This window comes from Halarchaeum salinum, assembly GCF_039520965.1.
GTDB lineage: Archaea > Halobacteriota > Halobacteria > Halobacteriales > Halobacteriaceae > Halarchaeum > Halarchaeum salinum.
The window spans coordinates 1-43,637 of sequence record NZ_BAAABL010000045.1; the positions used below are offsets into that span (position 1 = coordinate 1).

Annotated in this window: 36 protein-coding genes and 7 pseudogenes; 16 read left to right on the forward strand and 27 right to left on the reverse strand. The window is 63.0% G+C overall.

What is annotated here, in order from left to right; translation table 11 throughout:
• A partial coding sequence (locus ABDZ36_RS08415; protein ID WP_343749274.1) for a hypothetical protein occupies nucleotides 1-232 on the forward strand: 232 nt, incomplete at its 5' end.
• Between the two features lie 197 nt (nucleotides 233-429).
• Here the strand turns inward: ABDZ36_RS08415 and ABDZ36_RS08420 are convergent.
• From ABDZ36_RS08420 to ABDZ36_RS08430, 3 genes are read right to left on the reverse strand one after another with little or no spacing between them, the layout of a single operon-like run.
• The gene (locus tag ABDZ36_RS08420; RefSeq protein WP_211312497.1) at nucleotides 430-723 is read right to left on the reverse strand and encodes a hypothetical protein; all 294 of its coding nucleotides are present in this window, start codon (nucleotides 721-723) and stop codon (nucleotides 430-432) included.
• Nucleotides 720-2,441 carry a DUF8186 domain-containing protein gene (locus ABDZ36_RS08425; RefSeq protein WP_211312496.1) on the reverse strand — a complete coding sequence of 574 codons (1,722 nt, stop codon included), beginning with the start codon at nucleotides 2,439-2,441 and terminating at the stop codon, nucleotides 720-722. The genes ABDZ36_RS08420 and ABDZ36_RS08425 overlap by 4 nt, the downstream gene beginning before the upstream one ends.
• A gap of 15 nt (nucleotides 2,442-2,456) precedes the next feature.
• A complete protein-coding gene (locus tag ABDZ36_RS08430) occupies nucleotides 2,457-2,819 on the reverse strand; it encodes a DUF7985 family protein (protein ID WP_211312503.1) in 363 nt (120 codons plus the stop codon).
• 413 nt (nucleotides 2,820-3,232) lie between these two features.
• Here ABDZ36_RS08430 and ABDZ36_RS08435 point away from each other — a divergent pair, with 413 nt between their 5' ends.
• From ABDZ36_RS08435 to nadC, 4 genes are all read left to right on the forward strand, one after another.
• Nucleotides 3,233-3,358: a hypothetical protein gene (locus ABDZ36_RS08435; protein ID WP_343749276.1), complete on the forward strand. Its 126-nt coding sequence runs from the start codon at nucleotides 3,233-3,235 to the stop codon at nucleotides 3,356-3,358.
• A 173-nt stretch (nucleotides 3,359-3,531) separates the two neighbouring features.
• On the forward strand, nucleotides 3,532-4,647 hold the full coding sequence (gene nadA, locus ABDZ36_RS08440) for a quinolinate synthase NadA (protein WP_211312502.1): 1,116 nt from the start codon (nucleotides 3,532-3,534) through the stop codon (nucleotides 4,645-4,647).
• Nucleotides 4,644-6,101, forward strand: a complete 1,458-nt coding sequence (locus ABDZ36_RS08445; protein WP_211312495.1) for an L-aspartate oxidase — start codon at nucleotides 4,644-4,646, stop codon at nucleotides 6,099-6,101. The genes nadA and ABDZ36_RS08445 overlap by 4 nt, the downstream gene beginning before the upstream one ends.
• A complete protein-coding gene (gene nadC, locus ABDZ36_RS08450) occupies nucleotides 6,092-6,901 on the forward strand; it encodes a carboxylating nicotinate-nucleotide diphosphorylase (RefSeq protein WP_211312494.1) in 810 nt (269 codons plus the stop codon). Before ABDZ36_RS08445 ends, nadC begins: the two co-directional genes overlap by 10 nt.
• A 285-nt stretch (nucleotides 6,902-7,186) precedes the next feature.
• Here the strand turns inward: nadC and lrp are convergent, their stop codons facing one another.
• The 3 genes and pseudogenes from lrp to ABDZ36_RS08465 all read right to left on the reverse strand — a co-directional run.
• The gene (lrp, locus tag ABDZ36_RS08455; RefSeq protein WP_211312493.1) at nucleotides 7,187-7,654 is read right to left on the reverse strand and encodes an HTH-type transcriptional regulator Lrp; all 468 of its coding nucleotides are present in this window, start codon (nucleotides 7,652-7,654) and stop codon (nucleotides 7,187-7,189) included.
• A gap of 355 nt (nucleotides 7,655-8,009) precedes the next feature.
• Nucleotides 8,010-9,007 (reverse strand): IS630 family transposase gene (locus ABDZ36_RS08460; RefSeq protein ID WP_211312492.1). Its coding sequence is split into 2 segments (ribosomal slippage): nucleotides 8,010-8,515 and nucleotides 8,515-9,007, totalling 999 coding nucleotides; the frame shifts between segments, so codons are not numbered across the junction.
• A 45-nt stretch (nucleotides 9,008-9,052) separates the two neighbouring features.
• A pseudogene (locus ABDZ36_RS08465) lies at nucleotides 9,053-9,268 on the reverse strand (ATP-binding cassette domain-containing protein); the annotation flags it as partial.
• Nucleotides 9,269-9,495: 227 nt separating this feature from the next.
• Between ABDZ36_RS08465 and ABDZ36_RS08470 the strand changes: the two are divergent.
• The gene (locus ABDZ36_RS08470; RefSeq protein ID WP_343749277.1) at nucleotides 9,496-10,914 is read left to right on the forward strand and encodes an amidohydrolase family protein; all 1,419 of its coding nucleotides are present in this window, start codon (nucleotides 9,496-9,498) and stop codon (nucleotides 10,912-10,914) included.
• Between the two features lie 69 nt (nucleotides 10,915-10,983).
• Entirely contained in the window at nucleotides 10,984-11,703 is a 720-nt protein-coding gene (locus tag ABDZ36_RS08475; RefSeq protein WP_211312489.1) for a fumarylacetoacetate hydrolase family protein, read from the forward strand.
• Between the two features lie 22 nt (nucleotides 11,704-11,725).
• Here the strand turns inward: ABDZ36_RS08475 and uraH are convergent, their stop codons facing one another.
• From uraH to ABDZ36_RS08550, 15 genes are all read right to left on the reverse strand, one after another.
• Nucleotides 11,726-12,076, reverse strand: coding sequence for a hydroxyisourate hydrolase (uraH, locus tag ABDZ36_RS08480; protein ID WP_211312488.1), 351 nt, complete (start codon nucleotides 12,074-12,076; stop codon nucleotides 11,726-11,728).
• Nucleotides 12,076-13,062 (reverse strand): factor-independent urate hydroxylase, encoded by a 987-nt coding sequence (gene pucL / locus ABDZ36_RS08485; protein WP_343749278.1) that lies wholly within the window; start codon nucleotides 13,060-13,062, stop codon nucleotides 12,076-12,078. Before pucL ends, uraH begins: the two co-directional genes overlap by 1 nt.
• Before the next feature lie 100 nt (nucleotides 13,063-13,162).
• Nucleotides 13,163-13,684, reverse strand: a complete 522-nt coding sequence (uraD, locus tag ABDZ36_RS08490) for a 2-oxo-4-hydroxy-4-carboxy-5-ureidoimidazoline decarboxylase (RefSeq protein ID WP_211312500.1) — start codon at nucleotides 13,682-13,684, stop codon at nucleotides 13,163-13,165.
• A gap of 68 nt (nucleotides 13,685-13,752) precedes the next feature.
• On the reverse strand, nucleotides 13,753-15,132 hold the full coding sequence (locus tag ABDZ36_RS08495) for a dihydroorotase (protein ID WP_211312487.1): 1,380 nt from the start codon (nucleotides 15,130-15,132) through the stop codon (nucleotides 13,753-13,755).
• Between the two features lie 108 nt (nucleotides 15,133-15,240).
• The gene (gene ade, locus ABDZ36_RS08500; protein ID WP_211312486.1) at nucleotides 15,241-16,956 is read right to left on the reverse strand and encodes an adenine deaminase; all 1,716 of its coding nucleotides are present in this window, start codon (nucleotides 16,954-16,956) and stop codon (nucleotides 15,241-15,243) included.
• A gap of 27 nt (nucleotides 16,957-16,983) precedes the next feature.
• Nucleotides 16,984-18,423, reverse strand: coding sequence for a uracil-xanthine permease family protein (locus ABDZ36_RS08505; protein WP_211312485.1), 1,440 nt, complete (start codon nucleotides 18,421-18,423; stop codon nucleotides 16,984-16,986).
• A gap of 203 nt (nucleotides 18,424-18,626) precedes the next feature.
• Nucleotides 18,627-19,583 (reverse strand): D-2-hydroxyacid dehydrogenase, encoded by a 957-nt coding sequence (locus ABDZ36_RS08510; RefSeq protein WP_211312484.1) that lies wholly within the window; start codon nucleotides 19,581-19,583, stop codon nucleotides 18,627-18,629.
• Nucleotides 19,543-19,959 carry a DUF3830 family protein gene (locus tag ABDZ36_RS08515; RefSeq protein ID WP_211312483.1) on the reverse strand — a complete coding sequence of 139 codons (417 nt, stop codon included), beginning with the start codon at nucleotides 19,957-19,959 and terminating at the stop codon, nucleotides 19,543-19,545. The genes ABDZ36_RS08510 and ABDZ36_RS08515 overlap by 41 nt, the downstream gene beginning before the upstream one ends.
• 13 nt (nucleotides 19,960-19,972) lie before the next feature.
• On the reverse strand, nucleotides 19,973-21,265 hold the full coding sequence (locus ABDZ36_RS08520) for a M20 family metallo-hydrolase (RefSeq protein WP_211312482.1): 1,293 nt from the start codon (nucleotides 21,263-21,265) through the stop codon (nucleotides 19,973-19,975).
• Nucleotides 21,238-22,650: a dihydroorotase gene (locus ABDZ36_RS08525; protein WP_211312481.1), complete on the reverse strand. Its 1,413-nt coding sequence runs from the start codon at nucleotides 22,648-22,650 to the stop codon at nucleotides 21,238-21,240. The genes ABDZ36_RS08520 and ABDZ36_RS08525 overlap by 28 nt, the downstream gene beginning before the upstream one ends.
• The gene (locus ABDZ36_RS08530) at nucleotides 22,647-23,675 is read right to left on the reverse strand and encodes an ABC transporter ATP-binding protein (RefSeq protein WP_211312480.1); all 1,029 of its coding nucleotides are present in this window, start codon (nucleotides 23,673-23,675) and stop codon (nucleotides 22,647-22,649) included. The genes ABDZ36_RS08525 and ABDZ36_RS08530 overlap by 4 nt, the downstream gene beginning before the upstream one ends.
• Nucleotides 23,672-24,766, reverse strand: a complete 1,095-nt coding sequence (locus ABDZ36_RS08535; protein WP_211312479.1) for an ABC transporter ATP-binding protein — start codon at nucleotides 24,764-24,766, stop codon at nucleotides 23,672-23,674. The genes ABDZ36_RS08530 and ABDZ36_RS08535 overlap by 4 nt, the downstream gene beginning before the upstream one ends.
• A complete protein-coding gene (locus ABDZ36_RS08540) occupies nucleotides 24,763-25,668 on the reverse strand; it encodes an ABC transporter permease (protein ID WP_211312478.1) in 906 nt (301 codons plus the stop codon). Before ABDZ36_RS08540 ends, ABDZ36_RS08535 begins: the two co-directional genes overlap by 4 nt.
• Nucleotides 25,665-26,693, reverse strand: coding sequence for an ABC transporter permease (locus ABDZ36_RS08545; RefSeq protein WP_211312477.1), 1,029 nt, complete (start codon nucleotides 26,691-26,693; stop codon nucleotides 25,665-25,667). The genes ABDZ36_RS08540 and ABDZ36_RS08545 overlap by 4 nt, the downstream gene beginning before the upstream one ends.
• Complete coding sequence (locus ABDZ36_RS08550; RefSeq protein WP_211312476.1) at nucleotides 26,690-28,381, reverse strand: ABC transporter substrate-binding protein; 1,692 nt, start codon at nucleotides 28,379-28,381, stop codon at nucleotides 26,690-26,692. Before ABDZ36_RS08550 ends, ABDZ36_RS08545 begins: the two co-directional genes overlap by 4 nt.
• A gap of 431 nt (nucleotides 28,382-28,812) precedes the next feature.
• Between ABDZ36_RS08550 and ABDZ36_RS08555 the strand changes: the two genes are divergently transcribed.
• From ABDZ36_RS08555 to ABDZ36_RS08580, 6 genes are all read left to right on the forward strand, one after another.
• Entirely contained in the window at nucleotides 28,813-29,607 is a 795-nt protein-coding gene (locus tag ABDZ36_RS08555; RefSeq protein ID WP_211312475.1) for an IclR family transcriptional regulator, read from the forward strand.
• A gap of 403 nt (nucleotides 29,608-30,010) precedes the next feature.
• On the forward strand, nucleotides 30,011-30,526 hold the full coding sequence (locus ABDZ36_RS08560; protein ID WP_211312474.1) for a (2Fe-2S)-binding protein: 516 nt from the start codon (nucleotides 30,011-30,013) through the stop codon (nucleotides 30,524-30,526).
• Nucleotides 30,527-30,543: 17 nt separating this feature from the next.
• A complete protein-coding gene (locus ABDZ36_RS08565; protein ID WP_211312473.1) occupies nucleotides 30,544-32,877 on the forward strand; it encodes a xanthine dehydrogenase family protein molybdopterin-binding subunit in 2,334 nt (777 codons plus the stop codon).
• On the forward strand, nucleotides 32,878-33,735 hold the full coding sequence (locus ABDZ36_RS08570) for an FAD binding domain-containing protein (RefSeq protein WP_211312472.1): 858 nt from the start codon (nucleotides 32,878-32,880) through the stop codon (nucleotides 33,733-33,735).
• 138 nt (nucleotides 33,736-33,873) lie between these two features.
• Entirely contained in the window at nucleotides 33,874-35,010 is a 1,137-nt protein-coding gene (locus ABDZ36_RS08575; protein ID WP_211312471.1) for an XdhC family protein, read from the forward strand.
• A complete protein-coding gene (locus ABDZ36_RS08580) occupies nucleotides 35,007-35,582 on the forward strand; it encodes a nucleotidyltransferase family protein (RefSeq protein WP_211312470.1) in 576 nt (191 codons plus the stop codon). Before ABDZ36_RS08575 ends, ABDZ36_RS08580 begins: the two co-directional genes overlap by 4 nt.
• Before the next feature lie 111 nt (nucleotides 35,583-35,693).
• Here the strand turns inward: ABDZ36_RS08580 and ABDZ36_RS08585 are convergent.
• A pseudogene (locus tag ABDZ36_RS08585) lies at nucleotides 35,694-35,792 on the reverse strand (IS6 family transposase); the annotation flags it as partial.
• A gap of 60 nt (nucleotides 35,793-35,852) precedes the next feature.
• Between ABDZ36_RS08585 and ABDZ36_RS08590 the strand changes: the two are divergent.
• Together ABDZ36_RS08590 and ABDZ36_RS08595 are read left to right on the forward strand one after the other, a co-directional pair.
• A pseudogene (locus ABDZ36_RS08590) lies at nucleotides 35,853-36,529 on the forward strand (IS6 family transposase).
• A 9-nt stretch (nucleotides 36,530-36,538) separates the two neighbouring features.
• Nucleotides 36,539-36,706 (forward strand): annotated as a pseudogene (locus ABDZ36_RS08595) (nickel pincer cofactor-dependent isomerase, group 22); the annotation flags it as partial.
• Here ABDZ36_RS08595 and ABDZ36_RS08600 read toward each other — a convergent pair.
• Entirely contained in the window at nucleotides 36,699-37,997 is a 1,299-nt protein-coding gene (locus tag ABDZ36_RS08600; protein WP_211312469.1) for an IS4 family transposase, read from the reverse strand. The pseudogene ABDZ36_RS08595 and the gene ABDZ36_RS08600 sit on opposite strands and share 8 nt — an antisense overlap.
• A 66-nt stretch (nucleotides 37,998-38,063) precedes the next feature.
• Here ABDZ36_RS08600 and ABDZ36_RS08605 point away from each other — a divergent pair.
• A pseudogene (locus ABDZ36_RS08605) lies at nucleotides 38,064-38,439 on the forward strand (nickel pincer cofactor-dependent isomerase, group 22); the annotation flags it as partial.
• 234 nt (nucleotides 38,440-38,673) lie between these two features.
• Here the strand turns inward: ABDZ36_RS08605 and ABDZ36_RS08610 are convergent.
• The 4 genes and pseudogenes from ABDZ36_RS08610 to ABDZ36_RS08625 all read right to left on the reverse strand — a co-directional run.
• Complete coding sequence (locus ABDZ36_RS08610) at nucleotides 38,674-39,855, reverse strand: tyrosine-type recombinase/integrase (protein ID WP_211312468.1); 1,182 nt, start codon at nucleotides 39,853-39,855, stop codon at nucleotides 38,674-38,676.
• 365 nt (nucleotides 39,856-40,220) lie between these two features.
• Nucleotides 40,221-41,807: a transposase gene (locus ABDZ36_RS08615; RefSeq protein ID WP_188870785.1), complete on the reverse strand. Its 1,587-nt coding sequence runs from the start codon at nucleotides 41,805-41,807 to the stop codon at nucleotides 40,221-40,223.
• A gap of 404 nt (nucleotides 41,808-42,211) precedes the next feature.
• A pseudogene (locus ABDZ36_RS08620) lies at nucleotides 42,212-42,970 on the reverse strand (HAD-IC family P-type ATPase); the annotation flags it as partial.
• 4 nt (nucleotides 42,971-42,974) lie between these two features.
• Nucleotides 42,975-43,568, reverse strand: a pseudogene (locus tag ABDZ36_RS08625) (transposase); the annotation flags it as partial.
• Nucleotides 43,569-43,637 lie beyond the last annotated feature (69 nt).

The following is a 43,637-nucleotide window of genomic DNA, read 5'->3' on the forward strand; positions in this document are numbered from 1 at the left end:
CAACGGTTACGCAGAGACGTTGAATCGGGTGAGTTCGCCTTTGACTGCCACTAAACTAGAACGGATGGTCGGGCTGGTTTCGCCCGATGCCCATGTCGAGAATTTGGAGGTCGGGACGGAGCTGACGGGTAGTGGTGCCGAGCGTTTGGTCGCCGTCAACGGCGACGGTCTCGTATTCACCGGGTGTGTAGGTGGTGCCGACGTCGAAGGTGACGCGACCATTCGTCTTTAGCTAAGACCAGTGGTAATATCTCGTGTAAATATTATGTATGGAAGAAATACTAGGGCGAATATAGCGACTGAACCGCTGTTACTACTGATAGTAGACGATACAGATTCTTTAGAGTCCCTATTTTCGGCCCATAGCGGTCGTGTTCTAACAAAATCTACCTCCAGATCTATGCTATTCAGTATTACTCTGAGTATTAGCTAAAGACGAATGGTGACGCGACTTGTACCCTGCGCGACGCCGCGTGTGCCGAAGAGTGAGCCGTTCGGTGTGACAAGGTTCACGTGTTCAACATCCGCGCTACTCGCGAGTTCGACGACGAGCCGCGTCCCCTGTATATGGACGTCCGCAAACGGAGACGTGCCACCCGTTGTCGACGAACTCGACGGCGTCGAACCGTCGTTACCGAGGCAGCCGGCGATGCCGGCAAGGGTGAGACTGCCGAGTGTTTGGAGGGCTGTTCGACGGTCGATGGATGGGTGTCTGTCAGTCATGGGTGCTGGAAGCGATCAACGTTGAAGAGGCGGAGAAGACGATAGCCTGCATAGAACATCACTGCGAACGGCAGTAGCCGCCATCCGGCTTCGATAAGGAGGGCGAACCACCCTTCGAGCGTGCCCAGCGGATGCCAGCGCACACTGGCTCGATCACTCACGTACGCAGGGTCGGTGTTGAGCCACGACTCGGGCTGGTAGCGTGCGGTGTAGATCCCGGGATCCTCAAGCGTGACGACTGCAACCCCGGATGCATTCGTCGTCACGTGCCGGCCGTTAATGCTGACGTATCCCTCACGGAAACTCCGGAGGATCGGATATCGGTTGCTCTGCCCGAGCGCGATTGGCTTCCCGGTCACGGCGTCGTGAAGTGTGAGCCGGACAGTCGCCTTTGACGCCGTCTGCGAGACGATGTGGGCGGTGAGCGTACTCTGGTGTAACTGGCGTCTCAAACCGGTTGGTGGCTGAGAGATGCTCGCGTTCACACCACGGACGATACCGGAGATGCGAAGCGCCTGACGGTTAACGCGATTAGCGCGAACCGCGAGGCCGTGTGTCGGCGTGTAGTTCCGGGTGACGACGTCGATGTGGACATCATCCCCGATCGTCGATGTAGGCGCTGAGCGATTCTGGCCCCACGTCTGAATGATCGACGGACCCGTCCGCACCGGCTCGGCGACCGGCCCGATCCGCGAGGGATACGCGTGAACGGACACGGGAATCGCGTCCGACGCCACCCGTGTGTCGCCGTCTGCGGTGGATCTCACGAGTGTATCCCAGGCAGTGTGGCGGGCGGTGTAGAACCGCCAGACACCGCGCACACTCGCGTTGCCGTTCTCGGTGAGGGTGTAGCCGCGCCATGGGAGGGATTGGAAGATAGCGACGCCGGCGTCCCCGTTTGGATACGTCGCGTAGTAGGGGTACGCTGAGAGATCGTAGACGGTTCCCGCCAACGAGTCTGAGACGGACACGGAATCGGTTCGCGTCGTTCGCTCGACGACCGTTCCGTTGATACGTACGGTCTTCTGGACGCGGACCTGAATCGTCGCCTCAAGCGCAATCCGTGTCTCACCGGTATCGTCGAGCTGGTAGTGGAGAACGGGCGTGTGTGAGCCGGGACTGGTCGCGAGACGACTCCCGTCCTGCAAGAGCTGGATACTCGATATCTCGTGGCTGAGCAGGGACCAGTCGACACGCCGATGCTCGGACGCCGATGAGTCTGGGTATCGGACGCGATAGTCGACGAAGCCGCGCAGCGTTCCGTTCGGGGCGAGATACCGCGTTGTCGAATCAGCTGCGCGATGTGCCCGTGTTGCTGGCTGCGCGGCGAAAATCGTCGCGTGAGCATCCGCGATAAAGACGCCATCCTTAAGGTCAGTTGTTGGCGGATGGAGCGATATCTGCGGGCCACTGGTGGGTAGATCGCGGAAATCGTGGCGAGTCCATGTCGCGGCAGTCGCTGGGGGTCGGGTGAACGTGAGGTCTGTTCCGTTCGCAACCTGCTGGAGGGCCGTCCGATGCTCGCCGTATCGCTGGTGGTAGCTCGTTTCGCTTGTGTAGTTGTCAGCATCATGCGACCAGAGGGTCGCGGATTGATTCTCCGTGAGTCCATTCCCCTCGGTTCCCGGTCGTGGGGGGCTTGCAGTGGCGAGTCCTGCAACTGTCCCAGCGACGAGCAGGGTGGCGACCGCTACTGAGAGGAACCGAGTGCCCACCATCATTACGAAGTAGTGTTACCAGGGGACGAGGTTCACGCAGCTCGCCAGTGGGAGCCCCATCATGGAGCCGGCGACGGTGTAGAGCGGGCCGAGGACGACGAGTATCGCGGTGGATTTGAGTGCTGACCGCTTGTGCCGCTTAATGTCCTTCTTCTGCTCGGGGTTCAGCGTGAACATATCGATAAGGGAGTCTGCCTGCCAGACGACGGCGAGGCCGATGATTCCGAGTGCCGTCGTGAGTTGGAAGAATCCCTCAATCATTGTCGGCAGCTTGCTCGCGCTACAAACCGTCGTCTGTTGGGCCGCGACGGGTTCGACAGCGACAAGGCTGAATAGGAGAAGCGCGCTTCCGATGCGTCGCAGTAGATGTTGGGGAATTTGCCCCTGTTGAGAGGCGTTTTGGCCAGTGTCAGTGGTGGCTGATTCTGAATTCGTCACCGCATTCCACCCCACCGTTTCCAGTTAGTGGTGGCCTCGACGGTTGTCTCTTCCCGGTCTGTGGTCTGTATAGCATCGTGGGGTCTACCGATCTCCTCTCGATGCATTCTCCTGTAAGTCGATAGAGATGAATTAAGAATCTTATGACTCCTATATCTATACAATTAATGGAGATTCGTCAGGGTATTAAATAGTGTTTGATATAATCTGCTTCCTGGGTATCCGTCCGTGTTTGATGATATGGAACTCATCGGTATCCGTTGGTTCTCCTATTGGCTCCGGCTCATCTCTCTGTATAGAAACCTTATCACTATCCAATAGCCCATATCAATTCCTGCGATATACACGGCGTAATGACCAGCAATACCGACGAAGTTGCGGCACTCTTTCCGATAATTAGATTGAAATCTGAACCCAACCTCCCGGGATTTCTCCGCGGAAACGCGAAGGAGGCTGTCAATGTATTTGTGCAGGGTTAGCAGGGGGATCACCGGGTGGCTTACTTAGCCCTATAAGGTGATAATACCTCCGTGAATGTTCTCCGATACCATCTACAGAAGCATCTTAGACTTCTCTATCCACTATTGAAGACAAATCTTTTTCATAGAGGAGTCAGTATGCCGCTAGCACGACACTACCAGCTATGGTACAGATGGAAACAACGGAGGTCGAGAGCGAACTGAGTTTGTTCAAATATGGGAATCTTGAAGCACTCCCGTCCAGATACCGTGACCTCTCCGAGAAGGAGCGTAATCAGCGGATCGCGGCGGCACGCGCCGAGCTTGGGGATGACGTACTCGTACTCGGTCACAACTACCAGCGCCGCGAGGTCGTCGAGCATGCTGACGAGATCGGTGACTCCTATCAGTTGAGCGAGTACGCGGCCGCGAGTGACGCCGAACACGTCATCTTCTGCGGCGTGACCTTTATGGCAGAAAGCGCGGATCTGCTCACTGACGACGACCAGACAGTTTACCTCCCCTCGATGGAAGCCTCGTGCCCGATGGCGGGGATGGCCGAAGCCCTTCAGGTGGACTCTGCATGGCAGCACATTACGGACGCCGTCGACGGGGACGTGATCCCGATCACGTACATGAACTCCTACGCGGACCTGAAGGCGTTTTGCGCGGAACACGGTGGTCTCGTTTGCACGTCTTCGAACGCAGATGCCGCCTTCGAGTGGGCCCTCTCCCGGGGGGATGCTGTCTGCTTCCTCCCGGATAAGCATCTCGGGTGGAACACTGCGAACGCGATGGGACTCGGCAGTCAGACTGTGGAGTTTGATCCGTGGGCAGATGAAGCCGACGGCGAGGTCGCGGACGCCGATGTCGTCCTCTGGAACGGCTACTGTCAGGTCCATGAACGCTTTACGGCCGAGCACGTTGCTGAGGCACGTGAGTCCCACCCGAACGCGACTGTCGTTGTCCACCCTGAGTGCCGTCCCGAGGTCGTTGAGGCAGCCGACGTGACGGGAAGCACGGCGACCATCCGGGAGACGGTCACAGATGCCGATCCTGGCGAGGCGATCATTGTCGGTACCGAAATTCACCTGGTAAACCACCTGGATCGTTGGCACGATGATGTGGACGTCTACCCACTCTGCGGGGACGCCTGCATGGATTGTAACGCGATGCGGCAGGTGGACCCGAATTACCTCACGTGGATCCTCGAATCACTCGTCGCGGGCGAGGAACACAACTCCGTCCGTGTGGACGACGGTGTCGCCGCGAGCGCAAAAGTCGCCCTCGACCGGATGCTCGATCTATGAAGGCGGATGTGCTCGTGCTCGGGAGCGGGATCGCCGGGTGTAGCGCTGCGCTTGCCGCAGCCCAAGAAGGTGTAGACGTGCTCGTCGCAACCAAAGCAAGCCAGCCCGAGGAGACGACAACGCATTGGGCGCAGGGCGGCGTCGCCGTCGCCCGTGACGATCCCGACTCGTTCGCCACGGATATCGTGACCGCGGGCGACGGCGTCTGTGACCCACACGCCGTTGACGTGCTCGTCTCCGAATCTGATAGCGTTGTCAAGGACGTGCTTGTGGACACGCTTGATGTACCGTTCGCCGATGACTATGGGAGAGAGGCTGCCCATTCCGAGGATCGAATTCGTCATGTCGGCGCCGAGACTGGAAAACATCTCCTTGCCCCCTTCCTCAGGTATCTCAACGACCAAGACGGTGTGCGGATCCTAGAAGATACCGCAGCACTCAGTTTACTCACTGACGAGGGGCGTGTCAGGGGGGCCTTCCTTACCCATCCCGATGGCGAGCGGGTGGCCGCAATCGCGGACGCCACCGTGTTGGCGACGGGTGGCGTCGGCGCGTGCTTCCCGCGTTCAACGAATCCCGACACTACGACGGGGGACGGCCTCGCGATGGCCGCGCGCGCCGGCGCCAACTTGGAAGACCTCGCCTACGTCCAGTTCCACCCGACTGCGACAGTGGGCGAGAATCCGCTACTTATCAGCGAAGCCGTCCGCGGCGCAGGTGCCGTACTTCGGAATGCTACCGGTAAGCGTTTCATGCCGGCCGTCCACGAAGACGCTGACCTCGCGCCGCGCGACGTCGTGGCGCGCGCCGTTGCCGAGGAGCGGGAGCGTACCGGTGAAGTATATCTTGACACAACGCCGCTTGACTTTAGGGACACGTTCCCCGCGCTCGCCGAACGCGTTCGTGACGCCGACTTCGACCGCGATTCGATTCCGGTTGCGCCTGCCGAGCATTTCCTGTGTGGTGGCATCGCGGTGGACGACCACGGTCGGAGCTCACTCGACCGACTTTATGCAGTCGGCGAGGTCGCCCGCACGGGCGTCCACGGTGCAAACCGCCTTGCATCGACGAGTCTTCTTGAAGGCCTTGTTTGGGGCCGCCGGGCCGGTGCGGACGCCGCGAACGTTGAGCGTGCAAACGGGACGCCTGAGGTTCCTGACCGACGAGATCGGGATCCTGAACTGCCCGCTAGCTTCGTAGACGGGAAGTTCGCCAGTCTGCAAGAGATTGTTGGTAAGGAGGTCGGCCTCCGGCGGAGCGACGACGGCCTTGAGAGAGCGTGCGCTGCACTCCGTCGACTAAAGGGGGAAACAGATGCCTACGCTCGCACTCGATCCGCGCGCAATGTCGCGGAGTTGCGGAACGCCGCGACAGCAGGCCTTCTACTTGCGCGTGCTGCCCACGAGACGGAGCCTGCAGGCTGTCACGCGCTGGAGGGGATCGAATGCCGATAACACCAACGGACGTTGAGCGCTGGCTCCGCGAGGATCTTGGCCATCACGACGTGACGAACGACGTGCCGGGTGAGACGGCCGGTCGTCTTATCGCAAAAGAGTGCGGTGTCCTCGCAGGCACGGAGGCGGGGACACAGGTCTTCGACTACCTCGGCTGTGATGCACACGCGTTAGTGGACGATGGGTCGTGTGTCGAGGCTGGCGAGCCAGTTCTCGACGTCGCGGGCGACGCGCAAAGCGTCTTGCGTGGCGAACGCGTCGCCGTGAATATTATCGGCCATGCCTCGGGTGTGGCAACGGCGACGCGGCGCGCTGTGGAGGCCGCTCGTGAGGAGAGCGCAGACGTCGCGATTGCGGCGACGCGAAAGACAACACCTGGCCTCCGGGGCATTGAGAAGCGTGCGGTCGTTGCAGGCGGTGGTGACACCCACCGCCTCACTCTCTCGCACATGGTGATGGTGAAAGACAATCACGTCGCCGAAATGGGGCTGGAAACTGCCGTCGAACGCTTCCGCAAAGTGGCGTCGTTCGCGACGAAAATCGAAGTAGAGGTGGAGACACCAGCAGACGCCCCGCGAGCTGCCGATGCAGGCGCGGACATCGTTCTACTTGACAACATGACGCCTAAGAAGACCGCAGACGCCGTCGAGCGTCTGCCTACAGGGGTGCTTGCAGAGGCGAGCGGTGGTATTACGATCGAGGAGGTTCCCGACTACGCGGCAACGGGAGTGGACGTGATTTCGATAGGTGCTCTCACACACTCAGCACCTAGTCTTGACTTCTCTTTCCGGACTGGATAGGAGTCCTACCGTAATCTCCGGAATTATCTACCTTCTCCTCTCACTAGATATTCGAAACCTGATAAGACACACCGGTGTTCGACGAGTGCCATTACGAAGACTTCTGGGTATTGAACGACCGCTGTGTCAACTAGAGTCATGTGCGAGCCGTTCTACGGCATCCTAATTCAGATGTCGTAGAATCTAGAAGTCTTTGCAGGGGCAGCGGCTGAAGACTGATCTATTCGCTGGTTCTCGAAGATCCAGCGAGAGCAGTGAGTAGATAATTTTGGTGACTACTATAGTTTAGTCTGGTGAATCGTCAGTGGCGAGTTCAAATTGTTCGTTCTCGGCAGCGGCATTGAGCACGACGCTGGTCGCGGATTCGGCGATTTCGGCGTCGCCGAGGAGTTCCTTGATGAGCATATTCATGTGATCCGTGTCGTGGAATTTCCCGATGGCGATGATGTCGTAGTTCCCCGTCACTTCGTAGACGGAGATCATCTGGTCATGTGCGCCGAGTCGCGCGGCAAGGTCGGGAAGTGAACCTCCCTCGGCTTTGAGTTGGAGGACAGCGGTGATGTCGTAGCCAAGTTTATCGTAGTCGACGGTTGGTGTGTAGCCCGTGATGACGTTCTCTTCTTCAAGCTCTTGGAGGTGGTTCGAGATCGTTGTCACGGAGACGTCGATTTCCTCGGCGAGACTGCGGAGGCTTGCGCGGCCATCTCCGAGAAGCTCATTTATCAGCTCAGCATCAATATTCTCATAGGCCATATCATGAGCCACGTTTGCGGCCCTGTTAACATATGGTATTCAAACCCGTTTGGACTGGGTTACTCACAACGCTTAGGCGTAGAAACACGGAGTGATGTATTTCTCAGTGGGGTTCTCTCGCCAAGACGAGGTGCAACCCCATCGCAGTGGTGTCCAGCCAGTTGAGGTTGCACCCTTGATGGCGGCTATCGGTAACGAAGTACGCAGCCATGAACGGACTGCTGGAGTAGCCCTAGCTACACCGAGGCCCTAACCAGGCCTGATACCGACAGCGCCAGCACTGTCAACAGCCAAAGTGAAAAATATATCGACGGTAATACTGGGAAATCCAAGCGAGGATGAGATATAGTATCGATTAGAAGTAGTTATTCACTTTTGGGATGGAAATTTGGTCAAGAGCGGTATCGATTGCGGTTGTCAGCTCGTCGAGTGAGTCAAAGAAGCGGTTGCTGAGAGCTGCTTGGAGCTGTCTCCAGCATTCCTCGACAGGGTTCAGCTCTGGTGAGTACGATGGTAGCGTCACGAAATCAAGGCCGTCACGGTCCGCGAGGTCCGTGACGGCCGCCTGGAAATACGGTGCTCCATCGAGGACAACGAGTAGCTCTTCCTCAAACTCTTCGCATAATGCTAAAATGAAATGTTTCGCGTGCTCGCCCGTAACGTATTCAGTAAATCGGGAGAAGAAGCGATCACCGTCTTCGGTGATCGCGCCCAGTAAACACGTCCACTCGCGTTGTCCAGAGAGTTCAACCGAAGGCCGCGTGCCGCGCGGAAACCACGCGGCACGCGGCTCAACTTGGACGGATTTCTTTGTTTGATCGATACAGACTACGGTGGCGTCCATCTCTGCTCGCTTTTTTTGAGTTCGTCGTGGAAATCTTCTCGTTCGTCTTCATCCGATTCAGCGGCTGTACGGCGTGGTTTTTGATAGCTCAATCCCGCTTCTTTCAACAGCCGCCGACAGCTCGGGATTGAGTAGTCCACGTCGAAGGCGTCAGCGAGAAATTCTTGGGCGAGCTCCGGCGTCCACGCCGGCGCGTCGATCCCAACCTCGTTGGGTGGATCGTGGACAGCATCTTCGAATTTTTGTTGCTGTAGTTCTGAGAGTTTACGTTTTCTCCCAGTTCGCTTAGCATCAGTAACGGCCTGCTCAAGCGACTCGTCGGTGTCGAGTCGCTTGAGCCAGTTGTAGATCGTTCGCCGGCCGGTACCGTGCCACTCAGCAAGCTCGGTTTGCGTGACCCCGTTTTTGTACGCGATAGCCGCTAACAGTCGTTCTGTCGGCTTCTTTCCGTCCACGTTGTCGAGAGCCTCTTGGAGGTCTTCGCGAGAGATCTCGTCGAGGTGGTCCATTACATCCTCCAACAATCTCTGGGTAAATAGTTCTAACTCCTACTATAGGTCGAGACGTTCGTCGTTGAGCGTAATGTAGCCGGCGTCGGGAGAGTAGAGCCCATAGAGCGTCTTCATCAGCGTGCTCTTTCCCGCGCCGTTCTCGCCGAGTAGTCCGTGTATCTCGCCGCGCTTGACGTCGAGATCGACGTCGTCGTTGGCGACAACGCCTGGGAACTCCTTGTGAATCCCGTTCATCCACATGAATACACCATCACTCATTGATGATCCTATTATCTCTTCTACACCTGAGTGTATAAATTTTCCCTACTAGGTCGATATAGTAGACGAATAGCTATCTTTTACCGGAATTAGAATCCGATTGAGCGATCAATTAGGCGAATGGCGGTGGGGGCGGACATGCACACGAACGTTTACGTGGAGGTGTTTCGACTGACCGAACGTGATGCGCAAGAAGGATCACGGACAGCGAACAGGCGGTGAGACGCGTGGCTGACGTCCTCGTCACGAACGGTCGCGTCATCACACAGAACGGCGACCGAGACGTCATCGAGGACGGCGCGCTCGCGATCACTGGCGAGCGCATCGAGGCGGTCGGCCACACCGCAGAAATCGTGGCCGACTACGATGCCGCGCGCGTCGTCGACGCCGACGGCGGCGCGGTGATTCCCGGTCTCATCAACGCCCACACACACGTCTCCGACATCGTTCTCCGCGGCGGCGCGTTCGCCGCCGATCGCGGGCTCTACGACTGGCTCTACAACGTCAAGCGGCCCGGATCCGTCGCGATGATGCCCGACGAACACGCCGTCGCCGCCTCGCTCTACTGTCTGGAGGCGATACAGTCCGGCGTCACGACGTTCGTCGAGAACGATACCGAGGTCGTCTGGGACACTCCGGAGACCATCGAGGCGAAACTCGATATCTACGAGACATCGGGCATCCGGAACGTCTACGGTGCGGGCTTCGCCGATAGCCCGCCGGACGAGGCCTTCGAGGCGCTTCTCGCGGACTATCAGATTCGGAACGCGGACACCGAGCACCCGCCCGCCGACCACTTCTCGATCGACACCGACCGGGCGATCCGCGAGACCGAGCGCCTCATCGAACGCTACCACGGAAGCGCCGAGGGCCGCCAGTCGATCTGGCCGACGCCGATCGTCCTCGCGTCCTCCTCCGCGCGCGGCCTCCGGGAAGCCTATCAGCTCGCCGAAGAGCACGACGTTCAGACGACTATGCATATCGCCGAGGCCGAAGTCGAGGAGGCCGACGCCGGCCTCTCGAGCATCGAGTACCTCCGGAACGTCGGCTACCTCGGCGAGCGCACCCTCCTTGGGCACTGCGTCCAGATCGATGCGAGCGACGTCCGCCTGCTCGCAGAGAGCGGGACGAGCGTTGCGCACAACTTCATGGCGAATATGCGCCTCGCCACCGGGTTCGCACCCGTCGTCGAGATGCTCGACGCGGGCGTCACCGTCGGTCTCGGCACCGATAACGCGAACCTGAACGACACCGTCAATCCCCTCTCAGACGTTCGTGCCGTCGCAAGCGCGCACAAGGGCTACCATCGTGATCCGGGTGTCGTCCCCGCGCAGACCGCCCTCGACATGGTGACGATCGACGGCGCGCGCGCCATCGGCCGTGCGGACGACCTCGGGTCGCTCGAAGCCGGCAAGCTCGCGGACGTCGCGATCGTCGACCTCGACCACCCCCACCTCACGCCGTGTCCCGATCCCGTTCACGCGCTCGTCTACGCCGCTCAGGGCTTCGAGGTCGAGACTGTTCTCTGCGCGGGCGAACTCGTCATGGACGGCCGTGACGTCCGCTCCTTCGGGGACCCGGCCGCGATCATGCGCGACGCTGCCGCCGTCGGCGCGGACGTTGTCGAGCGCGTCGGCATCGAGTAGGGCCACGACGCCCTCGAAAGGCTCACCGCTGTGCGAGTCTTCTTGTGCCCGCTCGCGATACGCATACATATGCGACTCGCACGCGTGCAGACCACGGACGGCATCGTGACCGGAACTTACGTCGACGGCGTCGTCGAGACGGAGAACGAGACGTACGAAGTCGGCGTCGACGCCGAACTGCTCGCGCCGACGCGGCCATCCGCGCTCTACTGCGTCGGCCGGAACTACGCGGCGACGCTCGACCAGATGGACTACGAACGCCCCGACGAACCCGACTTCTTCATCAAGCCGCCCGTCTCGGTGCTCGACCCCGGGACACCAATTCCCTACCCGTCGTTCTCCGAGGAGGTCACGTACGCCGGCGAACTCGCCGCCGTCGTCGACAGAGAATGCTCGAACGTCGCCGAGTCCGAGGTCGACGATGTCGTCCGGGGATACACGATCATGAACGACGTGGACGCCCTCGACCAGCCGGGACGCACCGCGCGCAAGGCCTTCGATGGCTCTGGCCCCCTCGGACCGTGGATCGAGACCGACCTCGATCCCGCGGGCATCGACATGCGCACGGAGATCGACGGCGAGGAACGCCAGAACACGAACACCGACTACATGCTCTTCTCGCCGCGCGAAATCGTTTCCTTCCTCTCCGAGCGCGTCACCCTCCAGCCGGGCGATGTTGTCGCGTTCGGCAGTCCCGCGAACCCTGGCGTGATCGAACCCGGAAACGAGATCGAGATCACGTACGAGGGCGTCGGCACACTCCGGAATACCGTCGTCGCCGGAGAATAGCGTCGGGAACGAGCGCGGGGGATCAGCTCCCGCGGTACGTCGTGTAGCCGCCGGGAGAGAGAAGGAGAGGGACGTGGTAATGTTCCTCGACGTCGTCGATGACGAAGCGCACCGGCACCGTCTCGAGGAACGACGATTCGGCGTCGATCGCGCGGTAGTACGCGCCAACCTCGAAGCGGAGCCGGTAGGTACCAGTCACCATCTCGTCGGCGGAGAGCAGCGGGTCGTCGACGCGACCGTCCGCGTTCGTCGTTGCACGCACGAGCATCTCGTCGTCGCCTGACTCGTCGACGCGCTCCAAGATCACGTCGACGCCTTCGGCGGGGCCTTCGCGGCTCGTGTCGAGGACGTGCGTGGTTAGTCCGGCGCTCATTATTCTTCCTCCAGGTCGTCGCGATCCATCGAGAACTGCTGGAAGCCCGTCGGTCGCGCCGGCTCGCGCAGCACCGTCGCGTCGCCTTCGAGGTCGTCGCGCACCTCGATCCACGTGCGGTTGTTTGCCTGGAAGCTCACCGACTCGAGCTGCGGGTAGCGCTCGAGGACGCGTAGGCCGATCTGATAGATGAGGTCCTGGATCGAGTTCGAGTCGTGTTCGTCGAAGACGACTCCCGCGATGTCGCGCACCTGCTCTGCCGGCACGTAGCGTTCGGGGTCGTCGCCGAGCGCGTCCGTCGCGTCGTCATATGACCAGAAGATGTCGAGAGAGATGTAGAGCGTCCGGTCATCGCGCTCTGGGAGCGTCGTGTACTCGTCCTGCACGTAGCCGGTGAACGAGTTCCCAGACACTTTCACGAGTTCGAGGTCAGTGACGCCGCTCGTCTGACCCGTGATGACGGTGCCGTCCTCGTCGCGTTCGAGCGCGATCTCACCGTAGCCGGACTCGTCGTCGGAAACGCCGAAGACGAGGTCGCTCGCCTCGAAGCCCGCCCCGTCGTCGGCGGGGACGGGCCGCTCGTCGAACGCGATCTCGTCCGCGGACACCTCGATCGCCTCCATCTGGTCGTAGGTGTCGAGGAAGCGCGCGCCGACGAACTCGAGGAAACCCTCGAGCGTCGCGCCGTCGTACTCGCCGGCGTGGTGGAGGATGAAGTTCTTCATCGAGTCCGTCGCGACGACCATGCTGTTGTCGCCCTCGCTGAACGACGGGAAGAACTCCTCGCCTTCGACCTGCACGCGGACGTCCAACCCGAAGAGCGTGTTCTCGCGGCCGTCGAAGTCGGATTCAGGAATCGTCCGGACATCCTCGAGCGGCGTCGCGTACGTCCGGTAGACGGCGACCTGCTCTTTCCCGTAGTTCATCGTGCGTTCGCCCGAGTCACCGATGTCGTCACTGTCCGCGAGAGTTTCACGAGTCGTCATCGTTCATCCGATACCTTCTCACCTATGTACAAAAAACTTCGCGTTAGAATCGCACAGCAAGAACTAAACCGAGAATTACGTGGACGAACGCAATCTCCGACTACGCGAGCTCGCCTGTAGTCACGTGTTCCTCGAGGCGGAGGCGTGCGATCTCGTGGACCTCGTCGAGTGCAGTCCGGAACTCCTCGGACTCGTCGTGCTCGACGCGCTCTTCCATCGCGGCCTGAATCTCGTCCGGCGACGCGCCCTTCACCGCCATGATGAACGGGAAGCCGAAGGCGTCGCGATAGCGCTCGTTCAGTTCCTCGAACGCCTCGTACTGCTCGCGACTCAACTCATCGAGGCCGGCTGACGCCTGCTCGCGCTCGGAGGCATCCGTCATCTCCGTTTGCTCGCCGAGGTCGGGGTGCGCGCGGAGTAACTCGAGTTTCCGCTCGTGCGAGGCGTCCGCGACCGTCTCGGCCATCGCGGCCGCCAGTTCGTCGACCGAGTCGAACGGCCGCTTCGCGTGCGTCCGCGCGGCCACCCACGGCGACTCCTCGTAGACATCGCCGAGCAACTCGACGAAGGTCTCCTCGTCCGCGTCGTTCAACGCCGCCAGCGTCGTCGTGTGTTCGCTCATCGTGTGCTGAATCCGTCGGTAGTCGTCGATTCGGCGCTCGCACTCGCTCGCATCGCTCGCACCGTCATCTACGTCTCCCACGCCGGGATCGAGCGTTCGAGGAACTCGCCATGCCCCGGGTCTGCGACGATCGCGCCGTCGTCCGCGACGAGCTCGCCGCGCACGAACGTCTTTCGCACGCGGCCCGTGACCCCGCGGCCCTCGTAGATCGAGTAGTCGGCGCGCGAGGCGTTCTCGTCGGCAGTGATGGTGTGGGTCGCGTCCGGGTCGAAGACGACGATGTCGGCGTCCGTCCCGGGATCGAGCGTCCCCTTTCGCGGCATCCCGAACGTCTCCGCGGGATTCGCACTCATGACGCGCACGAGGAAGGGGTAGGAGAGCCCGCGCTCGCTGACGGCTTCGTCGTGGAAGACGGGGAGACTGCGCTGGATGCCGTTCGCCCCGAACGGCCCCTCCCACCACGGTCGATCCGTCTTGTCGGCGCGCTTCGAGGCGACGTGATCCGTCGAGACGACGCTCAGCACGCCCCGACGGAGGTACTCGAACATCGCCTCGACGTCGTCCGGCGCGCGGATCGGCGGTGCGATCTTCGGGAGGTTCCCCTGCTCGGCGTAGACGGCGTCGTCGAGCGTCGTGTAGTGGACGCACGTCTCCGCGCGGACTCGTGAGCCGTCCTCGCGGAACCGATCCATCACTTCCGCGGATGCCCGCGCGGTCGTGTGGATTCCGTAGTACTTCGCACCCGCCTCGCTTGCGAGGCGTACCGCGTCCTCGGCGGCCATCGCCTCCGCGTAATCGGGGCGCGACTCGGGGTACGCCTCGGGCTCGTCCCGGCCGGCTGCGCGCAGGTCCTCGACACGGGCCTCACAGACAGAGTCGTCCTCGCTGTGGACGAGGCCGACCGCCCCGTGGTCAGCGAGATGCTCGAACACTCGTCCCATAAAGCCGTTCGAGAGCCCGTAATCGTACGCCGTGTACATCTTGAACGACGTTATGCCCGCCTCGACGACGTCGCCCATCTCTTCGAAGAGGTCGTCGTCCTCGCGGAGGATCCCCCCGTGTAGACCGAAGTCGATGAGCGCCTCCGCCTCGTTCGCGCGCTTCTCCTCGACGCCGTCAAGCAGCGGTGCTGGCTCGTCCCACGGGCTTTCGTCACCCGCGTACGCCTGCCACGCGAAGTCGATGACCGTCGTAACGCCGCCGAGTGCGGCCGCGCGCGTCGCCGTCTCGTAGCTATCGATGGAGACGTGGTCACCGATATGGACGTGCGGGTCGACGATACCTGGCATGACGAGGTCGCCGGTCGCGTCGATGTGCTCGTCGCCCTCGGGGAGCGCGGCCTCGTCGCCGACGCCGACGATCTCGCCGTCGTCGATGGCGAGCGCGCCCTCGCGCGTTCCGGAGGCGGTGACGAGTGTCCCGCCCGCGATCACTGTGTCAACACTCATTCGCGTGCACCTGTCGCTTCGATCGGGTTAGAACTTCCGGTCCCAGCAACGCACTCGTGAAAACGCGGACGTGCGTCCGCGATATCGGGTGCCGACCGCGCGAGTGCGTCAGTCGACGACGACGTCGACGTAGTCGAACGCCTCGACGTCAACGAGGCCGTTGTTCGTCAGGCGGTACTCGGGGATGACTTCGAGCGCGAGGAAGGAGAGCTCCATCAGTCCGGCCTCGCCCTGCAGTCCGAGGTCGCGTGCCGTCGCCTCGACGCCCTCGAAGCGCGCTCGGACGTCGGCGAGCGGCGCGTCCGACATCAGCCCCGCGACCGGAAGCGCGAGCGACTCGAGCGCCTCGCTCTCCGGGTCGTAGGCGGCGATGCCGCCCCCAATCTCGCGGAGGTGGTTCGCGACGCGCGCCATCGCGTCGTGGGAAGCACCCGCGATGACGCAGTTGTGTGCGTCGTGGGCGACCGTCGAGCCGATCGCACCCCGCTCCAGGCCGAGGCCGTGTACGAACCCCCGACCGATCGTGCCGTCGCCGCCGTGGCGCTCGATCACCGCCAGCGGAAGAACGTCGTTCGAGACATCGGCGTGGAGGACGGCGGTTTCGGCGTCCGCGAGCGGGCCGACCGGCACCGACGCAGTCATCCGCCCGGTCTGCAGGCCGCCGACGGCGTCGACGACGCGGACCGTCGCTTCCTCCGCTCCCGAATGCGCGAGCGCCAACTCGGCGGCGTCGAGCGTGGGGAACTCCACCGTGTCCGTCGCGATTCCGGTCGGGGGCGGGTCCGCCGCGTCCGCGGTCGGGTTGAGGACACCGTCGACGACGACGTACTCGACGTCCCACGAGGCGAGGTCGGAGAGGACGACCAGGTCGGCGGGCGCGCCGGGTTCGATGCGGCCGAACGGGAGGCCGTACGCGTCCGCGGTGTTAATCGTCGCCATCTGTACTGCGGTCACGGGCTCGACGCCGCAGTCTATGAGCGCGCGGAGCGCATGATCAACGCCGCCCTCCGCGAGGAGGTCCGTCACGTCTCGGTCGTCCGTGCAGAGCGAGAGTCGCCGGGTATCGACCTCGTCGACGAGCGGTGCGAGATCAGCGAGGTTCCGGCTCGAGGAACCCTCACGGAGGTAGACACGCATCCCGGCGCGGACCTTCTCACGGGCTTCCGCGAGCGCGATGCTCTCGTGGTCGGTGTCGAGGTGGCGTGCGACCTCGTGGAGGTCGTCGCCGCCGAGGCGCGGCGCGTGACCGTCGACCAGGAGGCCGCGCTCGCGCGCCGCCTCGATCTTCGCGTGCACCTCGGAGTCGCCCGCGAGCACGCCCGGGACGTTCATCACTTCGCCGAGCGCGATCACGCCCTCGGCGTCGAGTAAGTCCGCGACCGCGTCGGCATCGAGCGTCGCGCCGCCGTCCTGTAAGTCGGACACTGGCACCGAGGACGGAACGGTGAAGCGCGCCTTCAGTGGCGTGCGTGCGGCATCCGCGAGGAATCCCCTGACGCCGGCTTCGCCGAGCACGTTCGCGACCTCGTGGGGGTCGTGGACGACACTCGTCACGCCGCGCGGGATGACCGCCTCACCGTAGCGCGGGAGCGTCACCATCGAGGATTCGACATGCATGTGCGCGTCGATGAGGCCGGGCGCGACGTACGCTCCCTCGACGACGCGCTCTGCGGGGCGCTCCGCCAGTGCGACAATCTCGCCGTCGTCGACGGCGACTGCGCCATCGCGCAGCGTCCCCGTCGTGACGTTCACGATCGTCCCGCGGACGAGGAGGTCGACCGGCTCGGCTCCGGCGTCGCCCTCGGCGTCAGCGTCCGCGCTCATGTGTCGAGGTGGCTCTCGTTCCGCATCTCAGTCGTCGTCGACCGGCGTCGGGGACGACCCGGAGTCCGGAATGTCCTCCTGCATGTTCGTCGGCGTCTCCGGCGCGAGGCCGTCCGTGTACTCGGTCGGGCCGGTACCGACGCCGCCGCCGGGGATGACGACGTTGAGCACGAGCGCGGCGATACCGCCGGTGACGAGTGCGGACCCGAAGAGCGTCTGGACTTCCGTCGGGAAGTTCTGGAGGATCTCCGGGCGGAACGCGACGCCGAGGCCGAGCGCCATCGAGAGCGCGAGGATCGTCGAGTTCCGGTGGTCGAGCGTGACGTTCTGCGTGATGATGCGCGCACCGGAGGAGAAGATCATCGCGAAGAGGATCAGCGCGCCACCACCCAGGACGGCATCCGGCATCGCGGAGACGACCGCGCCGACCTTCGGAACGAAGCCGAGGACGATGAGGACGACACCGCCGATGCCGACGACGTAGCGGCTTGCGACGCCCGTGAAGTTCACGAGGCCGACGTTCTGCGAGAAGGACGTGTTCGGGAGCGCGTTGAAGACCGCGCCGAACGCGCTCATCACGCCGTCCGCGATGAGGCCGCCGCGGAGTTCCTCACGCGAGGGGTCGCGGCCGGTCGCGGAGACGGTGCCGGAGATGTCGCCGATCGTCTCCATGCCGGTGATGATGTAGAGGAAGGCGACAGTGAGGACGGCACTCGGCGGGAAGGCGAGGCCGTATTTGAGCGGCGTCGGGACGGTGATCCAGCCCGCGGTTGCGACGGCGGAGAAGTCAACCATCCCCATCGCGATCGCGGCGACGTAGCCGACGACGATGCCGACGAAGACGCTAATGACGCGGAGGAAGCCCTCGAAGAACTGGTTGAGGACGACAGTGATGAGGAGGACGAGGCCGGCGAGACCGAGGTTGGCGAACGAACCGTAACCAGCGGCGCTCGGACCGGCGGACGCGCCGGCGGCGTAGTTCATCCCGGTCGGGATGAGCGTGAGGCCGATGAGCATCACGACGATGCCGGTGACGAGCGGGGGGAAGTAGTTGCGGAAGCGATCGAGCGTGAGCCCCATCACCATCTCGACGGGCGCGGCGAGCAGTGACGCGCCGAAGACGGCGGCGATTCCGAACTGGCTCCCGATACCGATGAGCGGCCCGAGGAACGCGAAGCTCGTCCCCATGACGATGGGGAGTTTCGCGCCGACGGGACCGATCGGGAACACCTGCACGAGCGTCGCGACGCCGGCGACGATGAGCGCCATCTGCACGAGGAACGTCGTCTGGCCGGTGACGGAGCCGACGGCACCCGCGAGGATCAGTGGCGGCGCGACGTTCCCGAGGAACATCGCAAGCACGTGCTGGATCCCGAGCGGAATCGCCTCCCCGAGCGGTGGTTTGTCTTCGATGCCGTACATCACGACGGAGTCGCTATCCGATCCGGTGGCTTCTGAACCACTCATGCCAACAGCGCTTCTCACTATACCTTATCAAACTATCCCTTATTCACCTATTATGGATTACGAACCCGTTCGAATCAGAGTGTCCTCGACACGATCGAGTGGATATACCTTCCTATACTGGACGATAGTTCGAACGAGAACAGCCGGTGTCACGGGGATCATTCCCCTGTGGTGGATGTGGGTAGCGGTACTCGCTGGGAGCGCTACGCGAGCGACGTCTTGTCGAGCGCGTCGAGGAGGATGTCGGTACAGCGCTCCCAGTACTCGGGGGTATGGCCAGCGTTGTGGGGGGTGACGAGGCAGTTGGAGAGCCCCCAGAGTGGGTGATCGGCGGGGAGTGGTTCGGGATCGGTGACGTCGAGGGCTGCACTCCCGATATCGTTGCCGCGGAGCGCCGCGACGAGCGCGTCCGTGTCGACGACGGGGCCGCGCGCGACGTTGACGACCATCGCGTCCGTCGGGAGCGTGAGGAAGACCTCCTCATCAATGAGGCCCTCGGTGATGTCGGTGAGCGGGCAGGCGAGCACGAGGTAGTCGCTGCGCGCGACGGCGTCGAGCAGCGCCGTCTCCTCGAAGCCGATGACGTCGTCGGCGTTCCCGCCCTTTTCGGGCGTGTAGCGGACGCCGATGGTCTCGACGTCGAACGCGCCGAAGCGGTCGATGATCGTCTCGCCGATCGGGCCCATCCCGACGACGGTCGCCGTCGAGCCCGCGAGCTCGCCGCCCTGGTAGTGGTTCCACTCCCCGCGCTCGTTCTGCGTCCACCCCTGCCGGAGGTTCCGCACGTCCGCGAGCACGTACCCGAGCACCTGCTCGGCGATGTTCGGGCCGTGCACGCCCGATGCATTCGTCAGAGTGACGCCCGCGTCCGCTAAGGCATCGAGAGGCAGGTGGCCGGTACCCGCGAACGTGCACGCGAACAGTTCGAGCGAATCAGAGGCTGCGACGAGATCGGGATCGATCTGGAAGCCCGTGGCGACCGTCGCCTCCATCAGCAGTTCGCGCTCCTCGCTGGGCGTACGCGCGAGCGCGACATCCAGATCGGGGCGGGCCTCGCGAATCGTCGCCGCATAGTCGGCCGGATCGAGACCGTGGATCTTGTCGTGAAGGACGACGACGTCATTCCTCCACCTCGCGAATCGTGACCTCGAGCATGCCATCGCGGAGCGTCCGCTCTTCGACCGCCTTCAGTTCCTCCGCGCTCGCGTCGATCGACGCGAAGTGGTTCCCGGCGAGTTCCCCTGCCGGGCTCTTGAAGCACGTCGGTCCACAGGGGACGAGGATCTCCTGCTCGTTCCGATAGCCCGGGTAGAGCAGGAGGTCGCCCCGAGAGGGGTAGACGGTGTGGTTCTCCCGCGGGATCTCCGGGAGGTCGATCTCGTCGATGTTGATCCACGTCGCGATACCGCTCCAGCGAACGTGCATCAGCTCCGACTCCAGTGGGAGGAACTCCCGGACCGCCGCGACGGACTCGGGTGCTCGGTCTTGGTGCAGTTCTGCGGTGAACGTCGTATCGTCGATTTCGATCTCTAGCATTGGTGTCGTCGTCTCAATGGTCGTCAGTCGTTGCGAGGTCCGCGATCGCATCGGCAAGGACGCGCGTCGCGGCCGTGCAGTCCGCCCAGTCGGCACACTCCTTCGGCGAGTGCGAGTGGCCGTTCTCGGACGCGACGAACAGGAGTGCCGCATCCGTGACGTCGGCGACCTGCATCGTGTCGTGACCGGCACCCGAGTGGACGGCCGCCGTCTCGACGCCGCGTGCGCGCGCCGCGTCCGCGACGATTCGCCGGCAGCGCTCCGAGAGCGGCGTCGGGGGGACGTCGTAGTCGCAGTCGAACGTCGTCTCGACGCCGCGCTCGGTTTCGAGGTCGTCGAGGACGCGCTTCACAGTGTCGAGCTGTGTCCGAATTTCGGGGCGCTCGACCGATCGGAGGTCGAGGCGGAGCGAGACCGACCCCGGGACGACGTTGACGGTGTTCGGCTCGACGTCGAGGCGGCCGACGGTGCCAACAGCGGTGCCGCTGCCATCGGCGGCGGCGTCGCTCGCGTGTTCCTCGACCGCGAGCACGAGTTCACTCGCCGCCGCGAGCGCGTCCCGCCGCTCGCCCATCCCCGTCGTCCCCGAATGGTCGGCCTCCCCATCGATGGTGACGTGACAGCGCGCCGTCCCCGTGATGTCGGTGACAATCCCGAGCGGCACGCCGGCGTCTCCGAGGCGCGTCGTCTGCTCGATGTGAAGTTCGAGCCACGAATCCCACGCGCTCGCGTCGAGCCGACCGGTCCCGCGATAGCCGGCTTCCGAGAGCGCGGACTCGAGTGTGACGTCCCCGTCCGAGAGCGCGAGCGTCTCCTCGACACCGCGCTTCCCGCTCGCGACCGTTGAGCCGAGGACGCCATCCGCGAAGCGTGTCCCTTCCTCACCAGTGAAGCAGACGACGTCGATTGGCCGCGACGGCGCGACGTCACGCCGTTGGAGCGACCGGACGGCTTCCAGCGCGGCGTAGACGCCGAGCACGCCATCGAAGATCCCCCCACGCGGCACTGAATCGAGGTGGCTACCGGTCGCAACGGGCGCGGCGTCCGGATCCGCGCTTTCGGGCGTCCAGCACCCAGCGATGTTCCCAACGGCGTCCACGCGCACGTCGAGGCCGGCCGCTTCTAATCGCTCGACGAAGTAGTCGCGCGCCTGCGTGTTCGCCACGTCCGTGGGGAGCGCCGTCCGGCCGCGGCCGGTTTCCGAGTCGACCGCGCCGAACGCGGCGGTTCGCTCCACGTCGCGTCGGAGCGCATCGCCGTCGACGGCGGACTCGATGCTCACGCGCCACCCCCGCGTGCACCCCATTCCGGGACGTTCCGCGCGCGGAACTCACCGTAGCCCGGGTCCGCGGTGACGCCGCACGCGTCCGCGACGCGCTCGCCGCGCACGAACGTCTCCTTCACGCGGCCCGTGACCTCGCGGCCCTCGTAGATCGAGTAGTCCGCGCGCGAGGCGTTCTCGTCGGCGGTGATGGTGTACGTCTCCTCGGGGTCGAAGACGACGAAGTCCGCGTCCGCGCCGACGACGAGGCGCCCCTTCTTCGGGAGGCCGAACGTCTCCGCGGGCTTCGCGCACATCGCGCGCACGAGGAACGCGTAGGAGTGCCCGCGCTCGTTGACGGCTTCGTCGTGGAAGACCGGGAGGCTCGTCTGGAGGCCGTTCACACCGAACGAGCACTCCCACCAGTCCTCGACGGTCTTCTCCGCGCGCGTCGACGCGACGTGGTCCGTCGAGACGACATCGAGCGTTCCCTCGCGGAGGTGCTCGAACATCGCGTCCACGTCGTCGTCAGCTCGGAGCGGCGGTGACTGGAGCGCGAGCATCCCCTGCTCGGCGTACGCGTCCGCCGTGAGCGTCGCGTAGTGCGTGCAGGTCTCCCCGCGGAACTGACTGCCGTCCTCGCGGACGGCCGCGAGCTCCTCCGCGGCCGCACGCGACGACGTATGGATGCCGTAGTACTTGCAGTCGGTGGCGTCCGCGAGCGTGACCGCGTCCGCGAGCGCCATCGCCTCCGCGTAGTCCGGGCGCGCCCCGGGATACTCCACCGGGTCGCCGCGCCCGTCGCGCTGTCGCTCCGCGGTCAACGCCTCACAGACAGCGGCATCCTCCGTGTGGAGGACGGCGACCGCGTCGAGGTCGGCGAGGCGGTCGAACGCGAGGCGGAGGAAGCCGTTCGAGACGCCGATGTCGTAGGCGGTGAAGAACTTGAACGTCGGGACGCCCGCCTCGACGACGGCGTCGAACTCCTCGAAGACGGACTCGTCCTCGGCCGTCACGGTCGCGTGGAGGCCGTAATCGACGTACGCGCCCTCGGCCTTGCGCTTCTGGCGCTCGATGGCGTCGAGGAGCGACCCCTCGTCCGCCCAGACGGAGCCGTCGGCATCGGCCTCGCGCTCGCCCGTCCACGTCTGCCACGCGAAGTTGATGACGGTGGTGATGCCACCGCGCGCCGCGGCGGCTGTCCCCGTCTCGTAGCTGTCGATGGAGTTGAAGCCGTCGACGTGGACGTGCGGGTCGACGACGCCCGGGAGGACGAGGCGGCCGTCGACGTCGAGCGTCCGCTCGGCCGCCGGGAGTCGGTCCGGGTCCCCGACCGCGACGATGGTTCCGTCGTCGACGGCGAACCCCGCGTCGCGGAGGCCGTCCGCCGTCGCGAGCGTCCCGCCGACGACCGTCAGGTCGACGCTCACGGCGCGTCCCCCGGCGTGGTGTTCGTGGCGTCGAGGAGGCCGTCGAAGCCGTCGGTGTCCTCCTCGTAGGCGATGCAGTTGAGTTCGACGTCGTGTACGTGTCGTGTGTCTGGCTGGCGCATCGAGCAGTCCTCTGTGGCGTGCGGACAGCGCGGGTGGAGCCGACAGCCCGACGGGACGTCCCGCGGACTCGGCACCTCGCCGCGCAGCGGTTCGCTCTCCGGCCTGTACGCTTCGTCCGCCGCGGACGTCACGGGAATCGAGGAGAGGAGTGCACGTGTGTACGGATGACGGGGGGACTCGAAGAGTTCTTCGGTCGGCCCCTGCTCCTGTATCTCTCCGAGGTACATCACGGCCGTCTCGTCCGCGAAGTTCCGGACGAGCGAGAGGTCGTGCGTGATGAAGAGGTAGGTGAGGCCGAGTTCCTCCTGGAGGTCCGCGAGCAGGTCGACGATTTTCGCCTGCACGGAGACGTCGAGCGCGCTCGTCGGCTCGTCGAGCAACAGGAGCTGTGGCTCGACGGCGAGCGCGCGCGCGATATTCACGCGCTGCTTCTGCCCGCCGCTCAACTCGTGCGGGTACTTGTGGAGGTACTCGTCCGTGAGGCCGACGCGCTCGAGCATCTCGCTCACGCGCGCCTCGCGCTCCCCGCGCGGGACGCCCGTCGCCTTCAGTGGGACGAGGAGCGTCTTCCTGATCGTCCGACGCGGGTTGAGACACGATGTCGGATCCTGGAAGACAAGCTGGATCTCCGAGCGGATCGTGTCGCGCTGGCGGCGGATCGGGTTCGTGATATCCTCACCCTGATAGCGAATGAGGCCGTCTGTGGTCTCGTGGATGTCGATGATGGTCTTCGCGACCGTCGACTTCCCACTCCCAGACTCGCCGATGAGCGCAAGCGTCTCACCCTCGTCGATACTGAACGAGACGCCGTCGACGGCCTTCGCGGGCGGATCATCCGTGAGCCAGCCGCCTGACTCGAAGTACTTTTTCAGGTTCTTCACCTCGAGAACCGGCGCGCTCATTGATCCACCTCCGTTTCCGTGATTTTGTCGTCCGCCATCAGGCGGCGCTTCGTCTCCGCTATCGTTGGCGTCGGCCCGTCGTCGACGTGACGCACACAGACCGCGTGTGCGTCCTCGCCGAACGAAGTGCGAGGAGGCTCCGTGCTCCGGCAGTCCTCGTCCGCATACGGACAGCGCGGGTGGAAACGACACCCAGTGGGCGGATCAGTGTACTCAGGAACAGAGCCGTCGATCCCGCCCGCCATCGGCTCGCCGGAGAGCCGGGGAATGGACGCGATAAGACCCTGCGTGTAGGGATGGCGGGCGTCCGTGAAGATTTCCTCTGTTGGCGCAGACTCGACGATACGACCTCCGTACATGATGTAGATGCGGTCGCTGATCTGGCGCGCGACGCCGAGGTCGTGCGTGATCATTAGGACACTCATGTCGCGCTCGGCGATGACGTCCGTGATGAGCGAGAGAATCCGGTCGTGGACGGTGACGTCAAGCGCGGACCCGGGCTCGTCGGTGATGAGGAGGTCCGGCTCGTTCAGGAGCGCCTGCGCGATAAGCGCGCGCTGGCGCATTCCCCCGGAGAGTTCAGATGGATAGCTGTCGATGACGGCCTCTGGATCGGGCATCTGCACCTCGCGCAGCATCTCGAGGACGCGCTCACGCGCCGCCGACCGCTCGGAACGCGAGTGGCGCCGCCGGAGGTAGGAAAGCAATCCCGCGTCGTCGCTCCCGCCGAACTGAGCGGTGTCCGTGAGCTGCTCGCCGACCGTGAAGACGGGGTTCAGGCTCGAGAGCGGGTTCTGCGAGACCATGCCGAGACGGTCGCCGTTCAGATCGTCGCGCTCCGCCTCAGAGAGCTCGTGCAAGTCCATCCCGTCGAACTCGACGTCGCCCTCAACGTGGGCGGGCGGCTCGTCGAGCAGGCCGGTGATCGCCTTCGTCGTCACCGACTTCCCGCAGCCGGTCTCGCCGACAATCGTCACGACCTCGCCACGATCGACGTGGAGGTCGACGCCGCCGACGACGTCCGCGTAGCCGTCGAAACCCTCGAAGCCGACGGAGAGATCGGAGACATCGAGGAGTGCGTCGTCGTTCATTGTTCCACCTCTACGTCGAAGAGGTCACGCAGGCCATCGCCGAGCATGTTGAATCCGATGACGAGGACGAAGATGGCGAACCCGGGGAAGACGCTGATCCACCACTTGCCCGGCAGGTACTGCGTCCCGTTCGCCACCATCGTCCCGAGACCGGGTTGTGGCGGCTGGACGCCGAGCCCGATAAAGGAGAGCGACGCGCCGGTGAGGATGACGATGCCGGCGTCCAGCGTCACCTTTACGAGAATCGGCGAGAGGCAGTTCGGGAGGATCTCGCGAAAGAGCACGTGGGGCGTGCTCGCGCCTGCGAGCTCTGCGGCCTGCACGTACTCTTCGTCGCGCTGGCCCGCCGCGAGCCCGCGTGTGAGGCGGGCGTACCACGTCCACCACAGAGACGCGATAGCGAACATCGCAATCTCGAGCGTCGGCTCGAATGCCGACGCGATCGCGAGTGCGAGCACAAGCGGTGGAAGAGCGAGAAACGTGTCCGTCACGCGCATAATGATCGTGTCGACCCATCCGCCGACATAGCCGGCGACGAGGCCGAGTAGCACGCCAATGGGGACGCCGATGCCGAGGACGACAGCAACGAGCATCAGCGAGATACGATAGCCGTAGATGATGCGCGTGAGGATGTCGCGTCCGGCACTGTCCGTTCCGAACGGATGTGCGAGGGTCGGGGGCTGATAGGCGTTCGCGAAGTCGGTGAATGCGCCGACCTGATCGGGGTATGGTGCGACGTACGGTGCGAATACGGCGATGATAACGATGATCGAGACGATACCGAGGCCGACCATGCTCATCGATTGGTTCGCGAAGCGCCGATACGAGCGGTACCAGAGTTCACGTCTCGAAGGGGAGACGATTCGATTGAGGACGTGTGCGGGTTCAGTATCTGTGCTCATGTGGTATCACCTGTGAGGTCGATACGGGGATCGAGAACGGCCATGACGATGTCGACGAAGAAGTTCACGACGACGAACGCGACACCAATAAGCATCGTCACACCGACAACCGCGTTGACGTCCGAGGTGAGGACGGACTGAACCCCGTACTTCGCGACGCCCGGCCACGAGTAGACGATCTCGATGATGAACGCGCCGCTGAGCAGCCACGCATACTGAAGTCCGAGAATCGTCAGCGTCGGAACGAACGCGTTCTTCAGTGTGTATTTGTGTGTTATCATCCATGATGGCAACCCGAACCCTCGAGACACCTCGATGAAGTCCTTTCCCTCGACGTCGATCATGCTTGAACGCGTGATGCGGATCACTTGCCCCATTCCGCTGAACGACAGCGCGAGCGCGGGTAATAATAGGTGACCCCACACGTCGACATGCGCCGAGAGTGACCCGGCGAGTAGGGTATCGATCAGGTAGAAGCCAGTTACGCGCGTGAATTCGGCGGTAGCCGCCGGGGAGACCCGGCCCGTGATTGGGAACCACTGGAGGAAGTACCCGAAGAGGAGCTGGAAGAGAATGCCGACGAAGAAGCTCGGCACGCTCACTGTGGAGAACGCGAACACGCGCGTGAAATTGTCGAGACGCCCGCCGTGATTGACGGCGGCGAGCACGCCGAGCGGGACACCGAGCCCCACCATGAGCGCGAACGCCACGGAGATGAGCTCGAGCGTGGCCGGGAGCTTGAACATGAGGTCCTGCACGACGGGGTTCTTCGTCTGGAGGCTCTGCCCGAGGTCGCCGACAAGCAGGCGGCGCATGTAGTCGGCGTACTGGAGTGGGAGCGGCTCGTTCAGCCCCATCTCGGCGGCGAGGCGCTGCACTTGCTCCTCGCTCGCCATCGCACCGAGCGCCATCCGAGCGGGGTTCCCCGGGAGGACGCGCGAGATGACGAAGATGAGGACAGACAGCCCAAGCAGGCTGACGACCATCCCCGAGAGGCGTTGTACGACCTGCTTCGGGTCGATCATTCGGTCGCGTGGAGGTCACGGAAGGTGTATTCGAAGCCCTGTGCCGGCCGGAGCGTAAGTCCTTCGACGTCGTTCTGGAAGCCGATTGTCTTCACCGTGTGGTAGAGGTGCATGTCGCAGTAGAGACCAGCGAGGACGCTCTGAAGCTCCTTGTAGATCTCGACGCGCTTCTCGCGGTCCGGCGTCCGGCGCGCCTCCTCGATGAGCGAGTCGACCTGCTCGTTGTTGAGGTGCTCCATGCTCATCCACGTGTTCGCGGCCTCCGAGTGGAACTGGTTGTAGAACATCGAGTCCGCCGAAGGGTAGGTCGGGACGTAGAACACCTGGCTGGTGTGCGGCGTCTTCTCCGGTGCCGTCGCCAGTTCGGTGATCGTCCCCCACGTCTGCGGGTTCAACTCGACGTTGATCCCGATGTCCGCCATGTTGTCCTTGAAGAGGAGTGCGATGCGCTCCTGGAACGAGTAGGAGGACGTGAACGTGTTCGAGATCGTAATGTCGCCCTCAGTGTATCCGGCGTCCTCAAGCACCTGCTTGGCGCGCTCGGGGTCGTAGGACGGCTGGAGGACGTCCTCCTTATGCGCCCCCCACGTCGGCGGCAGCGGTCCCTGTGCTTTCTGCATGTCGGGGCGGATTTCCTCAACGACCTGCTCGTAGTCGAAGCCCCACGCGATCGCCTCGCGGACTGCGGGGTCATCCGTCGGCGCTTTCTGCGTGTTGATCTTGTTGTAGAGCAGACCGAACGTCGGAATCTTCTCGACACGGGCATGATCCATCTCCTCGATAGCGTTGTACGTCTGGGAGCTCTGATACTGCCCAGTCATATCGAGCGTCCCGTTCTTCATCCGGGTGAGGACGGTGGAGTTCTCGGTGATGATCTCTACTCTGACCGTCTCGAACGCACCGTCAGGGAAGCTCTTGAAGTAGTCGTCGTACTTGGTGAAGGTAATGCCGGTACCCCGCGTGAAGTCCGCCAGCGAGTACGCACCGGAGCCCGCGTCGTTATCGTTGATGAACGCTTGGCCGTAGTCGCCGCGCTCACCGTATTCGCCGTCCTCAAGGTTGTTCATCACGAGTTTCTTGTCGACAGCGAACACGAGGACGAGGATCGGGAGGAACGGAGTGTACGGCCGATCAAGTTGGAATGTGATAGTCTGCTCGTCCTCGACGACGATGTTCTCCTTCTTGAGAACGCCGGTCAATAGAGAGGAGTACCCCTGCCCGAGGTCCATGAACCGCTCAAACGTGAACTTGATGTCTTCGGCGGTGACTGCGTTCCCGCTGTGGAACGTCACGTCATCGCGGAGTGTGAACGTATACGTCATGCTGTCTTCGGAAACCGTCCAGTCGCTCGCAAGATGGGGTTGGATCTTCCCTTCGCTATCGGGGAAGACAAGCGGATCATAGAGGTTGACGAGCGCCATCGCCTGCACGTAGTCCGTCCCCTTCGCGGGGTCGATGGTTCCGAGGCGCTGGGAGATGTTCGCGGTGAGGGTCGACCCGCTCTGCGACGTCGTCGTCCCCCCGGCACCTGTCGTGGTGTCCGACGACGCGTCCGAACCCGCGTCGCTCGTACAGCCCGCGAGGCCGGCGGCGCCGACGGCCCCGAGTCCGGCGAGGAATCCGCGCCGCGAGCGCCGTGAGGTGAGGTCGCGCGGGTCGATTCGCCCGTCGTTCCCGGCGCCGCTCATTGTGCATCCCCCACTGTTTCGATTGTCACACTGGCACGAGAGTAACAATAGTTTTGTTCACGATTCCGCTCACTTTCTTCGACGGATGCGTTCGTTTCGAACACGTTGGTCCACTTTCGACCAATGGTTGAAAAGCCTTACGCAGCACCTGTAATAACAGTCCCCGGTCGTGAAATCCCCTGGTATCTGATAGGGGAATATGCATTCCTTATACTGCCGTTCGCGCGCTCGAACCGGCTCACACTGGCGACCGATGCGTTCGCACATCTTGAACGCCAGTCGGACCCGATGGCGCCGCCACGTCCAGAACGAACCACTATGAACGTCATACGTCCGATAACCACGGTTAGAACACTCCGTATGTCTGGAAGACTGTCGATCACGGTTGAAATAGCCGAACATTGATATGCGTGCAGTCGCTCGGGGCGAGTATGAGCACGGACGACGAGGACGGGAGTCCGCGGACACTGAAGACTGTCACGGTGGCGACGCAGGTCATCGAGGTCGTGCGCGAGCGCGGGAGCGTCGGCGTCACGGAGCTCGCTGAGTACCTCGATCTCTCGAAGAGCACGGCCTACATCCACCTGAAGACGCTCGAGGAGAACGGCTTCCTCGTCCAGCGCGACGGCGCGTACGAGATCGCGTTCAAGTTCTTCGTGCTCGGTGAGTACGCCCGGAACCGGAGCCCGCTCTATCAGTACGGGAAACCAGAGGTGGACGAACTCGCCGAGGAGACCGGCCAGTACACGCACATCGTCACCGAGGAGAACGGCCACGGCGTCAACCTCTATCAGGTGAAGGGGGAGACGAGCATCAGCGACGACTATCAGTCGGAGAAACCCCAGCACCGCGACCACCTCCACTACACGGCCTCCGGGAAGGCCATCCTCGCCTACCTCCCGCGCGAGCGCGTCGAGGAGATTGTCGATAGTTACGGCCTCCCCGCGCGCACGGCGAACACCATCACGGACGCTGACGAGTTGTTCGCCGAACTCGAGGCGATCCGTGAGCGTGGATACGCGTACAACGACGGCGAGGAGATCGAGGGGTTCCGGGCGATCGGTGCGCCGATACGCAATCCGAAGGGGGAGGTGCTCGGGTCGCTGAGTGTCTCCGGCCCGGCCAGTTTCATGCGCGACGAGCGCTTCCACGAGGAACTTCCGGAGCGCGTCACCCGCGCCGCAAACGTCGTCGAGGTCAGCCTCAACATGAACAGCCACGCCTGACCGCATGTGTTCGAGATAAACGAACGGCGTCCCATCCAACGTCACAGAGAGGTGATTACATCAATATAATCGTAAAGCACGGCTCAGTGCGTCGCGTCAGTCGTTGGGGTCGCCACGCGGACGCAAACACGCGCCGTCGTCGGCGCGGTACAGACCGGTTTGTGGTGGAGTCGCCTTACCGAGAAGACGTTCGCCTATTTCAAACACCATCTGTGAGACGGCTATACTGGCCGTTTACGCCCGCTACTCTCTCGTGTCTAGGCATGCGCCGCTTCACATAGCCAGATTAGTTACAGCAAACGTTTTCTCTCTCGGCTCCTATTTGATCAATCTCGAACCTATATCTGTTAAATGGGATAGTACCCAAAGTTTTAATTCGATATAGTGTCGTGTATGAGCAGTAATGATAGGTGGCGACAAACCGACCGACTCGATCCGAGTGGGTATAAATGGCGAGATGGACGTCCTCGACGTCGAGCCCGGAGCGACGCTCATGGAGAGCCTCCGGAGCACCGGCCACTACGAGGTGAAGAACGGCTGTGACGAGGGTGTCTGCGGGTCGTGCAACGTTCTCCTCAACGACGGGGAGCTAACGCGCTCGTGTCTCACCCCCGCAGCGCGCTGCGACGGCGCGGACATTACGACCGTCAAGGGCCTCCTCGACGACGACGGCGATCTCCACCCGCTCCAGGAGGAGTTCCTCGAACACGGCGCGGCCCAGTGTGGCTTCTGCATCCCCGGCGTGCTCGTCGCTGCCTACCACCTCCTTCAGCACAACTCCGACCCGAGCGACGTGGAGATCGCCGACGCCCTGAGTGGCAACGTCTGTCGGTGCACGGGATATCTCCAGCAGCTCGAAGCGATCCGCGACGCGGCCGGCCGACTCGACCAGACGGAGCCGATGGAGGCCGAACAGTGACGTCCCGAGGCGACGAGATGGCGGACGACACGGAGGCCACCACTCAGTTCGCCGACGCACACTCCCCGGTCGGCGAGAGCGTCGAGAAAGTTGACGGCTGGGGGCTCGTTACCGGAAACGCCCGCTACACCGACGATGTCCCGACTGCCGACGCGCTCGCGGGTCGCATCCTCCGGAGTCCACACGCGCACGCCCACATCGTGTCCATCGACACCGCGGCCGCCGAAGCCATCCCGGGTGTGAAGGCCGTCATCACCCACGAGGACGTCCCCGAGAAACACATCACGCGCACCGGCTTCCCCTACCCCGCTCCCGCACCGTTCGACGAGCGCGTGCTGAACGAGACGGTGCGCTTCGTCGGTGAACCCGTCGCTGCTGTCGCCGCGCGAACCGCGGACGCTGCCGAGCGCGCGATCAACACTATCGATGTCGAGTACGATGTCCGCGCCCCAGTCTTCGACGCAGAGGCGGCGATGGAACCGGGCGCGCCGACAATTCACCCCGCGGTGTACGAGAACGAGCAGAAGGGCGCGGACCCCGAGCGGAACGTCGTCTGCGAGGCCCGCCACGAGGAGGGCGACATCGACGCCGGATTCGACGAGGCCGACACCGTCGTCGAGCGCGAGTACGAGACGCAGGTCGTCCAGCACCTCCCACTCGAAGTGAACACGTCGATCGCGTGGATCGACGAGCGCGAGCGCCTCGTCCTGCGGACGACGACGCAGGTCTCGCACATCTGTCGCGACACCATCGCGCGCGCGTTCGACCTGAACCGGACGGACGTCCGCGTCATCAAGCCCCGCGTCGGCGGCGGGTTCGGCGTCAGACAGGATGTCCTCCCGAACCAGTTCCTCAGCGCCGCGCTCGCGCTCGAAACTGGCGAGAAGGTCCGTCTGCGCAACGAGCGCTCGGAGGACCTCCACGTCTCCCAGACCCGTCACGCCCAGGACGTCACCGTTAAGACTGGCGTCCGCGAGGACGGGACGATCACCGCCATGCACGTCGACGTCACCTCGAACACGGGTGCGTACGGCTGTCACGGCTTCGCGGTGCTGTCGAACTCCGCGCACGAGCCGATGTCGCTCTACCCCTGCGAGAACCGGCTGTTCACCGGGCGCGCGGTCTACACGAACGTCACGCCCGGCGGTGCGATGCGCGGCTACGGTGCCGTCCAGGGGACGTTTGGAATCGAGAGCCATATGGACGAAGTCGCCGACGCCATCGACATGAACCCCGTCGAGCTCCGGCGGCGCAACCTCGTGCAGGCGGGCGACGAGAGCTTCGAGCCGGAGTTCAGCGAGAGCAAGCGACTCCTCGAATCCGTCGGCGTCGGCGACTGCCTCGATCGCGTCTGCGCGGCGGTCGACTGGGACGGTGGCCCCGACGAGCCCGACGAGGAGCGCTATCGGCGCGGCTACGGCGTCGCGCTCTCGATGGCGAAGTCGGGCGTGCCGAACAGCGAGTTCGCGCGCGCTCACATCACGCTCGAGACGGACGGCACGCTCACCGTCCGCGTCGGTATCGGCGACACCGGGCAGGGATCGGAGACCGTGATGGCGCAGCTCGCCGCCGGCGTCTTCGGACTCGACGTCGACTCGGTTCACGTGAAGGCCGACGACACCGACGCGACGCCGTGGGACAACGGCGCGTACGCGAGCAGCACCACGTATGTGAGCGGAAATGCGACCGAGAAGGCCGCGCGCGCCCTCGCCGCGCAGGTTCGCGACCTCGCTGCCGAGCGCTTCGACGTCCCCGCGGACGCCATCGAGTTCGTCGAAGGGGAGATCCGCCTCCCGAGTGGCGAGTCGCTGACGCTCGGCCAGTTCGCGGAGGAGGCCTTCATCGGCGAGACGGGGCCGAAGCGCCGCCTCACCGCGAGCGGCCGGCACTTCACCGCGCTCTCGCCGAAGCCGTTCGCCGCGCAGCTCGCGGTCGTCGATGTCGACACCGAAACCGGCGAGTTCGAGGTCGTCCGGCTCGCAAACGCCGTCGACTGCGGCACCGTGATCAACCCCGAGGGCGCGCGCGGGCAGGTCGTCGGCGGCGCCGTCATGGGCCTTGGACAGACCGTCTCGGAGGCGATCACGCACGACGCGGACGGCGTCCCCGAGCACCGCGGCCTCCGCGACTACGAGGTGATTCACGCGCCCGACCTCCCCGACCTCGACGTCGAGTTGGTCGAGACGCACGAGCCCACGGGGCCGTTCGGCGCGAAGAGCGTCGGCGAGGTCTCCGTCCTCGGGCCGGCCCCCGCGGTCGCGAACGCCATCGACGACGCCGTCGGTGTCCGGATCACCGACCTCCCGATCACACCCGCAAAGGTATGGGACGCCATCGGGGAGGAGCCATAGATGCCCGTCCGCTACGCGGGCAAGCGCGTGCAGGCCGACACCGTCGATGAAGCGCTCGCCCTCCTCAACGCGGAGTCGGACGCGCGCATTCTCGCCGGTGGATACAGCCTGATCCCGGCGCTGAAGGACGGCCTCGAAACGCCGGAGCAACTCGTGGACATCGCCGGAATCAACTCCCTCTCCGGGATCACGCACGACGGTGGCGAGACCCGCCTCGGCGCGCTGACGACGCACGCCGAAATCGCGGACTCGGAGACAGTCGGCGAGCACGCCCGCGCGCTCGCACTTGCGACGGACTCCGTCGGCGATCGGCAGGCGAAACACCGCGGGACGATCGCGGGCAACCTCGTGTTCGCCGACCGGAAGTACGACGCGCCGGCCGCCTTCCTCGCGCTCGGCGGGCGCATCGTCGCCCGGAGCCTCGACGGCACGCGGGCGATCGGTGCGGACGAGTGGTTCCGCGAGTCGGGTGAGATCGCGCTCGCGGCGGACGAACTCGTCACCGAGGTCGTACTCCCCGACACCGATCGGAGCGGCTACATCCGGACCTCGGAGTACTCCGGCTACGCGGTGGTGAGCGTCGCCGTCGCGCTCGACATCGTAGACGGCGTCGTCGGATCCGCACGCGTCGCCGCGAACGGGGCGAAGGCGTACCCGATACGCCTGCCCGCGGTCGAGGAGCGACTCGTCGGCGAACCCGCGAACGACCTCCCAGCGGCGGAGGCGGCTGATGCGGCGCTCAGCGACGTCGATCCCGCCTCACTCGTCGTCGACGCTGCGGCTGCGGGGCGCTACCGGCGTCAACTCGTCCGGTCATACTGTCGTCGGGCCCTCAAGCAGACGACCGCGTCGCCGTGACGGCCGTTCCGTGGGCCTCGGTACACCCCACTATCTCTGAGGCCGTATGTATGAAAAATCCGGTTAGAGGAGACGAAGAGCGTATTTTAAGCCACCAGTGAAAATATACGTCTCGAAGTACGCGAAACGACTAGCATAATGACGCAGAACTTATCTGACCCGTGGAGTGCGACGCGACGCGGCATCCGGCGGTCGATGCGCGAGCACGTAGACGCGAACTCGGACGCAGTCGTCGCGACCGTCGTACGCGTTGAGGGCTCCGGCTATCGCCGACCGGGCGCGCGGATGGTCATCAAACTGGACGGCGACAGCCGCGGCGCGGTCACCGCCGGCTGCCTGGAGGACTCCGTCGTCGAGGCCGCGCGACAGACAATCGTCGACGGGCGCGCACGTGTGCACACGTACGACCTCCGGGACGACGACGCCGACGTGTGGGGGCTCGGCCTCGGCTGTAACGGCGTCGTCGACATCCTCGTCGAACCGCTCGACGCGAGTTTCACGGCTGCCCTCGACGCGCTCAACGCGAAGCGTCCCGTGACGGTGCTTACCGCCGTCAGTTCGCGTGATCCCGCGATCGACATCGGCGACCGGACCGTGCTCGGCCCCGACACTGCCACAACGGCACGCGCTCCGCTCCCCGATGCAGTCACTGAGAGCGTCAGGTCCCGGCTCACGGATGCAGGGGACGGTGTCGCCGTCACCGTCGACATCGAGACGGCCGGTGGCGACGTGCGCGTCTTCGCGAATCACCTGACGCCGACGCCAGACGTCTTGCTCTTCGGGAGCCAGGCCGACGTGAATCCCGTCGCGTCGCTCGCCGCGCGCGCCGGCTTCCGCGTCCGCGTTGCGACCGCACGCGGCGCCCGCGCGGACGCCGAACGCTTTCCCGCGGCCGCGAATGTGCGCTCAACGCGTCCCAACGACCTCGACACTCTCGTTGAAGCGCCCGCGCATACGTATGCCGTCCTCATGTCACATAACTTCCTCGACGACCGCCTCGCGCTCGAGTCGCTCCTCGACACCGATATCCCACACATCGGCGTGCTGGGGCCACGGTCACGCTTTCGCGAACTCCACGAGGCGATGGACCGACCGCTTGATCCAGCCGACGACGCACGGATCGCGGCGCCGTGCGGACTCGATCTCGGTGGAGATGAGCCGACAGCGATCGGCTTCAGCATCGTCAGCGAACTCCTCGCCGTCCACAACGACCGCGACGGCGGTCGGCTCGCCGAGGGGTCAGGGCCGATCCACGCACGCCCCGAGATCGCATGACGTCGGTGGGTGTGCTGCTCGCGGCCGGCACGGGCTCGCGCTTCGAGGGCGGGAACAAACTCTGCCAACCCATCGCCGGCGAGCCGATCGTCCGGCGCGCGACCCGCCAACTGCTCGCGTCACCGGTCGAGGAGAGCGTCGTCGTCCTCGGGTACGACGCCAAGGACGTGCTCGCGGCGCTCGGCCCGCTCGCCGACCACCTCGACGTGGTTCGGAACGAAGACTATCGCAAGGGGCAGAGTACGTCAGCGAGCGTCGGCGCGCGTGCGGCGCTCGAACGCGACGCCACGCACGCGCTGTTCGCGCTCGGCGACATGCCGTGGGTGGCTCACGCGACATACGCTCGTCTCATCGAGGCGGCGTCGACACGTGACGAACCCGCCGTCGTCCCCACCTTCGATGGCCGTCGCGGGAACCCGGTCGCGTTCGACGCGCGCGCCCTCCACGAGTTCGACACGCTCACCGGAGACACGGGTGCGCGTGCACTTTTCGGGTCTCTGACGGTCGCCCGACTTGCCGTTGACGACCCCGGAATCCACGCGGATGTCGACACATTCGCGGACCTCGAGTAGTGACCCGCGCCGTCCTACCAGATACAGTGGCCGATCGTCGTTCTACATCACTTCTATGATGATTGATGTTATAGATCACGTTATATTTGGCGTGAGTTGTGTGGGTAGTGTTCAGAGACGTTGATTCCACGCGAACCTGAATAATCTGAGCCAATCGTCGACGGTTTCTGCGTCGGCGTTGCTGAAACAGTTTGAGAAACAGGAAATTCGTGGCACTGTCTAGTTAAGCTAGTTTGAGGGACGAGCAGGTCGTTGAGTGAGTTGGTCAAGATGCTCGCAGACCTGCTCAGCGAGTGCTATGACGCGGATTTAGAAGAATCTTGGGAGCGTGAGCGGACGGCGACGCCCGTCAGGGCGTTCGCCGTCCGCCTCCACGCGACCGGTTGCTCACTTAGGGAGACAAAAGAGATTCTTCGGCTATTCGGCGTGGAACGCTCGCATCAAGCGATCTTTCAGTGGGTACATCGCGTATCTGATAGCGTTGGCGACCCGCCGACGGCGAAGCCGTCAAGGGTCGCGGTTGACGAGACCGCCATCAAGATCAACGGCGAGTGGTCTTGGTTGTACGCTGCAATTGACCTCGACACGAAGTTGATTCTCGACGTTGAGTTGTTTGGACGGCATGGCACTGATCCGGCGGCTGCGTTTCTGCACGGGCTCCGCGAGAAACACGATCTCTCCGACACGGTGTTTCTCGTTGATCAGTTTGGCTATCGGACTGCCCTCGCTCGATTAGGTTGAACGGTCGGGTGGACTATACCGACCGGAACCTCATCGAAAAGTGGTTCCACACCCTCAAAATGCGTATCGATCGTTTTCATAACTCGTGGGTGGGCAGTCGGTCGAGTGCACACGAATAGTTTGAATAGTTTGTGCATTATTACAACCACCAGAGACCGCATCAATCGCTCGATGGAAGAACGCCAGCAGAGGAAGTTCTAAACTAGACAGTGCCTAAGGACATTAGTGGACAGGGAATAGACACGAATGTCATCGGACGCCGGCCGTTCGCAATCAACGAGCCCGAACCCGACCTTCCTAGCATAAAACGAATCTACGTCAGAGGACTGACGGAGACGACGCATGGGAATGCGATGGGGATGCATTGGTGTTCGGTTAAGCACTGGATCGCCTCCTGAAGGCCTCAGCTACTCGTTCGCTGAGTAAGAGCCGCGATTTCTCTGGTTGGCGGGCGTCACGAAACATCAGCTCCGACAGGTTCGGCGGTGGATGGCCCAACGACTGGGCCAGATCGTCGAGGATGAGCTGGGCGAGAGACCGGAAGGTCTTCGCCCAGCGTTCTCGCGGAAACACTGTCTCTGGGAACAGCTCCTGAAACACCCCGAGCAAGGCTCTGCTGACCGTCAGAGTCAGCAGAGCCGCCACCACTAACAGCTCGACTATCGCTGGGTCACTCGTCTGGAATTTCTCCAGCCCATACAGCGACTTCAGCTCCCGGAACACCAATTCCACTTCCCACCGCAACCCGTACAGCGCCCCGACCTGCCTTGGAGTGAACTCATCGGGCAGATTCGTCACGTACAGGTGGTAGTCGTCGGTGTCCTCGTTGCGGACACCGACGACGCGAAACTCCATCGAATCCGTTGACTGCTTCCCAGCGTATGCCCGCCGTTTGAACTCTATCTCCACGGTTACGTCGATGATCTCCCGACTGAGATCTCCCAGAACGTCCCGAAGACGACGCTCTGGCAAGGAAATGGCGCGCCCGCGCCATTTCCGTCGCTCTCCGACGATCAACGGATTCGCGTTCGACTTCAGCCGACTCAGGAAGAACCCGCCGTTCTCATCGATCAACGCGAAGCGGCGAAAACTGTAGAAGCCCAGATCGAACAGTAACAGCCGGCTTCGCAGCCAACTCCCGGTGCGGAGTTGGCTGCTCTCGTGGGTGCGTTCGTCGGTGAGCTGGAACTGCTCGATCGTCTGCTTGGTCGCGTTCTGCACGACGTGGAGCTTCGCGCCAGATTGACCCGGGTGAGTCGCGGGAAACGCATCGAGGAGCCGATGCAACCTGAGAACGGTTGCATCGGCGATCAGTACGTCTCGAAACAGCTCGAACTGTGGCGCGATCGTGTGAGGAACCACGACCTCCTCGAGAGCGTGCTCGAGGAGGTCGCTCAACAGTGCTGCGAGGGCCGGCGTGAACCGGTCGTAGAAGCTTGAGCGGGCAACGGTCTGGTTGGTTGCTGCGGAGTACGCTCGTTGAAAGCCGGCGATAGTTCGGGCTTCGCCGTCGACGGCGAAGCCCATGATGAGCGTCCAGACGAGCATCGTGATGTCGATTTTCCGATCACGCTGGACGACATCGCGCTCGCGCGCGATGTCTTCGATTAGCTCAGTGGGAAACAGGGAAGTCAACCGCCGTCGTATGAGAGTTGGGGAGAGTTGGTTTAGCACATTCTCTCCCCACGCGGTCTACAACGATAGCTTCGTCACTTGAGCGCTGTCTGTCGGTTTCTCCGCTTAACCGAACACGGATGGATGGGGATGGGGATGGGGTCAGCTGACTTCGTCCACGACGATATTGCGGCGGAATTTGAGAGCTCGACAACGCTATCAGCGCAATCACAGCGAGCACGACGCGCGGTGTGCGTCTCCCGCCGGTCGTTGGTACGGATAAGGCGGGAATTGTGGCGCCGCTCTCGACGATTGGCGTCGTCGACCCGGAGACAGTCCGTCTGCTCCGAGCACCCGACACGATACATCTCGGTCGTCTATACGGTCGGGCGCGCTCGTTGAGGAGGCGTACGACCGTGATGATCTCCGTGTCGTCAAGGAACCGGCACCACTCGAGTTCGTAGATGGCGATCTCGCTGCACCGTCGTTCCATTACGACTGAGCGACGTCACCGCCGGAGCCGGTCGTTCTACGTTCATGTGGGGACAGCGGGTCGCCGTTGAGTTGGGTCACGATTGACGAAATCGTGATATAGTCCGGGCACCGACCAGCTTCAGGCTGTCCTTCTTCGAGGGGAGAGCCCTGTCGTTTACGGTTAATGAGACGTGCTGTGCCCTTCACACCCCGAATGCTTCGTGATCGGGGACGGAAGTGAATCCGACAACGTCGACACAATCTATGCTGAGTCATCTCCGTAGAGGAGGTCGTCGACGTCCTCGGAGAGGTCGGAGGTGTTGGCTTCAGTGTAGGATGCGTGAGTCGTCTCGATGCTTCGGTGCCGGAGGATGTTCTGAGCGTCTTCGGCCGACAGCTCGGTGTATGCGCGGTGGCCGAGTCCTCGACGGCCGCCGTGCGGCTTCAGGTACTCGCCGTCGACGGCGAGGCCGGCGTCCTCGCAGAGCTGGCGCATCACGCGGCGGGCGCCCTCGGTTGTGAGCGCTGGCGGCGCGACGTCGTACTCGCGGAGGACTTCGTCGATATCCGCGGCGTTGTCGAGAATGGTCTCGATTTCCTCGGCGTTGAACTCTCGGTCGGCGAGTGTCTGCCGGACGGCACGGTACTTACTCGTCGCGTCGGCCGTGGGGATCACGGGCCAGTCCTCCGAGGCGGGCTCGAGAACGCGCCGGTAGCGGTCAACTTTCTTCCGCGTCGTCGGCGGGAACTGCACGGTTTCGCGGTCGCGAGACTTCCCCAGGACACGGATAGCCCCGTCGCCGAGGTCACGCCACTGGATGCCGTTGCGGTCAGAGTCACCCGAGACGGCGAAGAGTTCGGCGCCACGCGCGCCCGTGTCCGCGAGGAGGTAAGCGATGGCCCGATCGCGGAACGCCCGCTCGTGCTCGCGTGTTTCGTCGTCCAGGGCGTTGTGTGCCTCCGTGTCGACGTAGCGGAGGAGTGCCTCGCGAGCGTCAGCCGACCAGAACTGCTGGCCCTGCTCGACTTCCTCTGTGTCTTCCGGGAGTTCGTCTTTGACGCGGTCGGGCTGCATCGGGTTCGTTGCGAGGAGCTGCTCGCCGTCGACACACCAGGAGAAGAACGCCCGGGCGATGTTGTAGTACGTGTGTGCGCTCGCGGCCGAAAAGTCACGGTCCGTGTCGAAGGTGAGGGGGTGGGCCTCGTCGACGACGCGATCGTGGAGGTACGCCTGCACCCAGCGTCGGCAGTCATCGTCGTCGACGGCTTCGACGGTCTCGACGTCGCGGTGAGTACGGAGCCAGGCGGCGAGTTCGCGGAGGACAGTCGCGGTGTTCTCCCGGTAGCGATCCGAGTCGATGCCGCGGAGGCGTCGGTCGATGGCGTCTTCGAGGCGCGTTCCCTGGGGGTCGCGCCCGTCATCACCGGTCTGAGTTGGAGCCACGTTCTGTGCCTACCCCCACGGTCGGCCACACAATAAATCTGGTTGGTCTTACTCTTCTAAGACAAACCAAAACCGTTTCGCCCCAATCCCGTGTTTTCGGCGAGTAGCGGCGCCGCGGGCGCAGTATTAAGTCTAGTAAATCGTATGTCGATATACAGAATCTTCGCCCAATCGCTCCCACAGTTTCGGAGGATAGCCCAGTTTCAGATCGAATTAACATCACTTCGTGGTTCTTCTCACCGACCAGTCCTGATTTGGATCCTTACCGATCGCATCTACTGGGCGGACGTGCGAAATTGCGTAGATTCTGCCGCTCCTGATTAGGGTTGTCACTCCCAAACGGCGGACTCAGGGGGATCAGCCGGTTAGTCGTGTGGAATCAACGACGAGGCAACGAGCTCAACACACTCACCCGCAGTAATCACAGGTGCGTAGTCCATCTCACCTCCCACACTCGCTTTCAGCAGGAAGTCGGTGAGCCGCCAGATATTGTACAAGAGGACCGCGAAAACGAAGTAGAACAAACGAATGCGGTAGTCTTTCGAGGAGGTCTTCGCGAGAAAATCACCTTTGATCGATTTGTACTCACTCTCGATCTGCCACCGGCGGCTGTAGCGCTGACAGAATGTCTCGGCTTCCTCAGGACCGACTCGTAGATTCGTCGCGAAGACGGCCGTTCCCTCCCCACTCGTCGACGGCACGTACAGGAGCCGCATTGGATGCGATCCAGATTCTACATGGATAGAAGCCGACTCAACAGCCACCTCTTGGTCGTCTCCCTCCATTTGTTCGAGCACATCCCGTTCGGAGCTTGAGACTCGCTTCGGAATGAGGTAGTTCACATCGAGGTTTGAGAGTGTCTGGAACACTTGTATCGAGTCAAACTCTCGATCACACAGCACCGTCTCGATCGGAACTTGTTCTTTCGCTCGTCGAACGAGCCGTCGCACAGTACGATGGATCTGATTCGACGGGTTCTCATCCCACTCGGAACTCTCACGGACCGGCTCAACCGCCAGAACGAGCGGGATGTTCTGCCCGATGATCGAGAGGGTTGCGAATTTGAATGCTCGACCGTCTCTGTCCTTGGTCCCGCTGACCATCGGCATTCCTTCGACCTCTCCGTAATAGGGAATAGTCGTGATATCGATTGCAGCGGTGACCGGCCTTCGAAAGGATGCTTCCGAGGCGATCACGGAGAGCAAGCGATCCGTTGTCTCGTTGAATCCGTTCACGAGTTCTTCGGGATCGAACTGCTTGACGGCGCGGAGGTGGGTATCACCATGGGGGCTGTACTCTTCGCCATGGCGATATTGGAAGCGAGTCGCTCCCTGCGCAGTTCCACAGTGGACCATCCCCATGAACGTCTGTAGCTCAAAGAATTGTGTGTCCTCGTACGAGGCGTTCGACGCCCGACCAGAGTCGAAGTGACCGAAGGCGTGATCACGCGCGAGGCGCGTTGTCTGGATGATCTCCTTCTGTGAGAAGGATTTGTCTTCTACTGGATCTGCGGCTTCTTGCTCATCGTCGACGATCTCTGCCTTAGGCCGCACCTCCGGCGCTGAGATGTCGCGATCGTGGACTTCCTTGATGACGTAGTGGGCGGCTGTGGTGACGAACTCCCGGGTCGCCTCGTCGAACCGGTTACGCCAGGTCCGCGAGAGCACCGATTCGTCGGGGATTTTCTCCAAGTCGAAGACAACTGCGAGTTCGGGATACTGGGCGAGCGAACGGTAGCTTTCGCCAGTGAGTTCGCGGTAGAGTAACAAGCGTACCATCCCCTCGAACGAGTGCGGTGCTGGATGCCACTCTGGGTAGCCGTCATTGAGCGAATCGAACGGCCCCTCCAGAGTTCGAAGAGCCGTGCAGAGGGACTGATCGGCTTTGAGTGCCTCTGTGAGTGTCAACCCGACAAGGTAGGCGTCGGTCAATCGGTGCTCCTGAGAAGTCATGTGAGCTATCCCATCAGCCAGTCACACAAGCGGCGCGATCCCATCCTCTTTGCGCAGGAACCGCTGCTGTTGAATCGGTCAGCACAAACAAGTACTCTGTAAGTCTCGCAGCTACGCTTCGTTCACTCATAGCTAACACCTTCATTGATGATGACTCAATCATCCTGCTCGACGTTGAGGGTGAGAAACTGGTCGGGAGATTCTGGAATCAACTATGCTGAGATAACTCGTGTGAGGACAACCAGCTTCTCAAGAAGAGGCGCGGCGTGAGTGGGAAAACTGGCATCTATAGCCCGTTAAATCGGTTTACAGAGTGCCATCTATCCAAACTGCACCGATTTTCTGATTCCGAATACCAACCGTATGCAATCGAAAAACCCCTCCTAAAGCGATCAGGCAGAGTTTCAGTCTGCAGTTTGGGTGCTAGTGGATGGTGTCACTCCTGGAAGCTCGGGGATGGATAGATCCACCCGGCGGAGCAGTTGCGCGTTGATGGCGACGATTACTGTACTCAACGACATCAGAAGCGCACCCACAGCGGGAGACAGCAGAATCCCGATCGGTGCCAACACGCCTGCTGCGAGCGGAATCGCGAACACGTTGTAGCCGGCGGCCCAGACGATGTTCTCCTGCATCTTCCGGTAGCTCGCCTTACTGAGTTTCACGAGTCGCACTACATCCATCGGGTTGTTCTGCACGAGAATGACATCCGCCGACTGGACGGCGACGTCGGTGCCGCTCCCGATGGCGATCCCGACGTCGGCTCGCGTCAGCGCCGGCGCATCGTTTACACCGTCACCAACCATCCCCACGAGCTTCCCCTGGTCTTGGAGTTCCTGGACTTTCTCGTCTTTGTCTTCGGGGAGGACCTCGGCGAACACCGTGTCGATGCCCAGTTCGTCAGCGACAGCGTTGGCGACGTCCTGGGAGTCGCCAGTCAGCATCGCCACTTCGATTCCCAGATCGTGGAGGGCGTCGACGACGCGGAAACTCTCTTCACGGATTACGTCGGCCATCGCGAACGCGGCGATCAACTCACTGTCACGAACGAGATACACCACCGTTTGAGCGTTCTGTCCCGCCTCGTCAGCGAAGCGCTGGAGATGGGCGGGGATCTCGCTATCGAGCTGGGTCAACAGGTTCGGCCCACCGACCATTCGTTCTAGTTTAGTGGCGATCAAAAGCGAACTCACCCGATTCAACCTCTCTGCGTAACCGTTCCCTGTGTGGATTTGGATTCCGCGACGCCCACAGCAACAGCTCGTCCAGATCCGGCAGTTCGTAGCCCAACTCCAGCATCAGGTACAACTGGATCAGATGTGCGTGGCGTTCAACAGCTAGTGACCCACGACGAGGTGGGAGCCGCGACGCCGACTCGTCGGCGTCCGCGGCGTCACATCGCTTCGCCTCCAGTTCGTGGAGTTCGTCGATGATCTCGCGGCTGATCATCAACGAGATCGCCGCCATGATGATCAGCGCCTCGATGATGTACGGCTTCGTCGTGTTGATCTCGTCAAGCCTGAACCGCGATTTCAGCTCCTTGAACAGCAACTCCACTTCCCACCGCGCCCGATAGAGCTGTGCGATATCGGGCGCGGGATAGTCGCTGCGCGGCAGATTCGTGAAGTACAGGTGGTACTCATCGTTGCCTTCGTCGAGTAATCCGACCAGCCTGAACTGCTTCGTTGCAGTAGCCGAGGAACCGCGTTTGCGGTCGAACTCCAACTCGACGAGAACGTCGAGTTCCTGTCGCTGAAGGTCGAGGGTGTCATAGAAGTCTTCACACACTATAGTAGAGTTTCTAACTGTTATAGAGCGTTACTAGCTTAG

Bases quoted from the DNA above. Each gene is read 5' to 3' on its own strand.
- ABDZ36_RS08420 (WP_211312497.1), bottom strand. From the start codon at position 723: ATGACTGACAGACACCCATCCATCGACCGTCGAACAGCCCTCCAAACA.
- ABDZ36_RS08425 (WP_211312496.1), bottom strand. From the start codon at position 2,441: ATGGTGGGCACTCGGTTCCTCTCAGTAGCGGTCGCCACCCTGCTCGTC.
- ABDZ36_RS08435 (WP_343749276.1), top strand. From the start codon at position 3,233: ATGACCAGCAATACCGACGAAGTTGCGGCACTCTTTCCGATAATTAGA.
- nadA (WP_211312502.1), top strand. From the start codon at position 3,532: ATGGAAACAACGGAGGTCGAGAGCGAACTGAGTTTGTTCAAATATGGG.
- ABDZ36_RS08445 (WP_211312495.1), top strand. From the start codon at position 4,644: ATGAAGGCGGATGTGCTCGTGCTCGGGAGCGGGATCGCCGGGTGTAGC.
- nadC (WP_211312494.1), top strand. From the start codon at position 6,092: ATGCCGATAACACCAACGGACGTTGAGCGCTGGCTCCGCGAGGATCTT.
- lrp (WP_211312493.1), bottom strand. From the start codon at position 7,654: ATGGCCTATGAGAATATTGATGCTGAGCTGATAAATGAGCTTCTCGGA.
- ABDZ36_RS08475 (WP_211312489.1), top strand. From the start codon at position 10,984: ATGCGACTCGCACGCGTGCAGACCACGGACGGCATCGTGACCGGAACT.
- uraH (WP_211312488.1), bottom strand. From the start codon at position 12,076: ATGAGCGCCGGACTAACCACGCACGTCCTCGACACGAGCCGCGAAGGC.
- pucL (WP_343749278.1), bottom strand. From the start codon at position 13,062: ATGACGACTCGTGAAACTCTCGCGGACAGTGACGACATCGGTGACTCG.
- uraD (WP_211312500.1), bottom strand. From the start codon at position 13,684: ATGAGCGAACACACGACGACGCTGGCGGCGTTGAACGACGCGGACGAG.
- ABDZ36_RS08495 (WP_211312487.1), bottom strand. From the start codon at position 15,132: ATGAGTGTTGACACAGTGATCGCGGGCGGGACACTCGTCACCGCCTCC.
- ade (WP_211312486.1), bottom strand. From the start codon at position 16,956: ATGAGCGCGGACGCTGACGCCGAGGGCGACGCCGGAGCCGAGCCGGTC.
- ABDZ36_RS08505 (WP_211312485.1), bottom strand. From the start codon at position 18,423: ATGAGTGGTTCAGAAGCCACCGGATCGGATAGCGACTCCGTCGTGATG.
- ABDZ36_RS08510 (WP_211312484.1), bottom strand. From the start codon at position 19,583: ATGGCATGCTCGAGGTCACGATTCGCGAGGTGGAGGAATGACGTCGTC.
- ABDZ36_RS08515 (WP_211312483.1), bottom strand. From the start codon at position 19,959: ATGCTAGAGATCGAAATCGACGATACGACGTTCACCGCAGAACTGCAC.
- ABDZ36_RS08520 (WP_211312482.1), bottom strand. From the start codon at position 21,265: ATGGGGTGCACGCGGGGGTGGCGCGTGAGCATCGAGTCCGCCGTCGAC.
- ABDZ36_RS08530 (WP_211312480.1), bottom strand. From the start codon at position 23,675: ATGAGCGCGCCGGTTCTCGAGGTGAAGAACCTGAAAAAGTACTTCGAG.
- ABDZ36_RS08535 (WP_211312479.1), bottom strand. From the start codon at position 24,766: ATGAACGACGACGCACTCCTCGATGTCTCCGATCTCTCCGTCGGCTTC.
- ABDZ36_RS08540 (WP_211312478.1), bottom strand. From the start codon at position 25,668: ATGAGCACAGATACTGAACCCGCACACGTCCTCAATCGAATCGTCTCC.
- ABDZ36_RS08545 (WP_211312477.1), bottom strand. From the start codon at position 26,693: ATGATCGACCCGAAGCAGGTCGTACAACGCCTCTCGGGGATGGTCGTC.
- ABDZ36_RS08550 (WP_211312476.1), bottom strand. From the start codon at position 28,381: ATGAGCGGCGCCGGGAACGACGGGCGAATCGACCCGCGCGACCTCACC.
- ABDZ36_RS08555 (WP_211312475.1), top strand. From the start codon at position 28,813: ATGAGCACGGACGACGAGGACGGGAGTCCGCGGACACTGAAGACTGTC.
- ABDZ36_RS08560 (WP_211312474.1), top strand. From the start codon at position 30,011: ATGATAGGTGGCGACAAACCGACCGACTCGATCCGAGTGGGTATAAAT.
- ABDZ36_RS08565 (WP_211312473.1), top strand. From the start codon at position 30,544: ATGGCGGACGACACGGAGGCCACCACTCAGTTCGCCGACGCACACTCC.
- ABDZ36_RS08570 (WP_211312472.1), top strand. From the start codon at position 32,878: ATGCCCGTCCGCTACGCGGGCAAGCGCGTGCAGGCCGACACCGTCGAT.
- ABDZ36_RS08575 (WP_211312471.1), top strand. From the start codon at position 33,874: ATGACGCAGAACTTATCTGACCCGTGGAGTGCGACGCGACGCGGCATC.
- ABDZ36_RS08580 (WP_211312470.1), top strand. From the start codon at position 35,007: ATGACGTCGGTGGGTGTGCTGCTCGCGGCCGGCACGGGCTCGCGCTTC.
- ABDZ36_RS08615 (WP_188870785.1), bottom strand. From the start codon at position 41,807: ATGACTTCTCAGGAGCACCGATTGACCGACGCCTACCTTGTCGGGTTG.